Source organism: Janibacter sp. HTCC2649 (genome assembly GCF_000152705.1).
Lineage (GTDB): Bacteria > Actinomycetota > Actinomycetes > Actinomycetales > Dermatophilaceae > Knoellia.
Genome location: NZ_CH672413.1, coordinates 1,553,057 through 1,609,691 on the forward strand (window position 1 = coordinate 1,553,057; position 56,635 = coordinate 1,609,691).

A 56,635-nucleotide genomic window follows, 5' to 3' on the forward strand; every position below is an offset into this window, starting at 1 on the left:
CATTGTCGGTGCCATCATCGGAGCACTGGCTCGCCTTGTCCTCCCGGGCAAGCAGACCATCTCCGTCGTGGTGACCGTGATTCTCGGCATCCTCGGCTCCCTCATCGCCACCTGGCTCGTCTACCAGCTGGGCTACAGCAACGGCAACGGCGGATTCCAGTTCATCCCGTTCCTTGCCGGCATCGTCGTTGCCGCCCTCCTCATCGTGGGCTACGGCATGGCGACCAACAAGAAGCAGGTCTGACGCTTCAGCGCCTGACTCAGCATCACGGCCAAGGCCCCGATCCTCTGATGAGGATCGGGGCCTTCCCTGTTGCCCAGACGTCAGCGAGGTCCTGAGGTGGAGGAGGAGAGCTCACTACGTGCGATGTGCGCGTTTGCGAGGAACGAGCAACTGAGCGTGCGTCGCACGTAGTGAGCTCGCCTCGTCAGGCAGACAGGCCGAGCCGGGCCATGCGCTGGCTGTGGCGGTCGGTCAGTCGGGTGAACATCTGCCCGATGGCGGTGAGGTCCGCTCCCCCGCCGACGAGCAGGCCGGTGAGGGCGTCTCGCTCCACGGCGACGGACTGGCCCTGGCTGAGGGCCTCACCGAGCAAACGGCGACCCCACAGGCTGAGCTTCCCGCTGGCAGTGCGGTCGGTCTGGATGGCGTCACGGACCACAGAGACGATGAAGTCGCCAGCACCGGCGTCGTCGAGGGCGTGGTCCATGACCGCCCGCGTCTCGGCGTCGACGAAGTTGGCCATCTCGCGATAGAAGTCCTTGGCGATGCCGTCGCCGACGTAGGCCTTGATCAGCCCTTCGACCCAGCTCTTGGGCTTGGTGCGGTCGTGGAACGCCGAGAACGGCGTGACGAACGGCTGCATGGCGCTCTCGGCGTCCACGCCCATCGCGGTGAGGCGGTCCACGAGCAGTTCGTACTGCCGGTACTCCGTGGCCGCGAACCCGGCCATCTGGGCCTTGATCCGCAGCGAGGGCGCGAGGTCCGAGTCCGTCGCCATCCGAATGCAGGCCGTCAGCTCGCCATAGGCCAGGACTCCCAGCAGGTCGACAACTGCTGCCCTGTATGCCGGGTCGTCCAGTCCCGCTGTGCCCGTGGTCTCCATGGTGCGCAGCCTAGCGACCCGGGCGCGGCGGGCGGACGGCATCCAGCGCGGTAGGCTGAAGGGGTCCACGGTGCCCGGTCGGCACGACGAACACCTCTGTGAGGTTCTCATTCACGAGAGCCCACCCGAAGAACTCCGATCGGCCCGCCACAGCGGCGACGAGCCTCACCCGCGTGAAGCCGCCGATCAGAGAGTTCCCATGACAGACGCATCAACCCTCCCTGTCGACCCGACCGCCGAGGCGATCCCCGACGAGGCAGCCATCGAGGCGACCAAGCAGGCCACGGCCGAGGTCCAGTCCTTCTCGGACTTCGCCATCCACCCCGACATCGTCTCGGCGCTTGCCGCGCACGGGATCACGACGCCGTTCCCGATCCAGGCCATGACCCTCCCCGTCGCCCTCGGCGGCCACGACATCATCGGCCAGGCCAAGACGGGCACGGGCAAGACGCTCGGCTTCGGCATCCCGCTCCTCAACAAGGTCATCGCCCGCGGCGATGACAAGTGGGACGGCTTTGTCCACAAGGGCAAGCCGCAGGCGCTCGCCGTGGCGCCGACCCGCGAGCTCGCCGTCCAGGTGTCCGCCGACCTCGAGCGGGCCGGCAAGGCCCGCGGCATCCGCGTCCTCACCGTCTACGGTGGCCGCGCCTACGAGCCGCAGATCGACGCCCTGACCAAGGGTGTCGAGGTCGTCGTCGGCACCCCGGGCCGCCTCATCGACCTGGCCAAGCAGGGTCACCTCGACCTGTCGCACGCCAAGACCGTCGTGCTCGACGAGGCCGACGAGATGCTCGACCTGGGCTTCCTCCCCGACGTCGAGAAGCTCCTCGCCATGACGTCGCCGGGCCGCCAGACCATGCTCTTCTCGGCCACCATGCCGGGCGCCGTCGTCGCACTGGCCCGTCGCTACATGACGCAGCCGACGCACATCCGCGCGATGCAGGAGGGCGAGGGTGACACCTCGCAGACCGTCAAGGCCATCACCCAGCACGTCTACCGCGCACACGCGATGGACAAGGTCGAGATGCTCGCCCGCATGCTGCAGGCCAACGGTCGCGGCCTGACCATCGTCTTCAGCCGCACCAAGCGCACCGCCGCCAAGGTCGCCGACGACCTCGCCGAGCGCGGCTTCGCGGCCGCCGCCATCCACGGCGACCTCGGCCAGGGCGCCCGCGAACAGGCGCTGCGCGCCTTCCGCTCGGGCAAGGTCGACGTCCTCGTCGCCACCGATGTCGCCGCGCGTGGCATCGACGTCGAGAACGTCACCCACGTCATCAACTACCAGTGCCCCGAGGACGAGAAGACCTACGTCCACCGCATCGGTCGAACCGGCCGCGCCGGCCAGACCGGTATCGCCGTGACGTTCGTCGACTGGGACGACCTGCACCGGTGGACGATGATCAACAAGACCCTCGACCTGGGAATCCCGGACCCCGAGGAGACCTACTCCTCGTCCGCCCACTTCTACGAGCAGATGGACATCCCGGTCGGCTCCAAGGGCCGCCTCAAGAAGTCCGAGCAGACCCGCGCAGGCCTCGGTGCCGAGACGCTCGAGGACCTCGGCGAGACCGGCAAGTCCGGTGGGCGTCGACCGTCCGGCGGCTCGCGTGACGGCGGTCGCGGTGGACGTGACGGTGGTTCGCGTGATGGTGGACGCGGTTCGCGTGACGGCGGCCGTGGCGGACGCGATGGCGACCGTCCGCGCTCCGACGCTCCGCGCGCCGCGGCTGACGCCCTGGCCGCGGAGGGTGCGGCAGCACCGCGTCGCAACCGCAACCGTCGTCGCACCCAGGGCGGCAAGCCGGCCGCAGCGACCGACTGACCCAGCCACCCGGCATACGCAAAACGAAGGCCCTTCCCGCACCACGGGAAGGGCCTTCGTCTTGTGTCGCTGTCAGGCGGAGGGGCTGATCGTGCTCGTGTCGATGACGACGCGGTAGCGCACGTCGCCAGCAACTACGCGGTCGTATGCCGCGTCGACCGCCGTCGTGTCACTCGCGTCGATCGTCTCGATCGTCGCGCCGATGCCGTGCTCGGCACAGAAGTCGAGCATCTCCTGGGTCTCGGCGATGCCACCGATGTTGCTGCCGGTGAGCACCTTGTTGCCGCCGATGAGGTTGAACGGCTTGACCGAGAGGTCGCTCGGCGGAAGGCCGACGTTGACGAGCGCACCGTTGGGCTTGAGCAGGCGCAGGTAGACGTTCATGTCGAGGTCGGCGCTCACCGTGTTGAGGATGAGGTCGAAGCTGCCGCGTGCCGCCTTCATGGCGTCGTCGTCGCTCGTCGCGATGTGGTTGCTCGAGCCGAGCACCTTGGCGTCGTCGGCCTTGGCGGAGGAGCGCGACAGGGTCGAGACCTCGGCGCCCATGGCCTTGGCGATCTTGACGCCCATGTGGCCGAGGCCACCGACGCCGACGACCGCGACCTTGCGGCCGGTGCCAGCGCCCCACCGCTTCAGCGGGGAGTACGTGGTGATGCCGGCGCACAGCAAGGGCGCAGCCTCGTCGAGCTCGATGCCTTCGGGGATGCGGACGACCATGCGCTCGGTGACGACGATCTGCTGGCTGTAGCCGCCAGCGGCCCACTCGCCGTCGTAGTTCTGAGCGTTGTAGGTGCCGACGGAACCCTTGGAGCAGAACTGCTCCTGACCGTTCTTGCAGTTCTCGCACTCGGCGCACGAGTCGACGAGACAGCCGACGCCGACGCGGTCGCCGACCTTGTGCTTGGTCACGGCGCTGCCGACGGCGCTGACGGTGCCGGCGACCTCGTGGCCGGTGACGATCGGGTAGTGGGCCGGACCCCATTCGTCACGGACGGTGTGGATGTCGCTGTGGCAGATGCCGGCGAAGGCGACGTCGATGCGGACGTCGTCGTCGCGCAGGTCACGGCGCTCGATCTCGACGGCCTGGAAGGGTGCCCCGGCGGACGGGACGGACAGTGCGGATGTCGTGGTGGGCATGAATCCACCGTAACCCCGTAGAGGCCCTGTCAAAAACCCGTCCCGACCGCTCACCCGGCCCGGGCGACCGCTCGCCCTACAGCGTCGGGACCAGCGACTTCGCGACCTCGCGGTAGGCCCGGGCGCCCTTGGACGAGCGTGACGTCGCGAGGATCGAGCGACCGACGGCCGGGGCCTCGGCGAACCGGACCGTCCGCGGGATCGGCGGCGACAGGACGGGCAGGCCGTAGCGCTCACCGACGTCGGAGAGGACCTCCTGCGCGTGGTTGCTGCGCCCGTCGAACAGGGTCGGCAGGATGCCGATGACCTTGAGCTTCTTGTTGAGGAACTTCTTGACGTCGGCGACGGTGTCGAGCAGCTGGCCGACGCCTCGGTGGCTGAGCATCTCGCACGGCATCGGGATGATGAGTCCCTGCGCGGCGGTGAGCGCGTTGAGGGTGAGGACACCCAGACTCGGTGAACAGTCGAGCAGGATGACGTCGTAGTCCTTGCGAACGTCCGCGAGCGCACTCTGCAGGACGTATTCGCGGGCCGGGCGACCGAGCAGCACGGCCTCGGTACCGGCGAGGTCGATCGAGCTGGGGACGAGGTCGACGCCGTCCTCACAGGTGACGATGACGTCGCTGAGCTCGGCCTGGCCGAGGAGCACGTGGTGGACGGACTCCTCCACGGCGTCGGGGTCGACACCGAGGCTGAACGTCAGGCAGGCCTGAGCGTCGAGGTCAACCAGGAGCACGCGCTTGCCGAGCTCGGCAAAGGCAGCACCGAGCGAGGCAACCGAGGTGGTCTTGGCGACGCCACCCTTCTGGTTGGCGACGGCGATGATCGTGGCACCGGTGGAACGCTGGCGTGGGGGCACGAGGAATCCTTGCAACAAGAGGGAGTATGCCGGCCCACGCAGAGCGTGGGACCCGGGCCCCAGTCTCGCAGGCCCGGGCGGCTTCTCGTGCGCTCGCTCAGGTGGTGTTGCCCACTGGTGGGAGGACGAGCTGGCCGACGGGTCCGGGGTTCCAGGCGATCTCCCACCGGAATCCGTCCGGGTCGGCGAAGTAGCCGGTGTAGCCGCCCCACTCGCGCTCCTCACCATCCGAGACCACCGGTGACCCCGCAGCGCGCGCGTCGGCGAGGACGCCGTCGACCTGCTCACGCTCGTGGACGTTGTGGCTCAACGTGATCGGGACGACACCGGGGCCCGCTTGGGCGGGCGCACCCACCTCGGCCTCGAAGTGGGCGCGGTCCCAGAGCGAGAGGACGGTCAGGGGTCCGGCCCGGAACATGAGCACCTCCTCGGGGTCCTCGAACTCCGGCTCCCAGCCGAGACCATCGACGTAGAAGCGGCGGGACGCACCGAGGTCCGTCACGGCCAGGGTGATGAAGGAAACACGCTGCTCCACGGGCTCTCACTCCCCCGCTGGTGCGGCCGTGTGGCAGACGGCCTCGACGTTGTTGCCGTCGGGGTCGCGGACGAAGACGGCGTAGTAGCCGGGGTGGTACTCGGGCCAGTGGCGTGGCTCGTGCAGCGTCTCGGCGCCGAGCTCCTTGGCCGCCGCATGGAAGGCGTGCACCGTCTCGACGTCGGGAGCGGTGAAGGCGAGGTGGGACTCACGGTTGGGACCCTCGACCTCGGGCTTGGCCAGCCAGAAGTCGGGCCCCTCGCTGCCGTAGCCCACGGCAACGTCGAAGTCCATGACGCGACGGTGTCCCAACGTGCCGAGCACAGCGTCGTAGAAGCGCTTCGCGGCATCGAGGTCCGCGCAGGTGATTCCGATGTGGTCGATCATGACGACACCCTCGCACTGTGGACCGACAACCGCACTCGATCACGGAACCGATGAGCCGGTTGCCCCGTCTGAGGCTCATGACGTCGTTCACGAGACTGGCCGCCACCGTGAGCGCTGGCGTCCTGGCGCTGGCGGGCTTGACTGCCTGCGATGACGCAAGCAACGGCGCCGGCGGGACCCCCGGGACCCCCGGGACCCTCGGCAGCTCCGCTGCTCCCACCCTTGCCGGCGCCAAGAGTGCCGCTCTCGATGCTCCGGACACCAGCCAGCTCTGGACGTCAGCGATGGTCATCCAGACCTCCCCCACTACTGCACCGGTGCTGTGCATCGGCGCTGTTCTCGAGTCCTACCCGCCGCAGTGCGCCGGCGGAGTGGGCCTGGTCGGTTGGGACTGGGCCGACATCACGGGTGAGACGGTCCACGGGCCCATCACGTGGATCGACACGGTCTACGTCACCGGGACCTACGCCGACGGGACCTTCACCCTGAAACGACCGCCCAGTGACTTCCCACCGGCCGGAGCGGTGGTGGAGGCACCGACCGCTCGTACCCCCTACCCGCAGCTGTGCGACGACCCTCTGCGCGGTGCTGCCGACAGCAGCGCGTCGGGGGTGCGGGCCGACAACAGGGCGAAGGATGCCCTGAGCAAACATCTCGAGACCATGGACGGCTATGTGGGCTCCTGGGTGTCAGGCCGTCGAGGAGCCTCCATGAATGTCCTCGTCACCGGTGACGCCGAGCGAGCCCACGCCGAGGCGCGCACGCTGTGGGCCGGGAACCTGTGCGTGGCGCAGCGAGACGTGGCGACCCACGCCAACATGCTGGCCGCCCAGAAGGCACTGATGTCGGCCACCGTGCCCGCTCACCAGTGCCTGAGCAGCGGACTCGGCCCGGACGGGCAGCTCGGCGTCGGCGTCACCCTGGCCGACCCCGCCACCGTGGCCGAGATCCACCGGGTCGTGGCGCCCTGGCTGTCACCGGACGACGTCAAGATCTGGGCGCGACTCCGTCCACTGTCGGGCTGAGTCGGTCAGTCGACCTCGACCACACGCGGCACCTGAGCCGCCTCGGCCGCCTCGAGCGCTGCCCACCCCGACTTCTCCGGCCCAGCGGCCTGACCTTCGGGGCAGTGCGCGCGGTAGTCGCACCACGTGCAGATCGGCCCGACCACCGGAGGGAAGAGCGTCGACTCGATCCCGCGTTCTGCGAAGTCGGCATCCGCCCGCTGGGCATCGCGAGCGATGGACTTCGCCTCGTCCACCTTGCGGGTCAGGGACTCCGGCGTGTGGGTGTGCGAGATGACCTCCCCGGACGGGACATGATGCAGCTCGACCCGAAGACAGGGACGACGGAACATCTTCCACACGGCCGCGGCATACAGGGCCATCGGAAGCGACGTGCGCGCGTCATCGTCGCTGAGCGGCTTCTGGCTCGTCTTGTAGTCCACGACGACGAGCTCGCCGTCACGGTCGTCGAGGCGGTCGATGCGTCCGGTGACCCGCAGGGCACCACTGATGAACGAGACCGTGCGCTCGATCCCGCGCGGCGGGTCATCGGGATCAACTCCACCGAGATAGGCGACGACGTGCTCCTGCGCGCGTTTGCGCCAGACCATCGACTGCTCCGGATCGCGGAACCCCACGTCGATCCACGAGGTGCGCACGAGTTCACGCCCGGCGGACGCGGTGCGTCGATCGCGCGGGAGATCCCACCAGTCGCGCAAGGCGTTGTGAACCGCGAGGCCAAAGGACGTGTGCGCCCGCTGCGGTCGCTGCTCGGGCCGCGGCTTGTCGAGGTACTGCATGCGATAACGCCGGGGGCAGTCGACGTGAGCGAGCAAGCGGGAGGGGCTCGCGGCATACAGCTTGGGTGGCATGCCCGCGAACTCGCTCTGGACCGGTCGCCCGGCAGTCACCTCGGTCACCGTGCCAACCTAGCCACCCGCGCCGACAGCGCCGGGACGTCATCCACAGGCGCGCCAGACAGGGGCGCGCCCGACTCAGCTGAAGACGACAGTGCGGTCCTCGTTGAGGATGACACGACTCTCGCAGTGCCACTTCACGGCGCGAGCAAAGACGCGTGACTCAACCTCTTCACCGGCGGAGACGAGGTCCTCGGCGTCCATGCGGTGGTCGACGCGGTGGATGTCCTGCTCGATGATTGGACCCTCGTCGAGGTCTGCCGTGACGTAGTGCGCCGTCGCCCCGATGACCTTGACGCCACGCGCGTAGGCCTGGTGATAGGGCTTCGCGCCCTTGAAGCTCGGGAGGAACGAGTGGTGGATGTTGATGACGCGCCCACCGAGCTGGCGGCAGAGGTCGTCGCTGAGCACCTGCATGTAGCGGGCCAGCGTGATGAGCTCGACGTCGTGCTCCGCGACGAGCTCGAGCAGCTTCGCCTCTGCCTCGGCCTTGGTGTCACGGGTGACCGGGATGTGGTGGAACGGGATGCCGTAGGAGCGGGCCATCGGCTCGAGGTCGGGGTGGTTGCTGACGATGCCGACGATGTCGGCGTTGACCTGTCCCGACTTCCAGCGGAAGAGGAGGTCGTTCAGGACGTGTCCGAATTTGCTCACCATCAACAGCGTCCGGTATGCCGTGACCGCCCTGCGCAGTTCCCACACCATCTCGAACTCGATTGCCACAGAAGCGAATTCACTCCTCCAGCGCTCGACGTCAACGTTGGCGTCACCGGTGTCGAAACGCACGCGCATGAAGTAGCGCCCGGTGCGGTGGTCGCTGAACTGCTGGCTCTCCTCGATGTTTGCCTGCCGCTCGAAGAGGTGCTGGGTCACCCTGGCGACGATGCCCGGACGGTCGGGGCACGACAGAGTGAGGACGAGGTCTCCCTCGTCCCCTGGGTTGATGCGTCGGGAGACGCTTTCAGTCATGGCTGGACCACCTTCACGCCGTGAGACTGCTCGACGATACGGGACCACTGACGCGGCTCCGTCGTGAACTCACCGAGTCGGTTGAGCTTGCCGGTGCCGTGGTAGTCGCTGCTGCCCGTGATGACGAGGTGGTGGCGCTCGGCGAGGCGGATGGCGCGCTCGACGTCTGCAGGCTCGTGGTCACGGTGATGGGCCTCGAGACCGCCCAGCCCGGCGGCGGCCCACTCCTGGACCATCTCGTCGCTGATCGTGGCGGTGCGCATCGCGAACGGGTGGGCCAGCACGGGCACTCCCCCCGCTCCTCGCACCAGCTTGATCGCAGCGACAGGGTCGGGGGCGTAGTGGCCGACGTAGTACTTGCTGCCGTCGTGGAGCAGGTCGCGGAACGCCTCGTCCCTGTCGGGGACGACGCCGCTGACGACCAACGCGTCCGCCAAGTGGGGGCGACCGAGGGTCGCACCGGGAGCCACCTGCGCGCGCACCTCCTCGATGGTGATGGGTATGCCGTCATCGGCCATGCGTTGGACCATCCGGTCCATGCGGCTCACCCGGCTGTCGCGAGCGCGCGCCAGCTCGATGGCGAGGCGCGGATCGTCGGGGTCGGGCAGGTAGCCGAGCAGATGGATGCTGCGGTAGTCGCGGCTGCACGAGATCTCGATGCCTCGGACCAGACCGATGCCTTCGTGGATGGCCGCCTCGACGGCTTCATCCCAACCAGCCGTCGTGTCGTGGTCGGTGATCGCGATGGTGGTCAGACCGGCCGCCTTGGCTGCGGCCACGAGCTCAGCAGGACTCTCGGTCCCGTCGCTCGCGGTCGAGTGCGCGTGGAGGTCGATCTTCACGCTGCGTAGCCTATGCGGCACCTGCGGGACGGGAGGTGTGCGACACCGAAGGTGACGAACGCTGCGCGAGGCAACCTTTTGCGGCATACCCCCGTAGTGCTGGGTGAGACCACGAAGGGGGAACCAGATGCAGGGGGGACGAACCATGGGGCGGGAGTCCAAGGCAGAGCGCGACGCCGCGTTCACCGCGTTCATGACGGACGCGACACCGTCGCTGCTGCGCACCGCGTGGCTGCTCACGGGGTCGACCGATCGGTCGCAGGAACTCGTGCAGGCGGCCTTCGTCAAGACGTATGCCGCGTGGCCCAAGGTGCGACGTGAGTCCGCCCTGGCCTACGCGCGCCGGGTGCTCGTGAACCAGAAGACCGACACATGGCGCAAGACGTCACGTGAGGTCATCGTCGGTGAGGTCCCCGAACAGGAGATCCGCCCCGACAACAAGGTCGAACACCGCGACCAGATCCTGCGGATGCTCGACCTGCTTCCCCGGGCTCAGCGCACGATCGTCGTCCTTCGGTACTACCAGGACCTCTCCGAGCAGCAGGTCGCTGACGTGCTCGGCATCTCCGTGGGATCCGTGAAGTCCGCAGGCTCTCGTGGCCTCGCCACCCTCCGAACAGCCCACCTCTCCACCGAAGGGAGCCAGCGATGAGCCCCGACATCGAACACCTGCTCCGCGACCAGCTCCGAGGCGCCGCCATCGGCGCGCCCCAGCACCTCGGCGTCGATGACCAGGACGTCCTCACCCGCGGCCGCCGCGTCGTCATCCGCCGTCGAGTCCTCACCGTCGCCGGAGTCGCCTCTTTCACCCTCGTGATCGCCGGGACCATTGGCGTGCTCGGGCCGCGAGTCAACAACGACGCACTGCCCGCGATCCCGACACCGACGGTCACCCCGACCCCGGAGGCGACTCCCACGACCACCTCCTCGGCGTCGCCGTCCACCACAGTGACTGCGACCCCGACGGCCACACCGTCCTCGACGCCCTCAGCCACGGCGACCTCGACCGCCAAGCCGACCCGGACCACCTCCCCCTCCTCGACCCCGTCCAGGACCAAGACACCCACCCCCGGCTCAACTCTCTCAGCTACTCCGGGATGGTCCGATCGGGTGACGGTCGCAGGCCGGGCCTATCGCGCCCGATATGTGCCGATCGTTGGTCAACACAACTACAACCTCGAGCTCGAGAGTGGCGGTGCCAATGTCTTTTCGCCTCAGAACGTCTTCAACTCCGAGAATCGCTTCGGTGCAGATTCTGGCGACTCCCGTATCACGTACTACCTCGGCCGTTACAGGATCACCGATCTGATCTCCATCAAGGGACAGCCGGTTACGGACGAAGTGATTGGGCACATCGCCGTTCCCACGCCCGATGGAGACGACGCGACCGGCGAGCCATACATGGACCTCCACGTGACAATCGTTCGCACGTCGGCGAGCGCAGGCGATGTCAATGACTGGGTAGTGAGACTGTCCAACGGCAGCGTCTGGGACTTGTCCAAGGAATGACGCCCTTCGTGACAACCACTCGAACCGGGCGCCCGGGCAACCTTCAACAACTCATTCCAGCTGTGCAAAGTGATACGACGAATTCAGGGGGGAACATGGCACGGCAATCCAAGGCCGAACGCGATGCAGCATTCACCGCGTTCATGACGGACGCGACACCATCGCTGCTGCGCACGGCGTGGCTGCTCACGGGCTCGACCGACCGCTCGCAGGAACTCGTGCAGGCGGCCTTCGTCAAGACGTATGCCGCGTGGCCCAAGGTGCGGTCCGAGTCCGCCTTGGCCTACGCGCGCCGGGTGCTCGTCAACCAGAAGACCGACACGTGGCGCAAGACCTCCCGCGAGGTCACCGTTGACGACGTCCCCGAACACGAGATCCGCCCCGACAACAAGGTCGAGCACCGCGACCAGATCCTGCGGATGCTCGACCTGCTGCCCCGGCAACAGCGCACGATCGTGGTCCTGCGCTACTACCAGGACCTCTCCGAACAACAGGTCGCCGACCTGCTCGGGATCTCCGTCGGATCCGTGAAGTCGGCAGGCTCGCGCGGCCTCGCCACCCTCCGAACAGCCCACACCTCTGCAGAAGGGAGCCAGCGATGAGCTTCGACATCGAAGACCTGCTCAGGGGCGAACTCCAGGGAGCCGCATCCGCCGCACCCCAGAGCCTCGGCGCCACCGACCAGGACGTCCTCGCCCGCGGCCACCGCGTCGTCGTCCGCCGTCGCGTCCTCACCGTCGCCGGTGTCGCAGCCGCCACTCTCCTGATCGCCGGGACCATCGGCGTGCTCGCACCTCGGGTCAGCAACGACGCACTGCCCGCGATCCCGACACCGACGGTCACCCCGACCCCGGAGGCAACTCCCACGACCACCTCCTCGGCGTCGCCGTCAGCCACCGTGACTGCGACGCCGACGGCAGTTCCGTCCTCGACGCCCTCAGCGACGGCAACCTCGACCGCCAAGCCGAGCCGGACCTCATCGTCCACGAGGACCAAAACTCCCACCGCCAGCACCACCACGGCGACGGGGCTCGAGTGGTCCGATCCCGTCTCGGTAGGGGGCGTCAACTACCGAATGCGACTGGTCCGGGCCGGGACAGTGGCTGGGTATGACAACTACAAGACCGAGGTACGCGCCAACGGGTCGCTCGTGCACACACGGACCGACTCAGTCAGTGGCGAGTTCTCCCTCATCGTTGAATCTGACCCACGTGTCGTCTTCGCATCTTTCGTAGGACCACTGTCCGACGTCGTGTCGGAGAACTCCCAGCCGGTCAGCGGCGAGGCGTTCAAGTCGATCACTCTGCCTATTCCGGGGGACGGCCACTCGATCACGATGACGATCATCAAGCTTCCGAAGGCGGCGACCATCGACGAGAACGGCAACGTGGAGCACATGACACTGCGCGAGGCGGACGGGAAAGTGAACGACTACTGCGTCGGATACTGCTTCCCCAGCTGAGCCACACGTCGCGCCGCGTCACAACGTGACAACCTTTCGAACCGGTCGCCCGTACCAAGGGCGTCCGGTTCGATGGTGTTGAGAAGGGGTGGTGTCGTGAACAGGCGCGAGGACGGGTCGTTCGACGAGTTCCTGCGGTCGAGCTCCCCGCGGCTGCTGCGGCTGGCGTGGCTGCTCAGCGGCGGCGCATCCAGCGCGGAGGACCTCGTCCAGGAGACCCTCGAACGCGTCTATGTCGCCTGGCCCCGAATCGAGCCGGGCGGGACCCACAACTACGCGCGCCGCGTCCTCGTCAACCTGCACACCGACTCCCACCGCCGTCGCTGGCGCGAGAACCTCACCTCCGAGGTGCCCGAGCGAGGCCGCTCGGACAGCGCCGACCGAGTCGCCTTGGCCGACCAGCTGACCACCGCCCTGGCCCAGCTTCCCGTGCGCGAACGGCAGTGCGTCGTCCTGCGCCACCACGCCGACCTCTCCGAACGCGAGGTCGCCGACACCCTCAACATCAGCACGGGGACGGTCAAGTCCTCGACCTCGCGCGGCCTTGCCCGCCTGCGCACCCTGCTCGCCACCGAAGGAGTCCGCCATGTCTGACCCGATCCTCGAGCTGCTCGCCGCTCCCCCGAACCCGTCGATGGTCGTCGACGAAACGGCTGTGTATGCCGGTGGGCGCCGTCGTCTGCGCCGACGGACGTTGCGCCGCAGCGCAGTTGGCGTGGTCGGGGTCGTCGGTGTCGCCGCGATCGCATTCGGTGCCCTGGGCACGGACTTCGGCACAGACGCCCTCCCGGCAGGCCCGTCACCAACCGCTTCCTCGTCCGGTCGAGTGTCGGCCGAACTCCTTGACGGCAGGTATGCCGTCGAGGTCATTCCGGGCGCAGGCAAGGACCAGCCCAACGTCATCTTCTCCTCGATCACGAACGGCAAGAGGACCCAACTCGCCGGATCCAGCGCCTCCTCCGACGTCGTCTCTCTCGGGACGGGCAGCGGCGCTGACGGTGTCATGCTCGGCACCGCCCCGGCCGGTGCGACTGGCTTGCTCACCATCACTCGCCCCAGCAGTGGGGGGATTCGACCCAGCAGCGGGGGGATGACCACGGACCAACAGCGCCTGCCCGGGACCGACTATCAGGCGATCGCCCTTGACTTCGAAAAGGTCGGCGACGTCAGCAACTACGTGGACACGATCTGGATGAACACCTCCGGGGAGGTGCGCGACGCCCGCGGGAACCGCCTGCCGAGCACGGCAATTGGCACTGGGGAGACGTTCTTCGTTGCTCACGATTCCGGTGTGATGGGCGTGTTCAACCCTGGTGGCGGGTCGACGAGGCCGCTGAGCGATGGCCAGACCACCACCTTGGGAACCGGCGAGAAGGCCGACGGCGGTCCATGGGCCTGGCGTTCGGTCACCTTGCTTCCCGAAGGATCGAAGGAGGTGTCGTTCGAATGGGTCAACGCCGACAGTGGCGCTGGCGACGTCATCACCAAGCCCATACCGGGTGGAGTCGTCGCTTGGGCGCAGGCAAGCGCGCCCTCGACGAGCACGGGCCCAACCGTCCGTTCGGTGACGTGGCTTGACGTGGTCGGCACACGGCATACCGAAGTCGTCAAGTGACCAGCGCCTGAGGTGACTCAGACGACGAGGTGGGCGTAGGGGTCCGGTCGCTCCGTCTCGCCGCGCAGGATGCAGAACTCGTTGCCCTCGGGGTCGAGGAGCGTCGCCCACCCACCATCGGGCTTGCGCAGGTCCTGGAACATCGTCGCCCCGTGGGCGAGGAGGCGCTCGACCTCTTCGTCCCGGGTGCGGTCGGTCGGGGTGAGGTCGAGGTGGAGCCGGTTCTTGATCGTTTTGCCCTCGGATACCTCGATGAAGAGCACGCGCTGCCGCCCGTCGGGACTGAAGATCATGCACTCCTCGTGACCAGGCAGGTTCGGGTCCTGCGGGTCCTCCGACCAGCCGAGCACCTCACTCCACCAATGGGATTGGGCGTGGGCGTCGCGGGAGTCGAAGGTCGTGTGCGAGATCCGTGAAGTCATGGCGCACACCCTTCCACCCACACTCGCGCCGAGCCACCGAAATTCGCCACTCAACCTTTTGCCGGGTTGCTCCGTTCAGGGGGTGCAACGATGACGACCGAGATGGGGGCGAGGGGTGAGATGGCAGGAAACCACGACGACGAGTTCGCGGAGTTCGCGACGGCGGCGACGCCGGGTCTGCTCAGGACTGCGTGGCTGATCTGCGGCAGCGCGTCACAGGCCGAGGACCTGGTGCAGTCGGCCATGGTCAAGGTCTATCTCCGTTGGGGGAAGTTGCGGCACACACAGCCGCAGGCCTATGCCCGCAAGTGCATCCTCAACGAACAGATCGACCAGCACCGACGTGGCAGGCACGAGACGACAGTCAGAGAGCTCCCGGAACAGCAGCACCACGACCAGCAGCCAGAGGACACCGACAACATCGTCCGCCTCCTGGCCCTGCTGCCCGCCCGCGAGCGGCAGGTGGTCGTGATGCGTCACTACGCCGGGCTGTCCGAGGCAGAGGTCTCCGACCTCCTCAACATCAGCATCGGCACCGTCAAGAGCAGCGCTTCCCGGGGACTGGCCAAACTGCGTGAGGCACTGGCCGCCGAGGACCAGAAGGAGGACAACCATGTCTGACCACGAGTACGACGACATCCACGACCTGCTCGTCCGCGCACCCGCGCCGGACCTGACCTACGACCTCTCCGCAACGCTGGCCACGGGTCGGCGGGTCCGGCGCCGTCGACGCCTCGCTGCGGTCAGTGGTGGAGTCGCAGCACTCGCCGCCGTGGCGATCGCCTTCGGTGCCTTCGGCCCTCTCCCGGGTGGGAATACCCAACCAGCTGGACCGGGCACCGGCTCATCGTCGACAGAGATCCTCGACTACCGCTACGCAGTTGAGATAGGGCCGTCCGGAGCCGGGCGACCGGCGATCATCACAGTCTTCTCGGTCGATGCCGGCAAGCGGACCCGGATCGATCGGTGGACCGCGAAGCCCGGGGTGATCACCGAGGCGCCGAAGGAGATCGCACCCGGGATCCTGCTCCTCGTGGCGCCGGCGCGGGCCCGAACGTTCACCCTGGTCACGGAGAGCGACGTCATCCGGGCGATCGCGGATCCCAAGCCCTTGGTCGGCACGGACTACCAGGTGGTGACCTTCGCCCTCCCGACCGACACCAAGGCGGCCACACCCAGTGACATCATCTGGACCGACGCCACCGGCGCCTTCGACCAGGCGGGCAAGGCCCTACCGAGCGTCGTCAATCCCACGACCGGGGAAGTCCTCGTCCTGGACACCCAGCGGCGCCTCATCATGAGCCAGCGCCCCGATGGCGGTTCCGGCTCGGACTACCCTGCCGGCTCGACGCCATGGACCGGCGACAACTTCGACACCCGCTCGTCCAGCATCCAGTTCCTCAGCGCGACACTCGTCATCCCCACCCAGGGACTCACGGCGAAGGACGTCACGGTGAGGTGGAACAACGGCATCTCAACCAACGCCACGACACTCGGGAAGCCCGGCAGCGAGTGGACCTTCCTCCACACGGAGCGCACGGCATCGCCGAAGGTGGAAACCGGAGAGGTCTACCCGACGGACGTCGAGTGGACTGACCCATCCGGCACGCGACACGGCGAGCCCGTCAAGCGGTAGGCGCCCCGGAGCGCAACGCGAGCGGGCGGCATACCCCATCTTTCTGGGTATGCCGCCCGCTTGCGTTGCGAGAGAACGAGACTCAGTTCGCGGTGGGCTTCTCCGAAGCTTCGGCACCGGGCCAGTTCTTGTCCGGCTGCGGCACCGGGCGACCGGGCTGCTCGCCGCCACGGGACTCGAGGTAGTTGTCCTTGGGGACCATGACCTTGCGGCGGAAGATGCAGACGACCTTGCCGTCCTGGTTGTAGCCGATGGTCTCGACATAGACGACGCCACGGTCGTCCTTGGAGGTGGACTCCCACTTGTCGAGGACGCGGGTCTCGCCATAGAGGGTGTCGCCGTGGAACGTCGGGGCAACGTGGCGCAGGGACTCGATCTCGAGGTTGGCGATGGCCTTGCCGGAGATGTCCGGGACGGACATACCGAGCAGGATCGAGTAGACGTAGTTGCCGACGACGACGTTCTTGCCGAACTGCGTGGTCTCCGACGCGTAGTTCGTGTCGAGGTGCAGCGGATGGTGGTTCATGGTCAACAGGCAGAACATGTGGTCGTCGAACTCGGTGACCGTCTTCCCGGGCCAGTGCTTGTAGGTCGCTCCGACCTCGAACTCTTCATAGCTGCGTCCGAATTGCATGGCGCCCATCCTCGCCTGCCGCTCGCTCCGACACATCACGTATGCCGCGTGCGTTCCCTCACAGGCCGGGTCACCTGCCGTCGTGTGTGGCTTCGAGCCCTAGGCTCTCGGTCCATGGCGGACTTCATCGGAGCAGTCGACCAGGGCACGACGAGCACGCGGTTCATGGTCTTCGACCACGACGGGCGTGAGGTCGCACGCCACCAGCTCGAACACGACCAGGTCCTCCCGCGGGCCGGCTGGGTCGAGCACAACCCGCTGGAGATCTGGGACCGCACCCAGTCGGTCATCAGCAGTGCCCTCACGAGTGCCGGTCTCGCCTCGACCGACCTCGCCGCCATCGGCATCACCAACCAGCGCGAGACGGCGATCGTGTGGGATCGGCGCACCGGGCGGCCCTACTACAACGCCATCGTCTGGCAGGACACGCGCACCGACTCCATCGCCAAGGCACTGGATGCCGACGAGCGCGGCCAGACGATCCGGCACAAGGCCGGGCTGCCACCGGCCACCTACTTCTCGGCCGGCAAGATCCAGTGGATCCTCGAGAACGTCGACGGGGTCCGCGAGGCGGCAGAGCGTGGCGACGCGATCTTCGGCACGCCGGACACCTACCTGGTCTGGAACCTCACCGGTGGTCCGCGCGGAGGCATCCACGCCACCGACGTGACCAACGCGAGCCGCACGATGCTCATGGACCTCACGACCCTCGACTGGGACGACGAGCTCCTCGGCTTCTTCAACATCCCACGCCAGATGCTTCCGACGATCCACGCGAGCAGTGACGACACGTCATACGGCACGACGTCCGGTGAGCGTGGCACGGCCCAGGTGCCGATCACCGGCGTACTCGGCGACCAGCAGGCCGCGACCGTCGGCCAGGTGTGCTTCGAGCCGGGCGAGGCCAAGAACACCTACGGCACCGGCAACTTCCTGCTCCTCAACACCGGCACCGAGCTGGTCCGCAGCAGCAATGGCCTGCTCACGACCGTGGCCTACCAGTTCGGTTCTGCCGCACCGGTGTACGCGCTCGAGGGCTCGATCGCGGTGACAGGGAGTGCCGTGCAGTGGCTCCGTGACCAGCTCGGCATCATCTCGGGCGCATCCGAGGTCGAGACGCTGGCTGGGCAGGTCGAGGACACCGGTGGTGTCTACTTCGTGCCGGCATTCAGTGGACTGTTCGCGCCCTACTGGCGCAGTGACGCCCGGGGCGCGATCGTCGGGCTGTCCCGCTTCAACACCAACGCCCATGTGGCGCGCGCGACGCTCGAGGCGATCTGCTACCAGAGCCGCGATGTCGCCGATGCCATGACGGCCGACTCCGGCGTCAAGATCGAGACCCTGCGCGTCGACGGCGGCGTCACGGCCAACCGTCTGTGCATGCAGCTCCAGGCCGACATCCTCGGAGTGCCCGTGAGCAAGCCGGTCGTCGCCGAGACGACCGCCCTCGGAGCTGCGTATGCCGCTGGGCTGGCCACCGGGTTCTGGTCCGGGACCGACGAGCTGCGTGCCAAGTGGGCCGAGGCCGAGCGCTGGGAGCCGACCTGGTCCGATGACCAGCGTCGGGACGGGTATGCCGGGTGGCGCAAGGCCGTCGAACGCACCCTCGACTGGGTCGACGTCGACTGACCGACGCCACAGGGCCCGGGTGCGCGCCTCGTTGAGGATCGCGGAGCGGCCGCACGGCTTCTCTCCTGCCCAGCGGAAGTCCCGAAGTCCGAGGGCCTGGCCCGAACTATGCTGACGCGGTGACCCTTTCTCCCGCGGCACGTGCGTCCACCCTCGAACGGCTCCGGTCGGGAGAGGAGCTCGACGTGCTTGTCGTCGGCGGCGGTGTCGTCGGTTGTGGCGTGGCACTCGATGCCGTCACCCGCGGCCTCTCCACCGGCCTGATCGAGGCCCGTGACTACGCCAGCGGCACGAGTTCGCGCTCGAGCAAGCTCATCCACGGTGGTCTGCGCTACCTCGAGATGCTCGACTTCGGTCTCGTCCACGAGGCGCTGCAGGAGCGACGCCTCCTCCTCACGACGATCGCTCCGCACCTGGTGCGCCCCGTCCCCTTCATGTATCCGCTGAGCAAGCCCGCGTGGGAACGCTTTTACGTCGGGTCCGGCATCGCCCTCTATGACGGGCTCGCGTTCGGGGTGCGCCAGACGGCGGGTCTGCCCCGCCACCGTCACCTCGGCAAGAAGGCCGCGCTGCGGCTCATGCCCAGCCTGCGTCCCGACGCCCTCACCGGTGCGATCCAGTACCACGACGCCCAGGTCGACGACGCCCGCTTCGTTCTCGAACTGGCCCGCACGGCCGCCATGCACGGCGCACACGTCGTCAACCGTGTCGCCGCCGTGAGCATGCTGCGCTCGATGGACGGCGACAGGATCATCGGCGTGCGCGCTCGGGACAACCGGACCGGCGAGGAGTTCGACATTCACGCCCGCCGCGTCATCGCGGCGGCCGGGGTCTGGACCGACGAGATCCAGTCGATGGTCGGCGAGGACGGACCGCTCAAGGTGCGCTCGAGCAAGGGCATCCACCTCGTCGTGCCACGCGACCGGATCACCTCCGAGACCGGCGTCATCCTGCGCACCGAGAAGTCCGTCCTCTTCATCATCCCGTGGGACGACCACTGGATCATCGGCACCACCGACACCGACTGGACCCTCGACAAGGCCCACCCGGCGGCGACGTCGGCAGACATCGACTACCTCCTCGAGACGGTGAACTCCGTCCTCGTCACTCCCCTGACGCGCGACGACATCGACGGTGTGTATGCCGGGCTGCGCCCGTTGATCTCGGGTGACGAGAAGGACGAGACGACCAAGGTTTCGCGTGAGCACGTCGTCGCCACACCGGTTCCCGGGCTCACGCTCGTCGCGGGTGGCAAGTACACGACCTACCGGATCATGGCCAAGGACGCTGTCGACGAGGCGGTCAAGGACTTCGGGGCCGAGGTCGCAGAGTCCTCCACCGACAAGGTGCCCCTCGCCGGTGCCGTGGGCTGGGAGTGGTTGAGCGAGCGGCCCCAGATCCTCGCCCGCTCGGCCGGCATCGACCAGGAGCACGTCGAGACCTTGCTCGAGCGCTATGGCACGCTCACCAAGGAGATCATCGCGCTCATCAACGCCCAGCCCGAGCTCGGCGAGCTCCTGCCCGGTGGCGAGACCCACCTCAAGGCCGAGATCGTCTATGCCGCGGCGACCGAGGGCGCCATGCACCTCACCGACATCCTCGCGAGGCGTACCCGCATCTCCATCGAGGCTCGCGACCGCGGGCTCAGTGCCGCACCACACGCAGCGGCCCTCGCGGCCCCGATCCTTGGGTGGGACGACGCTCGGGTGGCCGAAGAGATCGACATCTATCACCGTCGCGTCGAGGCCGAGATGTCCAGCCAGACGATGCCCGACGACGAGAGCGCCGACCAGGCACGTCGCCTCGCCCCCGACGCCGCCCTCTGAAATCCCCGACTTATTGCGCAATCCGTCGGGAGGAGCGCAGCGGGGGACGGTGGATTCAAGCGGTCGGTGCAACGTCAAGCGGTGGGCGCAACGCGCCCTTGTTTGGTGAGGAACGCGTTGAGTACTTCGGCAGGGGTGGCCCAGTCGAAGCGTTTACGGGGGCGGGCGTTGAGTTCGGCGGCAATGTTGTCGAGGATCCCCGGTCCGTGGATAGACAGGTCGCTGCCCTTGGGTAGGTACTGCCGTAGGAGCCCGTTGGTGTTCTCGTTGCTGCCGCGCTGCCACGGCGAGTGCGGGTCGCAGAAGTAGATCGGTAACCCGGTCGCTTGAGTGATCTGGGTGTGCAACGCCATCTCGGATCCCTGGTCCCAGGTCAGGGAGCGGCGCAGGACTTCGGGGATCTTCGGGACCGCGGCCTGCATCGCGGCAGCGACCGTCGCGGCGGTGTGGTCATCGGGCAGGTGCAGCAGCATCACGAACCCGGTGGACCGTTCGACCAGGGTCCCGACCGCGGAGGCGTTGTTCGCGCCCATGATCAGGTCCCCTTCCCAATGGCCAGGCACAGCCCGGTCCCGGGCTTCGGCGGGGCGCTCGCTGATGTTGATCATGTCTTTGACCGCGCCAGGCTTACGGGTCGCAGCGGTGCGAGGCTTGCGGTGCACACGCCCCGTGCGCAGCGTGGCCGCCACCTCACGCTTGAGCGCGCCACGGCCCTGGACGTACAAGGCCTGATAGATCGTCTCTGGTGACACCCACATCTCCGGTTCGTCAGGAAAATCCACACGCAGCCTTCCCGAGATCTGCTCCGGACTGTTCCTAAGGTCCAAACGCTTCTGAACCTCCACGTGCAAGCGCTGGTTCAGCTCGAACCTACGCGCCTTCGGGCGCCTCATCGCCGCATCGACCGCGTCCTGAGCCCGCACCGGGTCATACCCACCGCGACGATCACACCCACGCGCCAGCTCACGCGTGATCGTCGACGTCGGGCGCCCCAACACCCGACCGATCGCGGCAGCGCTGTACCGAGCTTCCTCAAGTTCCGCGATCCGAACCCGATCAATGAACGACAACATCCCAGGACGGTGTTTGACCAAACGCGGCTTCACACCACCAGCCTGCTTCATCCACTTCCGCCCAGCCGCCGGGCTACACCCCGCAGCACGAGCCGAAGCCTTGATCGACCAACCCCTCGAAATGCCATCCCAAAACACTGAACGCACTGCCCAAGGCAGCGGCGGACGACCCATCATCAGACAACCTCCAGAAAATCAGGACGTTGCACCGATCACTTGAGCCCAAGGACGACGGATTGCGCAACAAGTCGGAATCAGGGCAACAGGTCGAGGGGTGGGCCGTGGTGCGTGCAGTGACCGATGACGTCATCGTCGACCTCGACCTGCGGGCGCCAGGTGCCCGACGTGGGCAACGGGGACGGGTCCTCAAGAGCCACCCGCACGACCGGCAGGCGTGAGCGGGCCTCGTCGATGGCGGCGAGCATCGCGGCATACTCGGCGGCCGGCCAGTACTGACGCGTGATCGAGTGCCACACGACCGTGAGCACACCGTCTGGGGCCGGGGAAGCCAGCTGGTCCCTCACCCAGTCCGCCGCTGGAGCCCGGTCGATGGTCACCGGGTGCTCGCGCAGCGTCGCCAGCGCAGCGACGAGTCGCCCGTCCCGCTCGGGCATGTGGGGCCAGATGTAGGAGCGCAGATAGGCCTCCCCCTCTGGTGTCGTTGCATCGAAGGGGTCAAGGTCGCACCCATGCCGCTCCACGACCTCGAAGGGCTCCGGCGTGAAGCCCGCCGCCTCACAACCCGCCAGCACGAGCTGCGCGTCGTCCGGCCCGCACGTCCAACCGTCGCCCTCGAAGCGGAACTGGTCGACGAGCAGGTTCAGGCCCGCAGAAGCCCCTGGCTCCAACAACCTCACCTTGCGCATTCCGCTGCGCCGCAACGCTTCTGACAACCCCGCGAGCAGGGCGATCGAGCGCCCCACTTCGTTGGTCTGGGGAGCCACGTCGAGCGCCTCACGCAACTCGGCCACGTGCGAACGCAGGACAGGCTCGAGAGCCGGCCACACGGCATACCGGTCAGCAGTTCCACCCACCGACGGATAGAACGCCGCAAGCTCAGGTGCATCGCCACGCAGCACGATGCGATGGACGCCGGCGAGCAGCCGGAGCTGCACCATGTCACCCGGCGGCGCATCCTCACGCCCGGCGAGGATCTCGCGCACCACGCCGCCCCGCTCCCAGTCAGCCGCGAGGTCGCGCATGAGCACGCCATACAGGTGCTCCGTGCTCCCGCCGAAATGGTTCGCGATGCGCTCACCCAAGGTGGCTCCGTCATAGGCACTCACCCGTGCCACGATAGGGGGGTGAGTGAAGAGCAGAAGAAGGCCGAGAACCGTGCCCGCCCCACGACCGAGGAGTTCCGCGGCTTCGTGCGTGAGGACTGGGCGGACCGACGACCGCAGGCTGAGGGACAGGCGCCTTCGGCGGAGTATGCCGCGGCGCGCCGCGCGGTCGTGAGCGCCGCCTTCCCGAAGCAGCGAGTCATCGTGCCCGCCGGTGGTCTCAAGGTGCGCACCAACGACTGTGACTACGTCTTCCGCCCCCACAGCGCCTTCGCCCACCTCACGGGCCTCGGTGCCGACCGTGAGCCGGACGCCGTGCTCGTGCTGGAGCCGACCGATGACGGCCACGAGGCGATCCTCTACTTCCGCCCGCTCGGTGAGCGCGACAGCGACGACTTCTTCGCGGACGCCCGCTACGGCGAGTTCTGGGTCGGTGCGCGCCCGAGCCTTGCCGACCTCGAGCTCGAGCTCGGTCTGACCGCCCGCCACATCGACGAGTTCGAGGCCGCTGCGGCCAAGGACGCCGGCGAGGTGACCGTTCGCCTGGTCCGTGACGCCGACCGCGACCTGACCCGCACCCTGGACGCTGCCCGGGTCGAGAACGGCGCCGCCGAGGAGACCCTCTCCGAGCAGGACGACTCCCTCGCCCACGCGCTCTCGGTGCTCCGCCTCATCAAGGACGAGTTCGAGATCGAGCAGATGCGCGAGGCCGTCGCGGGAACGCACGTCGGCTTCGAAGCGGTCATCGCCGAGCTCGCCACCGCCGTCGAACTCGGCCGTGGCGAGCGCTGGATCGAAGGCATCTTCGGCCTGCACGCGCGCCACCAGGGCAACGGTGTCGGCTACGACTCCATCGCGGCGGCCGGCGACCACGCCAACACGCTTCACTGGATCAAGAACACCGGCGACGTCGAGGACGGTGACCTCGTCCTCCTCGACGCCGGGGTCGAGGTCGACTCCCTCTACACCGCCGACATCACCCGCACCCTCCCCGTGAGCGGCACCTTCACCGACGCGCAGCGCGAGATCTACGACGCCGTGTATGCCGCCCAGGAGGCCGGGATCGCTGCGGCTCAGCCGGGGGCCAAGTTCTCCGACATCCACGCTGCCGCCATCCGCGTCATCGCCGAGCACCTGCACGCGTGGGGACTGCTGCCCGAGGGCGTGAGTGTCGACGACACCCTCGACACCGAGCACGGTCAGTACCACCGCCGCTGGATGGTTCACGGCACCTCCCACCACCTCGGCATCGACGTCCACGACTGTGCCCTCGCGACGCGTACCGAGTACATGGACGCCGAACTGCAGCCGGGCATGGTGCTCACGGTCGAACCGGGCCTCTACTTCAAGGCCGACGACCTCAAGGTGCCCGAGAAGTTCCGCGGCATCGGGGTGCGCATCGAGGACGACATCGTCATCACGCAGGACGGCAACGAGAACCTCTCGGCAGCGATGCCACGGTCGAGCGCCGAGGTCGAGGCCTGGATCGCCGACGTTCGCGAGGAGAACGCCGACGTCTGACCCACCCGGGCCGGCTGCCCGGTCGGCTTCGCTGCACTGTGTGCGTTTCGCTGCGCGGACGCGGGTCGACTGGCAGCATTCCGCCATGCGCACGTTTCGCGCAGGGGGATCCCTGCTTCTGCTTGCCCTCTTTCCGGTGCTCGTCGTCGGGCTCATCGCTGGTCTGGCCTGGGTGGTCTACTTCGCCTTCACCAGCAGTCATGGCTTCGCCGGCGCCAAGTTGCTCTTCGTCGTGGTGCCGTTCGCGTACGCCGTTGTCGTCGCCCTCCGCCAGGTGCTCAGCGCGCGGCCGGAGCCTGCCGTCGGCCACGAGATCACGCGGAGCGAGCACCCCCGACTCTGGGCAGCTGCCGACGGGGCCGCGAGCGGCGTCGGGACCGGCCCCGCGGACCGTCTGGTCGTCGTGCCGGACGTCAACGCGGCCGTGACGCAGGCGGCCGGCCGTCGCGAACTGCTCCTCGGCCTGCCCCTGCTCGCGACTCTCACCACCGGCGAGCTCCGATCCGTCCTGGCGCACGAGTTCGGTCACTTCGGTGCCGGCCACACGCGACTCACCGCCCTGACCTGGCGGGCACACGCCCTCATGCACGAGGTGGCACAGCGCACAGAAGGCGCCATGGGGTGGGTCATGCGCGGCTACGCCAAGCTCGCCGGCCGACTCACGGCGGCCTCGTCGCGAGACCAGGAATGGGAGGCTGACGCGTATGCCGCCCGGCTCACCGACCCTGCGACCGCCGCCTCTGCGTTGCGGCGGGTCGTGGACGCCGACCTCGGAATGAGCGTGTACCTGCAGTCACACTTCGCCCTCACCGGACCGGCGGCTCGGCGAGCGCCCATCGCTCAAGGACTCATCAAGACGATGTCGGCTCGCAGTGTCCTGATCGACAGCGCCGCGACAGATGTCCTCAACTCCGACTCGACCGGCGACTGGTCCGACACCCACCCACCGATTCGGGCCCGCATCGCGGCCTTCGAGGCGATGCCAGCGGGTACCGCGGTCGCGCCGGCCGACGGTGACTCACCGGCCTACGAGCTCCTCGACGGTGGCATCGCCGCGTTCGATCCCATTGAGCTCCAACTCACTGGTGACTCTGATCCCGTCGCCTCATGGGACGAGGTCGTGGACATCGCAGGACGCGCGATCAGCACCGGACGGACCAACGCCTACCTCGACGAGACGGGCCTGCGCGCCCGGGCCCGGACGATCGGCGAGGTCATCGCGCTCGCACCCCACATTGAGACCCGGGCTGCGTTTGGACCTCTCGTTCCCTCGGATGTCCCGGCCATGCAGCGTGACGAGGTCGCCGGGCAGCAGGTGACCGACTTCGTGACGAGCTCCATCGCGGCAACGCTGACCGCATCGGGGTTGGCCCGGTTCGTGGTCGACTGGAGTGAGTTGTGGGATCTCGTCCACATCGACGGTCGCGAGATCCGACTGCGGGACCGGGTCGCCGCAGTCGTGACTGATCCCGCCAAGATCGACGAACTGACGGCCTACGTCCGCGAGCTCGGGCTCGACCTCGACACCCCGCTGCCATTGACCACTCCCCAGCCCACGTCGGGCGCCGTCAGCGGCGGTTGACCACGTCGAGGGCGAGGGCGTGAGTGACGCCCTCGGCCCGCGCGGCCTGGGCACCCATCTCGAGGATCATCGGCACGAGTTGGGCCGGCTTGGGGAAGTCGTCCGGCAGCGCTGAGTTGTAGGCCGCGTGCTCCTCGAGCGAGGCGACTGCGACATCCACCTTGTCGCCGACATCGACGTAGTGCGTCGGGGTCGTTGTGCCCATGAAGGCGAGCATCGCGACGTTCCACGGCTCGAAGCCCTCCTCGACAAGTTCGGGGAAGATCCAGCGGTTTCCGGCGTCCGCGACGGCATCGGCACACGCCAAGCCCACCGCTCGGTGGTCGGCCTGGTTGAGCATCCCCGCGACGAACCGGTTGCCGTAGTCCCCCGTGATGACCAGTTCGGGCTTGCGGCGACGTATCTCGCGGGCGATGTCGCGGCGGAGGTCGAGGGAGTACTCGACGTTGCCATCGGGATGGATGCCGAAGTCGACCTCGGTGACGCCGACGACGGCAGCGCTGGCCCGCTCCTCCGCCTCACGGGCGGGACCTGCCTCGGCTGGCGCCATGGTGTCGATGCCCGCCTCGCCGCGCGTGAGCAGGAAGTAGGTCACGACCTTGCCGGCCTCGGTCCAGCGGGCGACGGCCGCCGCTGTGCCGTACTCGATGTCGTCGGGGTGCGCGACAACGCACAGGACCGAGGAGAAGTCCTCGGTCAGCGGTTCCAGCGGAGCGTTCGAGGGAGCGTCCATCCCGTCAGGCTAGACCCGCCAGGGCGCGCGCTTCCGTCAGTTGGTGGAAGCCGGGCCCTGCGCCTCGGCGCTGCGTCGAGCAGCTTCTTGGGCCTGCTGGGCCTGGGCCTGCGCAGCCGCCATCGGGTCCATCTCGGCGAGGAGCTCACGACCACGCGTTGCGTACTTGTGCTCCGTGAGGACCTCGTACTTGGTCGCCACGACTTGGGTCACCGACGTGAAGTCCCGCTGACCACCGGTGAGCGAGTAGCCGACCAGCGCCCAGATGGCGCCGAACACGGAGCCGAAGATGACGGTGGCGAGGACCGAGGTCCACGAGAAGCCACTCGTGTCGAAGAGCGCAAAGATGAGCCCGATGAGCAGACCGAGCCACGCACCGGACAGCACTCCTCCAATGAGGATCCGGCTACGGGTCAGCCGACCCGTGACCCGCTCGAGCTGCTTGAGGTCGGTGCCGACGATGAGGACGTTCTCGACCGGGAACTCGTGGTCCGAGAGGTAGTCGACGGCTTTCTGGGCTGAGGCGTAGGTGTCGTGCACGCCCAGTGACATGGGGTACTCGAGTGAGAGGATCTTGGACGCGGCGGCAGCGCCGAGTCCACGCGTCGGTTGGGTGCTCATGCGCTCAGTCTCCCACCCGGAACTGGACAGTGGCTGGGAGGTGACTGACCGGCATACACGCAAACGGCATGATGTCCGCATGGGGAAGCGCGAGGACGCCGAAGGCGTCTGGATCGGAAATCAGGACTTCGGATCACGGCGGTGGGCCGCAGTCGCGTTCTTGTCCTTTCTTGTCGTGGCTGCCGTGGGGAGTGCCTTCATGGCTGTCAAGAGCGACGTACCAATCTCCGCCACCGGTGGCGTGCTGCTGTGCCTCGGCTCAGCGGGGTTCTTCGTGCCCGCGGCACTCCTCGGTCGGCACCGATCGCCAGGCATCCGACTGGCTGGCACGTGTGTCCTCGTGATCGGCTTCGCGCTGGTCATGTGGACGTTCGCGGGTCAAGTCGAACCCACGTTCTTCGACGGTCGGCGCGGACCGATGATTCGGGTTGGATCCCCGTTTGGGGCCGTGTTCTTCCTCGCCGTCGGCGGCTACCTCCTGAGGAAGAGCTTCCGCAGGATTGAACCCACGGACTACGACTCCCGCCACGCCGAACGTGACTGACCGGCATACCCATCGGTCGGTATGCCGGTCAGCGAACGAAGCGAGAGTCAGCGCTTGAGCGCGTACTCCTCGAGGAGTCGGCGGCCGATGATCATCTTCTGGATCTCGGCCGTGCCCTCACCGATGAGCAGCATCGGGGCCTCGCGGTAGAGCCGCTCGATCTCGTACTCCTTGGAGTAGCCGTAGCCGCCGTGGATCCGGAACGACTGCTGGACCACGTCGGCGCAGTACTCGGCCGCGAGGTACTTCGCCATGCCGGCCTCGAGGTCGTTGCGCTCCCCCGAGTCCTTGAGGCGGGCGGCCTTGACCATCATCTGGTGACCGGCCTCGACCTTCGTCGCCATGTCGGCGAGGCGGAACATGATCGCCTGGTGCTGCGCGATCTGCTTGCCGAAGGTCTCACGCTGCTGGGCATAGGTGATGCCGAGCTCGAAGGCGCGACGGGCCAGTCCACAGGCGCGGGCGGCGACGTTGACGCGGCCGACCTCGACGCCATCCATCATCTGGTAGAAGCCCTTGCCGGGTGCTCCGCCGAGGATCTGGGCGGACGTGGTCTCGTAGTTCTCGAGCACCATTTCCGTTGTGTCGACGCCCTTGTAGCCCATCTTGTCGATCTTGCCGGGGATCGTGACACCAGGAGCGGTCTGCCCGAAGCCGGGCTCCTTCTCGACAAGGAAGGTCGTCATGTTCTTGTAGGGCGAGTCGGACTCACCAAGCTCGGTCTTGACGAGCACGGCGACGAGGTTGGACGAGCCACCGTTGGTCAGCCACATCTTCTGGGCGTTGACGGTCCACTTCTGGTCGTCGCCCTCACCCTCGCCGGCAATGGCCTTCGACTTGATCGCGGCGACATCGGAACCGAGACCCGGCTCGGACATGGAGAACGCGCCACGGACCTCGCCGGTCGCCATGCGCGGCAGGTAGCGCTGCTTCTGCTCCTCGGTGCCGTGCTGCAGCAGCATGTAGGCCACGATGAAGTGCGTGTTGATGATGCCGCTGACCGACATCCAGCCGCGCGCGATCTCCTCGACACACAGTGCGTAGGTCAGCAGCGACTCGCCGAGACCGCCGTACTCCTCGGGGATCATCAGGCCGAAGATCCCCATCTCCTTCATGCCCTCGACGATCTCCGTCGGGTACTCGTCGGCGTGCTCGAGCTGCTGCGCGACCGGGATGATCTGCTCCTCGACGAACTGCCGCACGAGCTTGATGAGCTCGCTCTGCTCGTCGGTGAGACCTTCAGTGCGCTGGAGCCGAGACATGCGTGTGGGCCGCCTTCGTGAGGGGATGAAACAACGTTTACGAGTATGCCGTCCGCTCCCCTTCGCTCCCACCCGTCAGGCGTGTGAGTCCCCCCACCCCACCGCACCCGAAAAAGGAGTGGCGCCGGAGCAGCCGGGGCTGGGACGCTGGTTGCCAGCCGCACGGCATACGCATGAGCCTGTGCACCGATTCCAAGGAGGCGTGACATGTCCACGACTGTCCAGGGCCGCTCCCGCGCCCATTTCCTTCCCTTCTTGGAGTCTCACCTTGTCCTTTCACGACAGCACCACCGAATCGCCGCTCTTCGCCACTGACACCTCCCCCGACGCACCACCCGAGGGAGAGCGCTGGTCCAGCTGGGACGGCGCCATGCACGGCCCCACACCACGACCGGACTGGGTCATCACCGCCCTCGGCGCAGTCGAGGAGGACCTCGGCGTCCTCAAGACCGGCAAAGAGGCGGACGTCCACCTGATCCGTCGTTGGCTTCCCGATGGCTCACACCACCTCGCGCTGCCGGGACAGTCTCTCGACAGCCTGCTCGCGGCCAAGCGCTACCGCGGAGCCGAGAACCGTCTCTTCCACCGCGATGGCGGCTACCTCGAAGGTCGTCGCGTTCGCAAGAGCCGCGAGATGCGAGCGATGGCGCGCCGCACCGAGTTCGGTCGATCGATGATCGCCGGCCAGTGGGCGGCGGCCGAGTTCGACGCCCTCGGTCGGCTCTGGGAGCTCGGGCTGCCCGTGCCCTACCCCGTCCAGCTCAACGAGGCCGAGATGCTCATGGAGTTCGTCGGAATCGGCCACACAGCCGCTCCCCGGCTCGTGCAGACGAAGCCGTCTCCCGAGTTGCTCGCCGAGCTGTTCGAGCAGTTCCGCCAAGTCGTCCTCACGCTGGCGCAGGAGGGGTGGGCGCACGGCGACCTCTCCCCCTACAACGTCCTCGTCCACGACGACCGGCTCGTCGTCATCGACTGGCCGCAGATCGTCGACGTCGTGGGCAACCCGCACGGCTTCGAGTTCCTCGAGCGCGACGTCCGGGTGATGTGCGACTGGTTCACCCGACGTGGGCTCACCATCGACGCCGACCTGCTCTTCGGCGACGTCGCGGCCATGGCTGCGGGAAGCGGTTGGTGACCCCTGCGGCGGGGCCTCCACCGCCATAGTCTGGGCTTCCACCGTCCACCGTGTTGCCAGGAAGGCTCCGCGATGCCCACAGCCCGCGACCGAGTGCGCTTCGGCGCGAACTACACGCCGTCGCAGGGCTGGTTCCACAGTTGGCTCGACCTTCGAGTGGATGATGCGCGCCGTGACTTCGAGGATCTGGCGAGCATCGGCCTGGACCACGTTCGAGTCTTCCCCCTGTGGCCGGTGATCCAGCCCAACCGCGGCCTCATCCGTCAGCGCAGCATCGATGACCTCACCGCCCTGATCGATGCCGCGGCGGAGTTCGGCCTCGATGTCGCCGTGGACCTGCTCCAGGGCCACCTGTCCAGCCACGACTTCCTGCCGTCGTGGATCACCACCTGGCATCGCGCCAGCCTCTTCACCGACCCCGCCGCCCGGGAGGGGATTGCCGACTACGCCGCCGCCGTCTCGCGCGCCGTCGCGGCCAGGCCCAACGTCTTTGCCATCACCCTGGGCAACGAGGTCAACAACCTCTGGCCGTCCAACCCCACGACCCTTGAACAGTCGCATCAGTGGGCGTCCGACCTCGTGGACGTCGTGCGCGCCAACGCGCCCGACGTCCTCGCACTGCACTCGCTGTACGACGACGCGTGGTACTCCCCCGACCATCCCTTTTCTCCCGTGTCGGCCACGGATCTCGGCGACCTGACCACAGTGCACTCGTGGGTGTTCAACGGAGTTTCGGCGATCGACGGGCCGCTCGGTCCGGCCACGACGAGCCACGCCGCCTACCTTGTCGAACTGGCCGATGCGATGGCGCCCGATCCTTCACGTCGCGTCTGGCTGCAGGAGGTCGGCGCCCCGCTTCCTGACGTGCCGGTGGCGGCAGCTGCCGACTTTGTGGAGCGCACCGTGGCCTCGGTCATCGATCACCCCGGACTGTTCGGGATCACCTGGTGGTGCTCGCACGATGTCGACCGCACGCTGCTCGACTTCCCGGAACGCGAGTACGACCTCGGCCTCTTCACCACTGAGCATCAGGCGAAGCCCCTTGCCCTCGCCCTCGCCGACTGCATCGCGGCCCAGCGCGAGGGCGTCGAGCCGCAACCAGGGCGGGTGGCGATCGTCGCGGCCCACGACCTCCGAACGGACCTTCACCGACGTGCCAAGGTGGCCCCCGGGAGCGCGTTCCACGAACGTTGGGTGACCGCGAGCTCGGAGCGTTCGGCCGCGATCGTCCTCCCAGCACTCGCCGACGACACGCAACACCTCGCGGCCCGTTCCATCACGCGCGTGGCCGACGAACTCAGCCCAGGTCGGGCTCTCCCCTGAGCTCGACCTCGGCCCCGGCCTGCTCCATCTCAAGGATGACGATGTCGTTGGAACCGGTGCGCCACAGCGGCGCTGGCGCGTAGAGCGTCACCTGCGGCCCGATCCCCCAGTAGCGTCCGAGCAACGTGCCGTTGAGCCAGAGGAACCCCTTGCCCCAGCCGGGGAGAGCGAGAAAGCCGTCGGCCGGCGCGTCGATCTCGAACGTGGCCCGGGCAAACACCGGCCCACGTTGGGCGTCCACGGCAGCATCGCCGAAGTCGAGGCGACTGGTCAGGGCAGGGTCGTCGAGGCGGATGGCGCTCGACTCCCAGCCATGGACGTTGCGATGTGCGATGCGCACGCCACGCAGTCCCTTGCGCTCACCGATGGCTGCACCGAAGTTGATCCGTCCCTGGTTCTCGACAATGACGTCGAACGTCGTGCGCCCTCCGTCGGGACGGGGTGTCAGCGGCAGGGACTGGCTCACGTCGTTGCGGTCGACCCGACCCAGCAGCACCCCGTCGGCAAGGACCGTCGCGCGATCGGCGAGACCGTCCAGCTCAAGAGTGCGTCCGTCCGTCGGCACCAGCGCGTTCCCGCGGTAGTGCACGAGCCCGTGGTCCTGACCGAGGGCTTCCATCGACTGTGGCACTGGCCCCGAGACCGGCTCGTCGAAGAGGTCCATCGTGTCGAGGAGGGCCACCCAACCGTCGACCTCAGCCGTCTGCGGAGCCAGCCTCGCTGGGAGGGGCGGCAACTCGGGAAGTGCGGTCACGGCATACCGGCTGATGACCTCACGGAAGGCGTGGAACTTGGGGGTCAGCTCCCCCGCCTCGCCGACGGCGGCGTCGTAGTCGTAGCTCGTGACGGTCGGCTGGAGCTTGCCGTCCTCGACGTTGGCGCCACTCCACAGGCCGAAGTTCGTGCCGCCGTGCGCCATGTAGAAGTTGACGCTCCCGCCTGCGCGCAGGACGTCGTCCAGCACCCCGGCAGCGTCGTCGACATCGCGGACGTGGTGCGGCTCGCCCCAGTGGTCGAACCAGCCGTTCCAGTACTCCATGACCATGTCCGGGCCGGCAGGCTGCACCTTGCGAAGCTCGGCGAAGGCCTCGTCGGTGCGCGACCCGAAGTTCACCGTCGCGAGGACGCCGGGGATCGTGCCGTTGTCGAGCCAGTCGGGTCCGGGACCGTCGGACGTGAAGAGCAGGACGTCAATTCCCCTGTCCAACAGGCCTTTTCGACAGTGTTCGAGGTAGGCCGCGTCGTCACCGTAGGAGCCGTACTCGTTCTCGACCTGCACGGCGACGACCGGACCACCCGCCGTCGTGAGGAGCGGCCGGATGACAGGAACCACCGCGTCGAACCAGTCATCGACGGCCGCGAGGAACGCCGGGTCGCTCGTGCGCAGTGCGATGCCCGGCTCGGTCATCAGCCACGCCGGCAGCCCGCCGAAGTCCCACTCCGCGCAGATGTAGGGGCCGGGCCGGACGATGACGTCGAGGCCGAGGTCCCCCGCGAGAGAGATGAACCGCGCCAGGTCACGTGGGCCGGTGAAGTCGATCTCGCCACGAACCCGCTCGTGGAAGTTCCACGCGACGTAGGTCTCCACCGTGTTGAGACCCATCGCCGCGAGACGCCGCAGCCGGTCCTCCCAGAGGTCGGGGTGGATCCGAAAGTAGTGGATCGCCCCGCTGAGGACTCGGTGCGGCGCCTCGCCGCGAAGGAAGGCACCATCGCGCACGTCGAGCTGAGGTCGTGCGGTCTGGCTGGTCATCGAACGTCCTGGTGCTGATCGGTCACGGAGTGGCGGGTGCGTAGAACTGCAGCTCGGCGATGGCTGCGAAGGCCGCTCCGTTGATGGAGTTCTTGGCCACGACCTTGACGAACCGACCGGTGGTCGGCTGCGCGAAGTTCACCAGCTGAGCCGCCGTCGTTGCAGTGAACGAACCTTGGGCGACAGGAGTGCCCCAGTTCGTGCCGTCGGCCGAGACGTAGACCTCATAGTCCTTGATCGGGCCGTTGACATTGCCGTCCTGGCGCCCCTGGACCGAGATCCCGCTGAGCGTGTGCGACGCACCGAGATCCACGGCGATGTGGTGCGGGTACGGCGTCTCTGCGTTGAGCCACTCGGTGTGCCAGAACGTCCCGGGATTGTCGTCGAGGACGTTCGTCGCCGCGCCGTCCTCACCCTCGGTCTCCTGGGAGTCCACCGACTGGATCGACATGGGCGCCTTGGACAGGGCGACCGGCGGCTCGTTGACCCGCTTGCCCCACACGTTGATCTCGCCCGCGCCACCGAACACGGCACCGTTGATCGAGCTGAGACCGACGAGCTTGACGTAGCGCCCGGGCTTGGCGGTGAAGTCGAGGTGCTGCACCTCCGTCGTGCTGGCGAAGCTGCCGGTCTTCACGGGCGCACCCCAGGTGACGTTGTCGGCGCTGACATAGATCTCGTAGCCCTTGATCGAACCGTTGCCGATCCGGACCTGGTAGTCGTAGCCGTTGACGTCGTAGGTGTCACCGAGGTCGACCGTGATCCAGTGCGGGAAGGGGGCATCCGGGTCGACCTGCGACCAGGCGGAGTGCCACATCGTCGTCGTCAGACCATCGATCGCGTTGCTCGGCTGCCCACCGGCCGAGGCCGGTTCGGCGTCACTCACGCCGGCAATGGACAGGCGCGACTGCGGGATCTTGCCGGCCGGAAGAGTCGCGAAGGACCCTGATGCCGTGACGCTTCGCGCCTCACCGTCGACCGTGTATGCCGCCGAGCTCGTGAGTGCGTAGCTGCCGGCTGGCGTCGTGGCTGGGACCACCACTCGCCACGTCGTCTTGACGCTGGCGCCGGGGGCGACGCTGGCGAACGTCGCCGTCGTCGTGGGCGTGACCGTCCAGCCGTCGGGCGCCTTGAGGGAGACGGTGACGTCCGTTGCCGCCGTCGTCTCGAATGAGGAGAAGGTCGTCGTGAATGTGTTGGCCTCTCCAGGCACGAGACCGCTGGCGGGCCCTGTCACCTCGAGGCGGGAGCAGGCGCCCGGCTCGTCCGTGGCCCCCAGGTCAGTGACCTTGAGGTTGTCGAGGATGAAGTCGGCCTGCGCACTGCCGACAGCGTTGCGCCGCAGCCCGATGAACGGAGTGCCGCAGCTGCCCGTCGTGATCTCACGGGAGAACGCTTGGGTGGTGCGCTGTTGACCGAAGGCCGTGGTCGACAGTTCAGCCGTCTTCGAGGTGCCGCCGACGACCTGGTCGACACCGGTGACGAAGGAGTACGCACCCGCTGTGGCGTTCTGGTAGTCGAACTCGACCTTGTAGCGGTGACCCTGCTCGAAGGGAACCGTTCCGGCCCAGGTGCGGTAGACGAGGCCGTTCGCCTCTTCGTGCGCCTTGAGGGACCACGTGCCGTCGAGCGCGTCGTCGACGAGCTTGCCGTTCCATCCGGCCTGCGTGTAGGGCGCATTCCGCTGGGAGAGGTGGGTGCGGGCGTCGCCGCCGGACTGGGCGGGACCGGACACGAAGGGCATCCAGCCCTGGTCGACACCTTCGAAGTCCTGGTGGGCGATGACATCACCCGCAGGCGCCGCCTCGGTCGTCGCGACGACTCGCACGTCGTCGATGCCGACCGGCGCGCTACCAGCCGCCGCTGCGACGGAGAACGTCACCGTGCCGTCCGCGGGAGCCGTGAAGATGACCCGGACACGCTGGTAGCTCGTGCCGTGCAGCTCGTTCGACGCCTCACTGTTGGTGACGGTGGACCGATCGAACGCATTGGCCACGTCGACGCCCGAGCCCTTGACGGAGACCGTGGTCGGCCGGACTCCTCCGGGAGCGACCTGCACCCACGCGGATGCCGCATAGCGCGACCCGGCCTTGAGCCCGGTCAGCTGCTGCGAGATGGACCCCGCGCCGGCACCGATCTGGGCAACGCGCTGGCCGGTGCTGAGGTGCTCCTGGGTGACGGTGCCCTGCGGCGACCACGCACCGAGAGTGGAAGCGTTGAAGCCCGGGTCCTTGACGATCCCGCCCTGCCCGAACTGCGGATCCGCCTGTGCCGGAACCGAATTCGGATAGAGAACGTATGCCGTGTTCGACTTGGCCGTCAGGGTCACCGAGTTCTTGGTGTTGGCGACGGTGCCCACCTTCGTCCGGCCGGTCTCGCTCAGTTCGTAGACCGTGAACGACTTGGTGCTGCGCAGCTTGGGCGCGAGCTTCCAGGTGGTCGTGCCGCCGTCAGCGTTGTAGTGGTAGGCCTTCGTCGGGTGGTTCGGCGTCTCGTCACCCCACGGGAGGAGGTAGGCGTCTCCGTCGAGGACCTTGGCGTCGGCGACGAAGAGCTGCCGGACGCCGTCCTTGGAGGTGCCGCGAACCCCACCGTCGAAGTCGATGCTGGTGGTGCCGGCCGCGTCGCCCCACTTGGTGATGTCGAAGTGCTGGAGGAACTTCGTCGGCACCTGGTTGGCCCACACGTTCTTCATGAGCGCGTTCCAGTCGTGTTGACCGGTCCATCCCTCGGCCTCGACGATCGTCGATCCACCGAGGACGGGGTCAGGGTTCCAGACGTCCTTCTCACCGTTGCGGATGAAGCGCGCGATGGTGCTGTTGATGCCCTTGTTGGTGGCGCCGCCGTAGTTGCGGTCCGTCGCCCAGTGCGACCACAGGCTGTTGCGCTCGTGCGAGTAGGCCCACTCCGAGGCCACGCTCCACCCCTGCTCGCGCAGCTTGGCGTCCATCTGGTCGGGGAGCCAACCGTAGGTGTAGTAGACGTCCCAGTAGAGAGTGTCGAGGTTGCCCTTGGTCGCGTCGCGCAGCTGCTGGGTGCGCCTCAGCAGGTCGCCGCTGTTGAGGTCGGTCCGCTGGTTGATGTAGTAGCTCTGGTTGAGCCAGTTCCAGCCCGGCTTGGTCTTGTCGACGAGCGTCTCGTTGAAGGCCTTGGCCTCGGGGTAGGCCTCGGTCGCGTTGACGTGGACGCCGAAGTCGGCGCCCCACTTCTTGCCCTGCTCGAGCAGGGTGTTCATGTCATCGAGGCCGCCGGCGCGCGTGTTGAAGTTGTCGCCGTAGTCGGGGTGAGCCGAGTCGTGACCCTCCGAGGCGTAGCCCTTGAGCAGGGCGAACTGGCCCAGCCCATCGGTCTCCTGTGAGATGCGCTTGACGTCATCGAGAGTCCGCAGGAACGGGTGGGTCGCGAGGCTGCTGAAGTTGAACGGGATGTGCTGGACGACACGGTTGGGGACCTGGTCGGCGCCCTTGGCCACCTGCGCGATCGAGCGGAACGCGATGGCTCCGTCCTGCCAGTCCACCGCTGCGTCGGCATTGGCGTCACCCGTGACGACCACCTTCGCCCACGGGAGCTCACTCTGGGCCGGGGCCCCGTCGCCGCGCACGGTCCACTGTCCCGGGGCAATACCGACCCGCTTGGAACCGTCGCTGTTGGCGCGCACCTGGTGCCAGAAGCGACCGTTGTCGGAGTTCGTCGCCGAGGTCGGCTTGTCGTAGGTGCCGTTGGTCTCGACCGAGGCGGCCAGCTGGGCGGTGTTGACGATCCCGTAGGCCGCGCCCACCGGGGCGGTCTGGACGGCATCGGTCGCCTTGACGGGCGCGATGACGTCGGCGTTGCGGGTCGAGTTGGTGTCGATCTTGGTGAAGGCCGTCGTCGCCCCCGCTTGGGCACTCGAGACGGAGACGAGGTCGAGGCCGGGGATGTCGAGGGTGCCCACCTTGACGCTCGATGAGTCGGTCACCTTGGTCACGCGCCAGGTGAGAACGTTGCCCTCGACGGAGACGGTGAGCTCGATGCGCACACCGGGAAGGTCGGCAAACGTCAGGGCGTAGGCCGCGGAGCTGGCTCCCGGGGTCACGGTCGCCACCGCGGCACGGGGCGTGCCGTTGATCGTCACCGAGGCGATCGGGTCGACCTGACCGCCGAGGAGGGCTCCCGACCCGACGGACCGGTAGGCCAGCGCCTGCGGGAAGGTCGGGCTCAGCTGCACTTCGAGGTCCGCCGAGGCGATGACCACCGGGGCTGCGGCGGTGTCGACCGAGGGCATGGCGGCTGTCGCCGGGGGGGACGCCGCCCGGGCAGGGGTCGTCGCGAGGCCGCCGACGGCGACCGCGCAAATGCTCGCTGCAGCGGCGAGCCGCCGGGATGTGTGCTGGGACCTGCGCATTGCAACCGCCTTTGGTTTAATACGTTCACTCAGTGAACGAAATATGGCAGCGCACGGAAAGGCCTGTCAACCCCTGGCCCCAACGGATCACCCGAGCGGTCGCTGCGGTGACGGGAGGATCAGGCCGCCGGGACCGTCGTGGGGTCCTCGAACACGGCCTCGAGCGCAGCAAGCGCACCACCTCGCGAGGCGGCACTCAGGCCCAGCGCAGACACGGCGACGACGACCTCGCTCCCCGCGTCCATCCGGCGCTCATCCAGCGCCGACTTCACGGGCGCGAGCAACTGCTCACCGAAGGGGGCGAAGTAGCCGCCGAGCACGATTCGGCGCGGGTTGAGAACGTCCACGAGGACAGACAGCCCCCGGATGAGATCGCGGGCGATGGCCGCCAACGCCTCGAGCGTGCGCTCGTCACCGCTTGCCGCGCGCTCGCGCAGGATCTCAAGCCGGTCATCCATCGACCGCCTCGAGTCATGGACGACGTCACCCACCGGGGCGGCCAGCCGCAAGAAATGGTGCAGGCCCACCACGAGCTCCCAGCACCCACGGCGACCACAGCTGCACTCCAGCTCGCTCGGGCCGAGGGCCAGGTGCCCCACCTCGCCGGAGAAGCCCGACCAGCCACGCACGAGTCGCCCCTCAGCGATGATTCCGGCCCCCACCCCGACCTCCCCCGACAGGTAGACGAGGTCCTGGACTTCGGAGTCGGCGTAGGCGCCATACTCCGCGACAGCGGCCAGCTTCGCGTCGTTCTCAAGGTGAATCTCAGGGCATTCAGGGCCAATTCGCTCGGAGAGGCCTGCTGCCAGTGCGACGGATCGCCAGCCGAGGTTGGGCGCGAACCGCACGATGCCGGCGTCGTAGTCGATGACCCCGGGTGGTGCGACCGTGAAGCCGACGACGATGTGCCCGGCGGAGCGCAACGACTCCAGCATGCGCTGCGCGATGCCTGCCACCCGGTCGAGAACGACCTCGACCGCGAGCTCAGGGACGTCCATCGGGGTGATGCTCTCGCGGATGACGTTGCCGGTCAGGTCGACTGCGGTCACGGCCACGTAGTCGATCGAGATCTCCAGACCGAGGCCCGCAACGCGACGACCGTCGAGGTTGACCGTGAGGCCGGGCCGGCCCACAGATCCAGCCCGGTGGATCTCGCCCTCACGCACGAGACCACGCTCGGCGAGATCGGCGATGAGGCTGGAGGTGGTGGCCTTCGACAGACCGGTCTCGGTGGCGAGCCCTGCCCGGGAACGCCCGCCGTGGAGCTGCAGCTGCCGCAGGATGAGACCCATGTTGGCAGCCCGCATCTGGGCCTGGTCCAGCCGGCCGGACCGCGGCGTGCGACGCACGGATCGAGACGGCGTGACGCTGGTCTGGATCGACACAAGGCCCTCTCTTCGACGGCGGTCCGGGCGAGCCCGGAGGAGGCGGATCTGGACCCGATCCGATCATCACGGGCCACCATCACGCCATGACGAGTTTAGGACACGGGGCGAACGAATATCGGACTTCAGGAGCCGGAGGACTCGATCACGCAGATCGGGCGCGGGTCAGTAGAGCCAGACCTTGCGGCCGATGTTGACCCAGCTCTGCGCCCACAGCATGTCCTGCGCGGCCGTGCTCACGCGGCAGCAACCGTGTGAGGCGGGGTAGGGCGGGATCGACTGTGAGCCGTGGATGGCGAAGTCGCCCTTCCAGTAGGTCGGGCGCCACATGGCACCGAGCGAGCCGTTCTGCCATCCGTTGGGCCAGCGGTAGTAGATCGAGTAGCTGCCCGAGGGCGTGCGAGCTGTCTTCCAGGCGCCGCCCGAGTAGTAGCGCTCGCCGCTGCCCGTGCTGGTGTTGAGCGTGTAGACCAGCTTGCCGTTGCCGATGACCATGAGGATCTGCTTGGCGAGGTCCACCTCGATCGCCGTGCCGGACGTCGTCTTGGGGCGCGGCTTGACCCCGCGTTCGAGCAAGCCCCACGTTGACAGGTCGAAGCGACCGCTGCGTCGCGCGCCCGCCGACTTCTGCAGGGCCCACACGGCCTGCTGGGTGACGTGTCCGAAGGTGCCGTCAGGCGTGCCGCACCAGTAGCCGAGGGCGTTGAGCCTGGTCTGTGCTGTCGTGACAGCGCTCCCCTTCGAACCGAGCACGAGAACGGGACGACCTGCCGCCTCCGCACTCGTCGTGGCCAGGGCGCTGGCACCCACCACCGATGCACCGACGCTGGCCGCGATGGCCCCACGCCGCGTGATCTCGTGTCCCGTGATCTCCATCGGTTCCCCTGCCCTTCAGCACCATGCTCACCCAACAGCGAGCTCTCATCCCCCAGACGCACCAGTCCACCAGAAGGTTGCCACCGGTGCGAGGGGATCGACAAAAGATTAGCGGCTCGAGATGACCTCGTGAACCGCGAGAACTCGGCGGGCAATGTCGACGTGGAGGTTCTCCACCATTCGCCCGTTGTGGGTGACGACGCCGCTGCCGGCACCCGCCTCCCACGCCTCGAGGATGCCGCGAGCCTCGGCAACGGACTCCTCGCTCGGCGCGAAGATGGCGTTGCACGGTTCGACCTGACCCGGGTGGATCAGTGTCTTGCCGTCGAAGCCGAAGTCGCGGCCCTGGATGCACTCAGCCTCGAAGCCTTCGGCGTTCTTCACATCGTTGTAGACGCCGTCGAGGATCGCGATCCCTGACTCGCGCGCAGCGAGCAGTGACAGCTGCAGGGCAGTGAGGAGGGGCCCGCGTCCGGGAACGTGGTCGGCGTGCAGCTCCTTGACGAGGTCGTTGGTGCCCATCACGAGCACCGCGAGGCGCGGCGAGGCCGCGGCGATCTCACGGACGTTGAAGACAGCCTCGGGCGTCTCGATCATCGCCCAGAGCTTCGTGTGCTCGGGCGCGCCAGCGGCCTCAAGCCCGGCGACGAGCGATCGCACCTCATCGGCCGATCCGACCTTGGGCACGACGACGCCAGCGGGTCCTGCGGCAGCGGCTGCCGCGAGGTCGGCCTCGTGCCACTGGGTGCCGATGCCGTTGATCCGGATCGTCACCTCCCGGTTGCCGTACTCCCCCGACGCCGCTGCGGCACAGGCGTTCTCACGCGCAGCGTCCTTGTGGTCGGGACCAACGGCGTCCTCGAGATCGAGGATGAGCCCGTCGACGGGCAGCGTCTTGGCCTTCTCGAGTGCGCGCTCGTTCGAGCTCGGCATGTAGAGCACCGAACGACGAGGCGTGTATGCCGTCTGCTCGCCCATCAGTTGCCCTCACCTTCAGCGTCAAGTGCGGGAACGGCATACAGCGCAGCAAGTTCGGGGTCGCCGGCGCCGAGTCGCTCGGCGAGCTCAAGAATGACGAGGCACTGCTTGAGCGACGCGTCGTCCTCCATCTTGCCGTCGAGCATGACGGCGCCGGTGCCGTCACCCATGGCCTCCTTGACCCGGCGTGCGTGCGCGACGTCCTCAGCGGACGGGCTGAAGACGCGCTTGGCAATGTCGATCTGGACGGGGTGCAGCGACCAGGTCCCGACGCAGCCGAGGAGGAAGGCGTTGCGGAACTGGTCCTCACACGCGACGACGTCCTTGATGTCACCGAAGGGCCCGTAGTACGGGAAGATCCCGTGCATCGCGCAGGCGTCGACCATGCGGGCGATCGTGTAGTGCCAGAGGTCCTGCTGGTAGGTCGTGCGCTCGGCCGTGATCGGGTCGATGCCCTCGCCGAGGTCCTTGGCCGGGTCCTGGCGGACGAGGTAGCCGGGATGGCCGCCACCGACGCGGGTCGTCTTCATGCGACGGTCGGCCGCAAGGTCGGCCGGGCCGAGGCTGATGCCCTGCATGCGCGGCGAGGCGCCCGCGATCTCCTCGACATTGGCCATTCCCCGAGCCGTCTCGAGGATGGCGTGGACGAGGATCGGCCGTTTGAGCCCGGCACGGGCCTCGAGCTGGGCCAGGATCCGGTCGACATAGTGGATGTCCTCCGGCCCCTGCACCTTGGGCACCATGATGACGTCGAGCTTGTCGCCGATCTCGGTGACGAGGGTGACGAGGTCGTCGAGGACCCACGGGCTGTCGAGGCTGTTGATACGCGTCCAGAGCTGGGTGCTGTCACCGAAGTCGGTCGCCTTGGCGATGTCGACCAGGCCCTGACGGGCGGCTTCCTTGCGGTCGGCCTTGACGGCGTCCTCAAGGTTGCCGAGCAGGACGTCGACCGAGCCGACCATGGCGGGGATCTTGGCCGCCATCTTCTCGTTGCTCGGGTCGAAGAAGTGGATCATCCGGCTGGGGAGGGCCGGGACCTCACGCACGGGTGCCGGGGCACCCACCGCGAGGGGGCCGAAGAAGTCCTTGGGTGAGCGCATGGTGCCGGACGCTAGCAGTGCGACACCATGAGGCGTTATGAGACAGTTCACGCCGTGAGCGGTTCGCCGGAAACTCCCTCCCCCGTGAATGTCACGCGCCTCCTCGCCGAGGCCGCGAGCAAGTCCGGCGTGCTCTGGGTCGAGGTCCCCGGCGGCAGCACCCACGCCGTCTGGTTCGTCTGGCACGACAACGACGACCCCCGCAGTGCCGGTCCGGCGATCTACGTCGTCTCCGGCACCGGTGAGCAGACCCTCCCCTCGCTCCCGGACGAGGTGACGGTCATCCTGCGCAGCAAGGACAGCGGCGCTCGCCTCCTCCGCCTCAAGGCGGCGACGCGGGTCATCGACCCGACGGCGCCCGAGTGGCTCGGTGCCGCCGAGGTCCTGCAGGCCAAGCGGCTCAACGCGACCGGGGACGTCCTCGCCAGGTGGCGCGAAGGGGCGACGATCCACGTCCTCACGCCCCACGGCATACCTGATGAAGGTCCCGGAGCGTATGCCGCCGAGTCCGGTCGGGTGACCGTCTCACCCGCACGCGGGACGACGGCGAGCTGGCGCCCGTGGCACTGGCGCGGACGCGGCTGAGCCCCTCCCCTGCGATGCGGCGGCGCGTTGGACCTCCCGTGGCACTGGCCCGGCGCTCGACCCGACTAACCTGTGGGTCGTGAGCACGAACACCCGCGTCTTCGTCGGCCGTCTGGCCGAGCTGGCCGTGTTCGACCCCTTGGGCGACCCCGTGGGTCGCGTGCGGGACGTCGTCCTGACCTTCAGCGTGCAGCGCGCCAGACCGCGAGTCATCGGCCTCGTCGTCGAGGTGCCCGGCCGTCGTCGGGTCTTCGTTCCCATGACGCGGGTGACGTCGGTCGACGGTGGTCAGGTCATCACCACCGGCCTCGTCAACATGCGCCGGTTCGAGCAGCGCCCCAACGAGACGCTGGTCCTCGCCGAGCTCATCGAGCGGCACGTCAAGGTGCGCGACGAGCAGGGCGAGATCGTCGAGGCCACCGTCGAGGACATCGGGCTCGAGCAGAACCACGCCCGCAGCTGGTCGGTGACCCGCGTCTTCGTGCGTCGCACGTCCAACCGCAGCACGATCACCCGCCTCGGTCGACGCCGTGGTGAGACATTCGTCGTCCCCGTCGAGGACGTCACCGGACTGCGTGACACGAGCGACGAGCAGAGTGCCGCCCGCCTCCTCGAGCACTACGAGGACCTCAAGCCCGCCGACCTCGCCGAGGCGATCCACGACCTCCCCGTCAAGCGCCGGGCCGAGGTCGCCGCAGCCCTCGCCGACGACCAGCTCGCCGACGTCCTTGAGGAGCTGCCCGAGGACGAGCAGGTCGAGTTGATCTCCGGCCTCGGCAACGACCGCGTCGCCGACGTCCTCGAGGCCATGGAGCCTGACGACGCCGCCGACCTCCTCGCCGAGTTCCCCGCCGAGCGCCAGGAAGAGCTCCTCCAGCTCATGGAGCCCGACGAGGCCGCCGACCTGCGACGGCTGCTCACCTACGACGAGAACACTGCCGGTGGCCTCATGACGACCGAGCCCGTCATCCTCGGCCCGGACGCATCGATCGCCGAAGCCCTGGCCGTCGTGCGCCGTCAGGAGCTGTCGACGACGATGGCCTGCACGGTGTTCGTGTGCCGCCCCCCGTTGGAGACACCCACCGGGAAGTTCCTCGGCATGGTCCACATCCAGCGGTTGCTGCGCGAGCCGCCCCATGCCTCCGTCGGCTCGATCCTCGACAAGGACGTCGAGCCGGTCACGACCGAGGCGACCGTCGGTCAGGTCACTCGGCTTCTCGCGACCTATGACCTCATCGCGCTCCCTGTCGTCGACGAGAACGGCCTGCTCGTCGGCGCCGTCACCGTGGACGACGTGCTCGACCACCTGCTGCCCGATGACTGGCGTGACGACCGGCACGAGGTCACGGGTTCCCACGAGGTGATCCCGCATGGCTGAGCGTCGCGACCGCGCCCCCCGCCTGGACCAGCCGCGCGAGAAGCGCCGCCAGTTCATCACCCGCCCCGAGGCCCTCACGTCGGAGGCCTTCGGCGTCCTTTCCGAGAAGTTTGCCCGCTACATGGGAACGGCCTACTTCCTCATCGGGATGACCGTCTTCGTGCTGGTGTGGGTCGTGTGGAACCTCGCCGCGCCCCTGGAGTGGCGCTTCGACAACTACCCGTTCATCTTCCTCACGCTCATGCTCAGCCTGCAGGCGTCGTATGCCGCCCCGCTCATCCTGCTCGCGCAGAACCGTCAGGCCGACCGTGACCGCGTGATGCTCGAGCAGGATCGGACCCGCGACGAGCGCAACCTCGCCGACACCGAGTTCCTCACGCGCGAGGTCGCCGCTCTGCGCATCGCGATGCGTGACTCCGCCACTCGCGACTTCGTGCGCGGTGAGCTGCGTGACCTTCTCGACGAGATGGAGGAGCGAGGGCTCGTCATCGGCCGGCTCGCCAAGGTGGAGAAGACGGACAAGGCAGACCACGCCGGCAAGCGTGACGCGTCAGACACCTCGAAGCGGCGGACCGATGAGGGCAGATCGCGGCGCTCGACCTAGCATGGAGCAATGCCTGTCACTGCTGCACTTGTGAGCGACGAGGCGCTGCGCGCCGCTCTCGCCACCGTCAACGACCCTGAGATCCGCAAGCCGATCACCGAGCTCGGCATGGTCGAAGCCGTGGAGTGTGACGACACCGGTCGCGTCGCCGTGACGATCCTCCTGACGATCGCCGGCTGCCCCCTCAAGGAGACGCTCACCAACGACACCACCAACGCCCTGCTCAAGGTCGCCGGTGTGACCGCCGTCGACGTCACCCTCGGTGTCATGTCCGAGGAGCAGCGGGCCGAGCTGCGCACCAACCTCCGAGGCGGTGCGGACGAGAAGGAGATCCCCTTCGCCAAGCCCGGCACCCTCACCCGCGTGTATGCCGTGGCGTCGGGCAAGGGTGGCGTCGGCAAGTCGTCGATCACCGCCAACCTTGCCGCCGCACTCGCCCAGCAGGGGCTCAAGGTCGGTGTCGTCGACGCAGACATCTACGGCTTCTCCATTCCGCGCATGCTCGGCGTCGAGCAGAAGCCCACGCAGGTCGACGAGATGATCCTGCCGCCCATCGCGCACGAGGTGAAGGTCATCTCGATCGGCATGTTCGTGCCCGGCAACCAGCCCGTCGTGTGGCGTGGACCGATGCTTCACCGCGCGCTGCAGCAGTTCCTCGCCGACGTCTTCTGGGGCGACCTCGACATCCTGCTCCTCGACCTCCCCCCGGGCACCGGTGACATCGCGATCTCCGTCGCCCAGCTCATCCCCGGCGCCGAGATCCTCGTCGTGACCACGCCGCAGCAGGCCGCCGCCGAGGTCGCCGAGCGCGCGGGCGCCATCGCCATCCAGACCCACCAGCGGGTGGCCGGCGTCATCGAGAACATGTCGTGGCTCGAGCTGCCCGACGGCTCGCGTCAGGAAATCTTCGGATCCGGTGGCGGCCAGGCCGTGGCCGACTCACTCACCCGCAGCATTGGCGCGCCCGTGCCGCTGCTCGGTCAGATCCCGCTTGACACGGCGCTGCGCGTCGGCTCCGACCAAGGCACCCCGATCGTCCTCGGCGAGTCGACGTCACCGGCGGCGGTGGCCCTGCGCGGCATCGCCCGCGAGCTCGGCACCCGCTCCCGCAGCCTCGCCGGTCGCTCCCTCGGCCTCACGCCCGCGGGTCGCTGACAACCCCACTTCGTGCCCGATACGGACACGCTGACGGAGGCCTTCGGCCGACGGAGCGTGTCCGTATCGGGCACGAAGTGGTTAGGTGGCGTCGACGTCGTAGGGCGTCGCGCGCAGCGGGTCCCACGTGCGCAGGTCGGTGCCGTAGTGCACCCCGTCGTCGTTGATGACAACGCCGTCACCGATGTCGGGGTTGGTGCCCCCGGACTTCAGGCTTGACGCGGCATCCTCGAGCGGCTCGATCAGGGCCTCACGCACGATGCGCCGCGGGTCGTACTGGCGCGGGTCGTACTGACGCCAGTTGATGTCGTTGTACTCCGGCCCCAACTGGTCCTTGAGCTGCCCCTTGGCGCCCTCGGCCATGACGCGCGCCTTCTTGATCATCTGCGCGAGCTTTTGGGCATACTCCGGGAGCCGCTCCGGCCCAAGCACGAAGACAGCGATGAGGGCGAGGAGCACGATCTCCCAGCCGTTGATGCCGAACACGCGTCCTCCTGTGCGCTTTCGCGCGTCAGTCGCTTCTGCCCTGGAGGACCATCTTGACATCCCGCGACTTGCCGTCGCGCAGCACGGTCAAGGTGACGGTCGATCCGACGGCCTTGGAACGAATCGCGACAACGAGTGCATCGGGGTCAACCATGGGTCGGCCCTCGAATGCGGTGATGACATCTCCGGCCTTGAGCCCTGCCTTGGCGGCGGGTCCGTCGGGGGTGACCGCAGGAGTGTCCCCGGAGTCCGTGGCGATGCGCACACCCTCACCCTGGTACTCACGGTCGAGCAGCACGCCGATGATCGGGTGCTCTGCCTTGCCCGTGCGGATGAGCTGGTCGACGGTGATCTTGACCTGGGCACTCGGGATGGCGAAGCCCACGCCGATGTTGCCGCTCTGCCCGCCGATGGCGTTGCCCGCGACGCGAGCGATGGCCGAGTTGATCCCGATGACGCGACCCTGCATGTCGAGCAACGGTCCACCGGAGTTGCCGGGGTTGATCGCGGCATCGGTCTGGATGGCGTTGATGAACGACTGGTCGTCGGCCTCGCCGGGCGTGACCGGTCGGTTGAGGGCCGAGACGATGCCGGTCGTCACGGTCGACTCGAGTCCGAGTGGTGCGCCCACGGCGATGACGGGGTCGCCCACGACGACCGCGTTGGAGTCGCCGAGCGGCAAGGGGGCGAGGTCGGTGCGGTCGACCTTGAGGACGGCGAGGTCGTAGGACACGTCGCGTCCGACGATCGTGGCCGAGGTCTGCTTGCCGTTGGTCAGGACGACGGTGATCTTGCCCTTGGTGGCGGCGGACGAGACGACGTGGTTGTTGGTGACGATGTGCCCCTTGTCGTCGAGCACCCAACCCGAGCCGGTGCCGTCACCATCTGCGGCCTCAACCCGAATCGTCACGACGCTCGGCGTCGCCTTGGCCGCGATGCTCGCCACGGAACCCTCGGGACGTGTCGTCGCGCCCGGACCGGGCTCGGGCGTCGGGCCGGTCGAGCCGGAGTCGAAACCGTCGAAGCGGTCGGACGAACCCAGCCAGCCACCGAGCAGTCCACCACCGAGACCGGCCAGCAGGGCTGCGAGGCCAGCGATGAGAAAGACACCGAACCAGCCCGGCCCCCGCTTCGCCAGGGGCGCACGGACGCTGGAAGCCGCTGACGCGGCATACGGATTCGTTGCGTATGCCGTGTGCTCGGGTGCCTGGGGAGCGTAACCCGCGTGCCCACCGGTGTTCCATCCCTGCGAATCGCTGTGGGAGGGCGCAGCGTAGGCCGGCGCCGCGAGGGGGTGGTCCGGCCACGCAGCGGCGCGGACAGGCTCAGGGGTCGGCTCCTGGGGCGGCAGCAGTGGCGTCTGGCCAGGGGGCGGACCGAACTCCTGCGTGCGGCTGAGGTCGACCTCTTGGGTGTGGTCCGGATCGACGGGGGGCTGCTCGGCCTCGTCGTGGCGTGCGCTGTCCTCGGTCATGCCCGCGATTCTGCCTCGCAGATGTCAAGGTTTCGAACTGAGGTGCTGCTCATCCACACTGTGGAGACCGTGCGAGACCCCCGCCCGCCACTGGAAGCGGGCGTGGGAGTGCTGCCCACAGGGCGCACCGAGGGAGACGTTCCGCCCACGGTGGTGACCGTTGTGGTGATCGCGCCGGTCCCGGCGATGGTGAGCGTCCAGGCAACCGCTGCCGTGGCGCCGGCGGCCGCCGTCGCGAGGGCGGCCGAACGCAGCGGGCTGCGGTGCCCCGGTGGCGCGGACGGCGGCACCATCTCAAGTGGTGCGCGCTCGCTCGTCTGGGCCATGGCCGGTCCGGTCATTGACGAAGCGAGCGCGACGAGTTGGGCGTGAAGGCTGCCGGGCATCGACGGGCACCCCGACGCAAGGAGCGTCTGGAGGCGACGCTCGCCGGCGACGGCGTGCTGGCAGTTCACGCACATGATGAGGTGTCGGTCCCAGTCGAGGGTGCGCTGCAGCGAGAGCTGGCCCGACACGTAGTCGGGGAGCTCGTCGAGGCGGCAGCGGGAGGGACGCGACAGGTGGATCACACGGCACCTCGGGCCGGCGTGAGGACGCCGGGGAGCCGTGAGGTGGAGGCAGTGGAGGCCGCAGCGCGGACCTCGGGTGCACGGTGGGCAAGGGACTCACGGAGCTGGGCACGACCACGGTGGATGCGGGATCGGACCGTGCCGAGCTTGATGTCGAGCGTCGCCGCGACCTCTTCGTAGGACAGGCCCTCGATGTCGCAGAGCACCACGGCGGCGCGGAAATCGGGTGAGAGCGAGTCGAGCGCACGCTGCACGTCGTCGTCGAAGTGCGTGTCGTGGAACGTCTGCTCGGGTCCGGCCTCGCGAGCAGGCAGGCGGGCCGCGGACTCGTCGGAGAGCGCATCGAAGCGAATGCGCTGCTTGCGACGCATCTTGTCGAGGAAGACGTTGGTCGTGATGCGGTGCAGCCAGCCCTCGAACGTCCCGGGGCGGTAGGTGTGCAGGGACCGGAAGACGCGGATGAACACGTCCTGGGTCAGGTCCTCGGCGTCATGGACGTTGCCGGTGAGGCGGTAGGCCAGGCGGTACACACGCGACGAGTGCTCCTCGACGATCTGCTCCCAGCTCGGCGGCGTCCACTCCCCAGTGGCCGCACCTGCATCACTCGTCATCGTCGTCCCCTGCTCGGTGCCCACATGGCTGCTCATGTCATAGGTGTCTACGCGCCGGAGCCGAGAAATGTTCCGGAGAACCCTGTACGCCGCCTGTGAGTCCGCCGGCATGCTCACTCGCGAGTAGGGTTGCCGCACATGAGCACCCTCAAGCCCGCGAGCTGGTCGTACGCCGAGGACTTCGTTCCTGAGCCCGAGGTCATCGAGCAGGCACGTGCCCGCGGGCTGGCCTTCGAGGCCGCCACCCCGGTCGGTACCGGCGCTGGCGCGACGTTGCGGCTGCTCACGGCTGCCATCGGCGCCAAGCACGTCATCGAGGTCGGCACCGGAGCCGGTACGTCCGGCCTCTGGCTGCTCGCCGGGATGCCCCAGGACGGCGTCCTCACGACGATCGACATCTCGCCGGAGCACCAGAAGGCAGCGCGCGAGGCCTACGTCCAGGCCGGCTACCCGACCCAGCGCACCCGCGTCATCTCCGGGCGCGCCACGGACGTCCTCCCCCGCATGACGGACGGCGCCTACGACATGGTGCTCATCGACGCCGACAAGGCGAGCTACCCGGCATACGTCGAGCACGGGATCCGGCTGCTGCGCAGCGGCGGCGTGCTTGCCCTCGACAACATGCTGTGGCACGACAAGGTCGCCGACCCCGCGGCGCGTGACAGCGACACGACCACGCTGCGCGACCTCGGCAAGTCCCTGCGCGACAACGACGATCTCCTGCCGGCACTGCTGCCGGTGAGTGACGGTCTGTTCATCGCCGTCAAGCGCTGAGCCTCTTCCGGGTCACCCCGGAAAAGGTGTGGTCAGGCGTGGGCGTCGACGCGCGGTCCGGCACCGCGTCGGAAGCCAGCAGGTCCCTCGGCGATCGCGACGACCTCGAAGTCCTCGATCGAGATCGGCGATGAGCCAATGAGCTCGGAGCCCTTGGACTCGGCGGCGGCCGCCTCGAACTCCTCGCGGAAGACCTTGCGTTCCTGCTCGCTGTCGAAGACGTAGGTCCCTTCGAACCACTCCCCCTCGCGCATTCGCCACACCTTGAAGGCGAGGCCGTCAAGGAACATGAAGCGGGCGATCGAGGTCCCGACGACATACTCGCGCAGCAGGTCTGGCGCGTTGTCGGGCGCGTCCTCGAGCGACCAGCGCACTGCCAGTCCGTATCCGGCGTTCATCGCAGACCTTCCAACCATCGCAGCAGCAGACGTGCACCGAACCCCGTCCCACCCTTGCCGTGGACTCCGGAGTCGACATCGGAACGGCCGGGGCCGGCGATGTCGAGGTGGGCCCACCGGCGCTCCCCCACGAACTCCCGCAGGAACAACGCGGCGGTGATCGACCCACCTCCGACCGAGGGCCCGATGTGGTTGATGTCTGCCACCTCGGACTCCAGTGCCTGACGGTAGGCCTGCACGAGCGGGAAGGGCCACAGCGTCTCACCTGCTGTCTCACCGGCGTCGCGCAGCTGGGATGACAGGTCGTCGTCCGTCGCGTAGACGGGGGCCATGGTCCGGGCCAGGGCGACCCGGGCCGCACCGGTGAGCGTGGCGATGTCGATGAGCACGTCCGGGTCGAGCTCGGCGTCGGCGTAGGCCAGGGCATCGGCGAGGACGATCCGACCTTCGGCGTCGGTGTTGCCGATCTCGGTGGTGATTCCGCCGAAGTGCGTCACGACGTCACCCGGCCGGTATGCCGCCCCGCTCACCATGTTCTCGGCGAGGGCCAGGAGGCCCGTCACCCGGACCGGGACGTGGAGGTCGCGACAGGCGGCGAGGACCGAGAGGACGATCGCCGACCCGGACATGTCGGTCTTCATCGCGAGCATGCCGTCGGCCGGCTTCACCTGGAGGCCACCGGAGTCGAAGGTGATGCCCTTGCCGACGAGGACCACGTGGGGTGTGGACGCGTTGGCACCCTCGGGGGTGTAGCCGAGCTGGACGAGTCGTGGCGGCGTTGCCGAACCTCCACCCACTGCGAGCAGACCGCCGAATCCGTCTGCGGCGAGGGCCTTTTCGTCCCAGACCTTCACGTCCAGGCCGGAGCGCGACGCGATCGTCCGCGCCTGGCGCGCCATCCAGGCGGGGTTCTTGATGTTGGAGGGCGTGTTGGCGAGGTTGCGGGCGACGAGGCTGGCCTCGGCCCGCCGGACGGCTCGCTCGACGACATCGGACTCGGCATCGACCAGGGCGACCGCGGTGGCCACGTCGGAGCCGGCTTCCCAGCCCCCACCCGTCAGACGTGCCGGCGCCCAACCCCCGAGCACAGCTCCCTCGACGAAGGCGGCCTGCCCGGCCTCGTCCGCAGACGGCGCCAGGACAACCACCTGGGCCCGCCCGCGGCTGGCCCGACCGGCCGCAGCCCCCGCGAGACGCAGGTCGCGGGGAGCGCCCTCCCCCAGACCGACGAGGACGAGCACCCGCACGGGAAGCTCGCCACGCGGCATACGCACCTCGCAGGTGGTGCCTGCGGACGTCTTGGGTTCGTGCGTCTCGAACAACTCATCGGGGTCGAACCCGGAGGCGGTCAGAGCCTGGCGCGCTCGGGGGTCCCACGGGTCATCACCGTCGGACACCCCGACGACGAGGGCGAGGTCGGTCGGGTCGAGGTCGGCGAGGACATCGGCGAGGGGACCATCTGCAGCAGTCCAGGCGGGAAGGGTCGGGGCGAGGAGATCTTCGGCAGGCACGGACCGACCCTACGACGGCGAGAGGGCCCCCACCATGTCGGTGGGGGCCCTCTCAACACGTCAGAGTCGACGAATCACTTCTTGAGTGCGTCGCAGTCGTCGATGGCCTGACCCAGCGCTCGCACCTCGTCGGGAGTCATCTCGACGACGAGTCGGCCACCACCCTCCAGGGGCATGCGGAGCACGATGCCGCGACCCTCCTTGGTGACCTCGAGAGGGCCGTCGCCCGTCCTGGGCTTCATTGCCGCCATGGGTGTTCCCTTCGTTGCCGCGGCGCACAGACGTGCGTCACGTGTTCACATCCCGGCGTTGGCGCACCGGTATCCCCGTCCATTATTCCTTCACGCAAGGTGGGAACGAAATCGGGGTCCCTCAGGGCGGCTGCGAACCCCACGGCGTGAAGGTGAGCAGGACGCAGGTCCACCACACCAGCCCGCCCACGATGGGCACCAGAAGGATCGCCACGCGTCGGCGCCAGTGCGTCACGATCTGCTCCCCCGATGACGTCCGCATCGCCACGCTCGCGAGCAGCGCTGCGATGGGGAAGTCGAGCAGGAGGAAGCGCCACATGCTCGTGATCGGGCGGACGACCGCGAACAGGTAGAGGGGGTAGGCCACGGCCCAGGCGCGGACCTCCACCGGGATCCAGCGCCCGTGGCGCCCGAGGATGAGCGCGATGTAGGTGCCGCAGAGGGCCACCAGGACGCCGAGCCCGGCGACGCCGTGGGCATCCCACGCCCACTGCAGCCAGAGGACGAACGGTCCCGAGGCGGGCTTTTGCCCCCAGGCCTCCTGGACCTCGAAGAAGGCCATGGGTATGCCGCTCACGACGCCGACGATCACCGGCCAGGCGATGCCCGACAGGCCCGTGACGACCAGCATGACCACGGCCGTCACGCGTTGCCCACGAAGCGGCGCGACGCCCGCAGCCCGGTCCTCGCGGATGCGCACGATGAGGTGGATCAACGCCGCGCAGCCCATGGCGGCAGCCACGCCACGCGTGAAGCCGAGCGGTACCGCGAGCGCTGCGACGGCGGCATACCGGCGTCTCATCAGATAGAGGAGGGAGGCCGCGACGAGAACGACCGCCAAGGGTTCGGTGTAGGCCTTGAGCATGACTCCGGTGGCCGGATAGAAGCACCACAGACAAGCGGCGACGAGGGCCAACCGCTCGCGGCCCGGCTGCGGTTCGGCGTGAAGCCCGTGGCGGAAGAGCGCCCAGACGAGCACTGCACCGAGACCACCGAGGACGATGTTGAGCCCCACCGCACCGACGGTGAACGGGATGCCGATCGCCATGAGCCCCTTCACGAGGAAGGGGAAGAGAGGGTAGAACGCCCAGGCGCTGTAGGTCAGCTTGCCCGTCGTCGGATCTGCTGGCAGCGGGACCGGATAGCCCTTGGTGGCAACGGTTTCGTACCACTCGCTGTCCCACAGGCCGAAGAGATCTCCGATGGTGGGGTCGAGATGTCCGACTCCTGCCGGGTTCTGGAACCACATCGCGGCCACCCACATCGCGGCCAGGGCCACGAGCCGCGAGACGACGTAGACGAGGACGATCGAGCGGATCGGGTGGGCCAGGGCGAGCACCGTGAGGTTCGACCGGCCCGCCCCCGTGAGGAGAGAGCGCGACTCCGGCTGGGCCCGCGTGGCCGTGGTCATGACGAGAGCTCCCGCACGTCCCAGACGAGCACGTCCTCGACCTGCTGCGGCTCACCGAGGACGGTGGCGAGCGAGTCGCGCAGCGCGACCGTCTGGTCCCGCATCGGCAGGACCACGGTGTCGGTGTGCCACGCGGCCAGATCCTGCGTGAACTGCAGACGCTGGGCCTCGGTCGCCGGCATGACGACGTTGGCCGCGTTGACGTCGTAGAGCCACAGCGAGAGGGGGCGACGCACAGCGCCGTACTGACCCCCGCGGTCGGCCGTGCCGTTGGGCCCGACGAAGTAGCCCTCGACGATGGGGAAAGCCATGGTGTCGGCGGCGAGCTGCCAGTCGAAGGCGCGCGCATCGACGATGTCGGTCGGCGGGACGGCGAGGATCGAGCCGCCGTGGCTCCAGTCGCGCCAGGCACCGCCGGTGAAGAACGCCGGCACCGTGGGGCGAGGGTCGACCTGGAGCGCGGTCGGCGCGACGGGGAGCAGGGCCACGACGGCCGCTGCTGTCACGATCCACCCGCCGACCCGGGGCTGCCACGTGGGGAGGTCGAGTTCGTCGGCGCCATCTGCGCTGAAGGGTGAAGCCTTCATCGCGGCGTCGATGCCGAGGGCGATGAGTCCGGCGAAGGCCGGGACGGCGATCATCGCGAAGCGTGTCGGCAGGACGTTCTCGAGGACGGGGAGCCCGTCGAACAACGACCACAGACTGGGTATGCCGGTGGGCTTGCCGTGCAGGAGCACCTCTTCTCCCAGCGAGAGCCAGGTGGCGAGGATGACCACCGCCGCGAGCGCCTGCACGACCGGACGACGGATGAGCGCGAGCGCGATGACGGCGGCGAGCAGCCAGAGGGGCACGCCGAAGAAGGCGTTCTCCTCGGTGCGGTTCATCGACACGGCGGCCGAGGCCCAGGGGTCGGCGCCGATCGTGCGCGTTGCTCTGCCCCACAGTGCTGCAAGGTCGTTGCCGCCGGGTGGGTGGTAGATCGAGGTGTAGCTCTGCCGTCCGGAGAACTGCCACCACAGGGGAATGGCCACGAGGACGAGACAGAGGCCGGCGCCGATGCCCATGCCGGGGAGCACCCGGGTCAGGCGGAGCCGACGGTGGGCCAGGAGGACGAGACCGGCGATGAGCATGCCGATCGCCGCGAGCAGAAGCGGTTCCTCACCGATGAAGACCTGCCACGTCACGAGGAGTCCGAGCACCACGCCGTCACGGACGCGTCGGTTGCCGTCGGCCAACCGCAGGACCCGGTCAATGATCACCGGGATGAGGAACAGGGCGACGAAATTGGGATGCCCGTTGGCGTGCGACACCATCGCCGGGGCGAACCCGGCGAACCAGCCACCCACCCCAGCCGCAGTCCGACCGAGACCGCGCCGACGCAAGAACCAGAACCACGCCGCGGCCGTTCCCGCCAGTCCGAGGAGCTCGACGACGAAGAACGTGACGTGGGCGCTGGTGGCGAGCGTCAGGGGGGCGAGCGGGATGCCGAGTCCGGTGACGGCCGCATTGGCCATGAGGTTGACGCCGTCGGGGAAGTTCTGGCGGTCACTGAAGAGCGGGTTCGACAGGGTGGCCATGTTGTGCGCCGAGGCTCCGAAGTACCACTCGAAGGCCTGGTGGTCCTGCACCCCTTGGGACAGGTAGTACGTCGACGTGCGGCCGATGAGTCCGGAGAGGACGTGCAGCGCCGTGGCGAGATAGGCGGCGAGCACCGCGAGGTCGAGCCACCCCCACCCCACCCGCGTCGGCTCCTCGCTTGCGTCTGCGGATGTGGTCGCTCCCGCAGCCCAATCCGCAGACGCAGCGGCCGGGCTCGACGCTGGCGTTTCCCTTGCGTCTGCGGATGTGGTCGCCCTAGCAGCCCAATCCGCAGACGCAGCGGGGGCAGTGGCACGCAGGAGGCGGGAGTCGTTGAGGGCGATCTGGGCGTCGAGGTGATGGAGCACCTCGTGCACACGATCGGCGGGATAGCCGATGAGCTGCATTCTGAAGTCACTGTCGCCCCGGGTGCGGGCTTCCCGTCGGGAGAAGAACCACGCGAGGCCCAGTGAGCACAAGACCACGGGGAGGCTGAGGAGCAGGGACCACTTCACGGGGACACCGCCGCGAAACGGTCGACGACCCGGCCGAAGAGCCGCGGGCCGAGGAGGTCCCCGACGGCGGTCGTGACCCGACGGACGCGGCCGGACCCGAGCCAGAGCTCTTCAGTCCACGTCACCCGGGACCCACCGGCATACGGAGTCACCTCCATCTCGGCCCACCCGGAAAGGCGACCGGTCTTGCGAATTCGCCACTGCCGAGGGGGATCCCACTCCTCCACGACCATCGTGTCGTCGAAGTGGAACGGACCCAGGGCAGTGCGAACCATGAAGCCCCAGCCCACCGTGGGCGAGCCAGAGTCGGCGATCGTCGTCGTCAGCGGAACGGTGTCGGTGTGCTCGGCCAGTGCCGAGGCACGCAGCCACAGCTCAGCCGGCGTGAGCCGTGATTCACGCGTCAGGGTGAACATGGTCGTCCCGCTCCCCAGAGGTGCGCTCGCCCAGGGCGCGGTCCTGTTCGGCGAGCCGGTCGCGGCGGGCATCGAGGGCGGCGTCCACCTCCGCAGGCGCGTAGCCGTAGAGCGTCGTTCCCAGGCTCAGTGCGTCGACATCCCCCGACGTGACGGTTGGTGGGAGCTCGAGCGGAGGGGTGGTGGACGTGGGCTCCGCCAGGGCCTCCACGTTGAGCCGACCCGTCGCCAAGAGCACCGTGACCACGATGACGGCGACGGCGAGCACTGCGAGGGCAACCCATTCCACGTTCGCGATCCTAGGTGGAGCTCAGCCCTCGTTGCTCACTCGGCGTGGGTACCGCTGCCCTTGGCAGCGTGAGACGCCCTGGCCCGGTCGGAGGTGACGATGGCGGCCACGGCCTCCTCGACGTCATCGGTCAGGGTGATGAGGGAGAGATCCTTGGCGCTGATCGTTCCCGCAGCGAGGGCCGAGGACTGGAGCCAGTCGAGCAGTCCCTGCCAGTAGGCCGTGCCCATGAGGATGATCGGGAACGACGTGACCTTGCGCGTCTGGACGAGGGTGATCGCCTCGAAGAGCTCGTCGAGGGTGCCGAATCCGCCGGGCAGGACGATGAAGCCCTGCGAGTACTTGACGAACATCGTCTTGCGGGCGAAGAAGTAGCGGAAGTTCACGCCGAGGTCGACGTACTGGTTAAGGCCAGTCTCAAAGGGCAGCTCGATGCCGAGGCCGACCGAGGTGCCACCCGCCTCGCAGGCTCCCTTGTTGGCAGCCTCCATGGCGCCGGGACCGCCACCGGTGATCACGGCATACCCGGCGTCGACGAGACTGGCGCCGACCCGCACACCCAGGTCGTAGGTCGGGTCGTCCTCCGTGGTGCGAGCCGAGCCGAAGACGCTCACGGCCGGGCCGAGCTCTGCGAGGGCGCCGAAGCCCTCGACGAACTCGGACTGGATGCGCATGACGCGCCACGGATCCGTGTGGACCCAGTCGGCCGAGCCACGGCTGTCAAGGAGTCGCTGGTCGGTCGTCTCGTCGGGCACCTTGGAGCGGC

At 68.2% G+C, this 56,635-nt stretch carries 56 protein-coding genes (2 of these 56 cut by a window edge); 23 read left to right on the top strand and 33 right to left on the bottom strand.

Translation table 11 applies throughout. The features are described from left to right. Positions 1 to 244, top strand: the 3' portion of a protein-coding gene (locus JNB_RS07295) for a GlsB/YeaQ/YmgE family stress response membrane protein (RefSeq protein ID WP_009775793.1). Its footprint begins 26 nt before the window's first position; the window shows 244 of its 270 coding nt (coding positions 27-270); its start codon lies off the left edge, out of view; its stop codon occupies positions 242 to 244. A 184-nt stretch (positions 245 to 428) separates the two neighbouring features. Here JNB_RS07295 and JNB_RS07300 read toward each other — a convergent pair whose 3' ends face one another. Further along, on the bottom strand, positions 429 to 1,106 hold the full coding sequence (locus JNB_RS07300; protein ID WP_009775794.1) for a ferritin-like fold-containing protein: 678 nt from the start codon (positions 1,104 to 1,106) through the stop codon (positions 429 to 431). A gap of 199 nt (positions 1,107 to 1,305) precedes the next feature. On the opposite strand from JNB_RS07300, the gene JNB_RS07305 reads away from it, so the two are divergent. Continuing rightward, entirely contained in the window at positions 1,306 to 2,928 is a 1,623-nt protein-coding gene (locus tag JNB_RS07305; RefSeq protein WP_009775795.1) for a DEAD/DEAH box helicase, read from the top strand. 72 nt (positions 2,929 to 3,000) lie between these two features. Here the strand turns inward: JNB_RS07305 and JNB_RS07310 are convergent, their stop codons facing one another. From JNB_RS07310 to JNB_RS07325, 4 genes are all read right to left on the bottom strand, one after another. Further along, positions 3,001 to 4,065 (bottom strand): NAD(P)-dependent alcohol dehydrogenase, encoded by a 1,065-nt coding sequence (locus JNB_RS07310; protein ID WP_009775796.1) that lies wholly within the window; start codon positions 4,063 to 4,065, stop codon positions 3,001 to 3,003. Positions 4,066 to 4,141: 76 nt separating this feature from the next. Next, positions 4,142 to 4,924 (bottom strand): ParA family protein, encoded by a 783-nt coding sequence (locus tag JNB_RS07315; RefSeq protein WP_009775797.1) that lies wholly within the window; start codon positions 4,922 to 4,924, stop codon positions 4,142 to 4,144. Positions 4,925 to 5,021: 97 nt separating this feature from the next. After that, the gene (locus tag JNB_RS07320) at positions 5,022 to 5,459 is read right to left on the bottom strand and encodes a VOC family protein (protein WP_009775798.1); all 438 of its coding nucleotides are present in this window, start codon (positions 5,457 to 5,459) and stop codon (positions 5,022 to 5,024) included. Between the two features lie 6 nt (positions 5,460 to 5,465). Then, positions 5,466 to 5,846 carry a VOC family protein gene (locus JNB_RS07325; protein WP_009775799.1) on the bottom strand — a complete coding sequence of 127 codons (381 nt, stop codon included), beginning with the start codon at positions 5,844 to 5,846 and terminating at the stop codon, positions 5,466 to 5,468. A gap of 77 nt (positions 5,847 to 5,923) precedes the next feature. Here JNB_RS07325 and JNB_RS07330 point away from each other — a divergent pair, with 77 nt between their 5' ends. Further along, positions 5,924 to 6,871: a hypothetical protein gene (locus JNB_RS07330; RefSeq protein ID WP_009775800.1), complete on the top strand. Its 948-nt coding sequence runs from the start codon at positions 5,924 to 5,926 to the stop codon at positions 6,869 to 6,871. A gap of 5 nt (positions 6,872 to 6,876) precedes the next feature. On the opposite strand, the gene JNB_RS07335 is transcribed toward JNB_RS07330, so the two are convergent. From JNB_RS07335 to JNB_RS07345, 3 genes are all read right to left on the bottom strand, one after another. Then, the gene (locus JNB_RS07335) at positions 6,877 to 7,770 is read right to left on the bottom strand and encodes a PD-(D/E)XK nuclease family protein (RefSeq protein ID WP_009775801.1); all 894 of its coding nucleotides are present in this window, start codon (positions 7,768 to 7,770) and stop codon (positions 6,877 to 6,879) included. A 75-nt stretch (positions 7,771 to 7,845) separates the two neighbouring features. Continuing rightward, on the bottom strand, positions 7,846 to 8,736 hold the full coding sequence (gene purU, locus JNB_RS07340; protein ID WP_009775802.1) for a formyltetrahydrofolate deformylase: 891 nt from the start codon (positions 8,734 to 8,736) through the stop codon (positions 7,846 to 7,848). Next, positions 8,733 to 9,578: a PHP domain-containing protein gene (locus JNB_RS07345; RefSeq protein ID WP_009775803.1), complete on the bottom strand. Its 846-nt coding sequence runs from the start codon at positions 9,576 to 9,578 to the stop codon at positions 8,733 to 8,735. Before JNB_RS07345 ends, purU begins: the two co-directional genes overlap by 4 nt. Positions 9,579 to 9,723: 145 nt before the next feature. Here JNB_RS07345 and JNB_RS07350 point away from each other — a divergent pair, with 145 nt between their 5' ends. The 6 genes from JNB_RS07350 to JNB_RS07375 all read left to right on the top strand — a co-directional run bounded on the left by JNB_RS07350 (position 9,724) and on the right by JNB_RS07375 (position 14,164). Then, a complete protein-coding gene (locus JNB_RS07350; protein WP_009775804.1) occupies positions 9,724 to 10,230 on the top strand; it encodes a SigE family RNA polymerase sigma factor in 507 nt (168 codons plus the stop codon). Continuing rightward, positions 10,227 to 11,087: a hypothetical protein gene (locus JNB_RS21480; RefSeq protein WP_009775805.1), complete on the top strand. Its 861-nt coding sequence runs from the start codon at positions 10,227 to 10,229 to the stop codon at positions 11,085 to 11,087. The genes JNB_RS07350 and JNB_RS21480 overlap by 4 nt, the downstream gene beginning before the upstream one ends. 95 nt (positions 11,088 to 11,182) lie before the next feature. After that, a complete protein-coding gene (locus JNB_RS07360; protein ID WP_009775806.1) occupies positions 11,183 to 11,689 on the top strand; it encodes a SigE family RNA polymerase sigma factor in 507 nt (168 codons plus the stop codon). After that, positions 11,686 to 12,549 (top strand): hypothetical protein, encoded by an 864-nt coding sequence (locus JNB_RS20370; RefSeq protein WP_009775807.1) that lies wholly within the window; start codon positions 11,686 to 11,688, stop codon positions 12,547 to 12,549. The genes JNB_RS07360 and JNB_RS20370 overlap by 4 nt, the downstream gene beginning before the upstream one ends. Before the next feature lie 96 nt (positions 12,550 to 12,645). Then, positions 12,646 to 13,143 carry a SigE family RNA polymerase sigma factor gene (locus JNB_RS07370; protein ID WP_009775808.1) on the top strand — a complete coding sequence of 166 codons (498 nt, stop codon included), beginning with the start codon at positions 12,646 to 12,648 and terminating at the stop codon, positions 13,141 to 13,143. Beyond that, a complete protein-coding gene (locus JNB_RS07375; protein WP_009775809.1) occupies positions 13,136 to 14,164 on the top strand; it encodes a hypothetical protein in 1,029 nt (342 codons plus the stop codon). Before JNB_RS07370 ends, JNB_RS07375 begins: the two co-directional genes overlap by 8 nt. Before the next feature lie 17 nt (positions 14,165 to 14,181). Here JNB_RS07375 and JNB_RS07380 read toward each other — a convergent pair whose 3' ends face one another. Further along, a complete protein-coding gene (locus JNB_RS07380; RefSeq protein WP_009775810.1) occupies positions 14,182 to 14,586 on the bottom strand; it encodes a VOC family protein in 405 nt (134 codons plus the stop codon). Positions 14,587 to 14,706: 120 nt separating this feature from the next. Between JNB_RS07380 and JNB_RS07385 the strand changes: the two genes are divergently transcribed. Both JNB_RS07385 and JNB_RS20375 read left to right on the top strand, forming a co-directional pair. Continuing rightward, positions 14,707 to 15,207, top strand: a complete 501-nt coding sequence (locus tag JNB_RS07385; RefSeq protein ID WP_158306127.1) for a SigE family RNA polymerase sigma factor — start codon at positions 14,707 to 14,709, stop codon at positions 15,205 to 15,207. Next, entirely contained in the window at positions 15,200 to 16,222 is a 1,023-nt protein-coding gene (locus tag JNB_RS20375) for a hypothetical protein (RefSeq protein WP_009775812.1), read from the top strand. The genes JNB_RS07385 and JNB_RS20375 overlap by 8 nt, the downstream gene beginning before the upstream one ends. An 82-nt stretch (positions 16,223 to 16,304) precedes the next feature. Here the strand turns inward: JNB_RS20375 and JNB_RS07400 are convergent, their stop codons facing one another. Further along, positions 16,305 to 16,856 (bottom strand): MaoC family dehydratase, encoded by a 552-nt coding sequence (locus tag JNB_RS07400; protein ID WP_040884380.1) that lies wholly within the window; start codon positions 16,854 to 16,856, stop codon positions 16,305 to 16,307. Positions 16,857 to 16,970: 114 nt separating this feature from the next. Here JNB_RS07400 and glpK point away from each other — a divergent pair, with 114 nt between their 5' ends. Together glpK and JNB_RS07410 are read left to right on the top strand one after the other, a co-directional pair. Then, on the top strand, positions 16,971 to 18,485 hold the full coding sequence (glpK, locus tag JNB_RS07405) for a glycerol kinase GlpK (RefSeq protein WP_009775814.1): 1,515 nt from the start codon (positions 16,971 to 16,973) through the stop codon (positions 18,483 to 18,485). A 119-nt stretch (positions 18,486 to 18,604) separates the two neighbouring features. Next, entirely contained in the window at positions 18,605 to 20,311 is a 1,707-nt protein-coding gene (locus tag JNB_RS07410) for a glycerol-3-phosphate dehydrogenase/oxidase (protein ID WP_009775815.1), read from the top strand. 74 nt (positions 20,312 to 20,385) lie between these two features. Here the strand turns inward: JNB_RS07410 and JNB_RS07415 are convergent, their stop codons facing one another. Continuing rightward, positions 20,386 to 21,561, bottom strand: a complete 1,176-nt coding sequence (locus JNB_RS07415; protein ID WP_085942696.1) for an IS30 family transposase — start codon at positions 21,559 to 21,561, stop codon at positions 20,386 to 20,388. 77 nt (positions 21,562 to 21,638) lie between these two features. Next, the gene (locus JNB_RS07420) at positions 21,639 to 22,670 is read right to left on the bottom strand and encodes a DUF2332 domain-containing protein (protein WP_009775817.1); all 1,032 of its coding nucleotides are present in this window, start codon (positions 22,668 to 22,670) and stop codon (positions 21,639 to 21,641) included. 18 nt (positions 22,671 to 22,688) lie between these two features. On the opposite strand from JNB_RS07420, the gene JNB_RS07425 reads away from it, so the two are divergent. Together JNB_RS07425 and JNB_RS07430 are read left to right on the top strand one after the other, a co-directional pair. Next, positions 22,689 to 24,188: an aminopeptidase P family protein gene (locus JNB_RS07425; RefSeq protein ID WP_009775818.1), complete on the top strand. Its 1,500-nt coding sequence runs from the start codon at positions 22,689 to 22,691 to the stop codon at positions 24,186 to 24,188. 85 nt (positions 24,189 to 24,273) lie between these two features. Beyond that, positions 24,274 to 25,770, top strand: a complete 1,497-nt coding sequence (locus JNB_RS07430; protein WP_009775819.1) for a M48 family metalloprotease — start codon at positions 24,274 to 24,276, stop codon at positions 25,768 to 25,770. Here the strand turns inward: JNB_RS07430 and JNB_RS07435 are convergent. Beyond that, entirely contained in the window at positions 25,757 to 26,503 is a 747-nt protein-coding gene (locus JNB_RS07435; protein ID WP_009775820.1) for a PIG-L deacetylase family protein, read from the bottom strand. The genes JNB_RS07430 and JNB_RS07435 overlap by 14 nt on opposite strands. 36 nt (positions 26,504 to 26,539) lie before the next feature. Beyond that, positions 26,540 to 27,124: a general stress protein gene (locus JNB_RS07440; RefSeq protein ID WP_009775821.1), complete on the bottom strand. Its 585-nt coding sequence runs from the start codon at positions 27,122 to 27,124 to the stop codon at positions 26,540 to 26,542. A 79-nt stretch (positions 27,125 to 27,203) separates the two neighbouring features. Here JNB_RS07440 and JNB_RS07445 point away from each other — a divergent pair, with 79 nt between their 5' ends. Next, entirely contained in the window at positions 27,204 to 27,668 is a 465-nt protein-coding gene (locus tag JNB_RS07445; protein ID WP_009775822.1) for a hypothetical protein, read from the top strand. A 47-nt stretch (positions 27,669 to 27,715) separates the two neighbouring features. Here JNB_RS07445 and JNB_RS07450 read toward each other — a convergent pair whose 3' ends face one another. Further along, entirely contained in the window at positions 27,716 to 28,930 is a 1,215-nt protein-coding gene (locus JNB_RS07450) for an acyl-CoA dehydrogenase family protein (RefSeq protein WP_009775823.1), read from the bottom strand. Between the two features lie 268 nt (positions 28,931 to 29,198). Between JNB_RS07450 and JNB_RS07455 the strand changes: the two genes are divergently transcribed. Both JNB_RS07455 and JNB_RS07460 read left to right on the top strand, forming a co-directional pair. Next, positions 29,199 to 30,065 (top strand): serine protein kinase RIO, encoded by an 867-nt coding sequence (locus tag JNB_RS07455; protein WP_009775824.1) that lies wholly within the window; start codon positions 29,199 to 29,201, stop codon positions 30,063 to 30,065. Positions 30,066 to 30,137: 72 nt separating this feature from the next. Continuing rightward, complete coding sequence (locus tag JNB_RS07460; protein ID WP_009775825.1) at positions 30,138 to 31,388, top strand: hypothetical protein; 1,251 nt, start codon at positions 30,138 to 30,140, stop codon at positions 31,386 to 31,388. Here JNB_RS07460 and JNB_RS07465 read toward each other — a convergent pair. From JNB_RS07465 to JNB_RS07490, 6 genes are all read right to left on the bottom strand, one after another. Next, the gene (locus JNB_RS07465; protein WP_009775826.1) at positions 31,363 to 33,141 is read right to left on the bottom strand and encodes a beta-galactosidase family protein; all 1,779 of its coding nucleotides are present in this window, start codon (positions 33,139 to 33,141) and stop codon (positions 31,363 to 31,365) included. The genes JNB_RS07460 and JNB_RS07465 overlap by 26 nt on opposite strands. Positions 33,142 to 33,163: 22 nt before the next feature. Then, a complete protein-coding gene (locus JNB_RS07470; protein WP_148232347.1) occupies positions 33,164 to 37,525 on the bottom strand; it encodes an endo-alpha-N-acetylgalactosaminidase family protein in 4,362 nt (1,453 codons plus the stop codon). A gap of 119 nt (positions 37,526 to 37,644) precedes the next feature. Then, positions 37,645 to 38,874 carry an ROK family transcriptional regulator gene (locus JNB_RS07475; RefSeq protein WP_202795219.1) on the bottom strand — a complete coding sequence of 410 codons (1,230 nt, stop codon included), beginning with the start codon at positions 38,872 to 38,874 and terminating at the stop codon, positions 37,645 to 37,647. A gap of 201 nt (positions 38,875 to 39,075) precedes the next feature. After that, positions 39,076 to 39,786 (bottom strand): L,D-transpeptidase family protein, encoded by a 711-nt coding sequence (locus tag JNB_RS07480; protein ID WP_009775829.1) that lies wholly within the window; start codon positions 39,784 to 39,786, stop codon positions 39,076 to 39,078. 108 nt (positions 39,787 to 39,894) lie between these two features. Beyond that, entirely contained in the window at positions 39,895 to 40,764 is an 870-nt protein-coding gene (locus JNB_RS07485) for a CoA ester lyase (protein ID WP_009775830.1), read from the bottom strand. Further along, positions 40,764 to 41,864 (bottom strand): CoA ester lyase, encoded by a 1,101-nt coding sequence (locus JNB_RS07490; RefSeq protein ID WP_009775831.1) that lies wholly within the window; start codon positions 41,862 to 41,864, stop codon positions 40,764 to 40,766. The genes JNB_RS07485 and JNB_RS07490 overlap by 1 nt, the downstream gene beginning before the upstream one ends. A 54-nt stretch (positions 41,865 to 41,918) precedes the next feature. Here JNB_RS07490 and JNB_RS07495 point away from each other — a divergent pair, with 54 nt between their 5' ends. The 4 genes from JNB_RS07495 to JNB_RS07510 all read left to right on the top strand — a co-directional run bounded on the left by JNB_RS07495 (position 41,919) and on the right by JNB_RS07510 (position 45,586). Then, on the top strand, positions 41,919 to 42,449 hold the full coding sequence (locus JNB_RS07495; RefSeq protein ID WP_148232348.1) for a hypothetical protein: 531 nt from the start codon (positions 41,919 to 41,921) through the stop codon (positions 42,447 to 42,449). A gap of 79 nt (positions 42,450 to 42,528) precedes the next feature. Continuing rightward, positions 42,529 to 43,827 carry a magnesium transporter MgtE N-terminal domain-containing protein gene (locus tag JNB_RS07500; RefSeq protein WP_009775833.1) on the top strand — a complete coding sequence of 433 codons (1,299 nt, stop codon included), beginning with the start codon at positions 42,529 to 42,531 and terminating at the stop codon, positions 43,825 to 43,827. Beyond that, complete coding sequence (locus JNB_RS07505) at positions 43,820 to 44,431, top strand: DUF1003 domain-containing protein (protein ID WP_009775834.1); 612 nt, start codon at positions 43,820 to 43,822, stop codon at positions 44,429 to 44,431. The genes JNB_RS07500 and JNB_RS07505 overlap by 8 nt, the downstream gene beginning before the upstream one ends. 9 nt (positions 44,432 to 44,440) lie before the next feature. Then, entirely contained in the window at positions 44,441 to 45,586 is a 1,146-nt protein-coding gene (locus JNB_RS07510; RefSeq protein WP_040883648.1) for an Mrp/NBP35 family ATP-binding protein, read from the top strand. A gap of 81 nt (positions 45,587 to 45,667) precedes the next feature. Here JNB_RS07510 and JNB_RS07515 read toward each other — a convergent pair whose 3' ends face one another. Genes JNB_RS07515 through sigE form a run of 4 tightly spaced genes read right to left on the bottom strand, consistent with a single transcriptional unit; the run spans position 45,668 to position 48,762 of the window. After that, entirely contained in the window at positions 45,668 to 46,072 is a 405-nt protein-coding gene (locus JNB_RS07515) for a Sec-independent protein translocase subunit TatB (RefSeq protein WP_009775836.1), read from the bottom strand. Between the two features lie 25 nt (positions 46,073 to 46,097). After that, positions 46,098 to 47,546, bottom strand: coding sequence for a S1C family serine protease (locus tag JNB_RS07520; protein WP_009775837.1), 1,449 nt, complete (start codon positions 47,544 to 47,546; stop codon positions 46,098 to 46,100). Then, the gene (locus JNB_RS07525; RefSeq protein WP_009775838.1) at positions 47,543 to 48,115 is read right to left on the bottom strand and encodes a hypothetical protein; all 573 of its coding nucleotides are present in this window, start codon (positions 48,113 to 48,115) and stop codon (positions 47,543 to 47,545) included. The genes JNB_RS07520 and JNB_RS07525 overlap by 4 nt, the downstream gene beginning before the upstream one ends. Continuing rightward, positions 48,112 to 48,762, bottom strand: coding sequence for an RNA polymerase sigma factor SigE (sigE, locus tag JNB_RS07530; protein WP_083784435.1), 651 nt, complete (start codon positions 48,760 to 48,762; stop codon positions 48,112 to 48,114). The genes JNB_RS07525 and sigE overlap by 4 nt, the downstream gene beginning before the upstream one ends. Before the next feature lie 102 nt (positions 48,763 to 48,864). Between sigE and JNB_RS07535 the strand changes: the two genes are divergently transcribed. Beyond that, a complete protein-coding gene (locus tag JNB_RS07535) occupies positions 48,865 to 49,500 on the top strand; it encodes an O-methyltransferase (RefSeq protein ID WP_009775840.1) in 636 nt (211 codons plus the stop codon). 32 nt (positions 49,501 to 49,532) lie between these two features. Here JNB_RS07535 and JNB_RS07540 read toward each other — a convergent pair whose 3' ends face one another. The 8 genes from JNB_RS07540 to JNB_RS07570 all read right to left on the bottom strand — a co-directional run. After that, positions 49,533 to 49,898 (bottom strand): hypothetical protein, encoded by a 366-nt coding sequence (locus tag JNB_RS07540; protein ID WP_009775841.1) that lies wholly within the window; start codon positions 49,896 to 49,898, stop codon positions 49,533 to 49,535. After that, on the bottom strand, positions 49,895 to 51,409 hold the full coding sequence (locus JNB_RS07545; protein WP_009775842.1) for a M17 family metallopeptidase: 1,515 nt from the start codon (positions 51,407 to 51,409) through the stop codon (positions 49,895 to 49,897). The genes JNB_RS07540 and JNB_RS07545 overlap by 4 nt, the downstream gene beginning before the upstream one ends. 74 nt (positions 51,410 to 51,483) lie before the next feature. Then, positions 51,484 to 51,660 carry a DUF3117 domain-containing protein gene (locus JNB_RS20905; protein WP_083784437.1) on the bottom strand — a complete coding sequence of 59 codons (177 nt, stop codon included), beginning with the start codon at positions 51,658 to 51,660 and terminating at the stop codon, positions 51,484 to 51,486. Between the two features lie 121 nt (positions 51,661 to 51,781). Beyond that, positions 51,782 to 53,071 (bottom strand): membrane protein, encoded by a 1,290-nt coding sequence (locus JNB_RS07550; protein ID WP_009775844.1) that lies wholly within the window; start codon positions 53,069 to 53,071, stop codon positions 51,782 to 51,784. Further along, positions 53,068 to 55,164, bottom strand: a complete 2,097-nt coding sequence (locus tag JNB_RS07555) for a hypothetical protein (protein WP_009775845.1) — start codon at positions 55,162 to 55,164, stop codon at positions 53,068 to 53,070. Before JNB_RS07555 ends, JNB_RS07550 begins: the two co-directional genes overlap by 4 nt. Next, positions 55,161 to 55,580, bottom strand: coding sequence for an SRPBCC family protein (locus JNB_RS07560; protein WP_009775846.1), 420 nt, complete (start codon positions 55,578 to 55,580; stop codon positions 55,161 to 55,163). The genes JNB_RS07555 and JNB_RS07560 overlap by 4 nt, the downstream gene beginning before the upstream one ends. Further along, entirely contained in the window at positions 55,561 to 55,869 is a 309-nt protein-coding gene (locus JNB_RS07565; protein WP_009775847.1) for a hypothetical protein, read from the bottom strand. The genes JNB_RS07560 and JNB_RS07565 overlap by 20 nt, the downstream gene beginning before the upstream one ends. Before the next feature lie 35 nt (positions 55,870 to 55,904). Then, on the bottom strand, positions 55,905 to 56,635 hold the 3' portion of the coding sequence (locus tag JNB_RS07570) for a TIGR00730 family Rossman fold protein (protein WP_050766687.1). It continues 49 nt past the right edge of the window; the window shows 731 of its 780 coding nt (coding positions 50-780); its start codon lies off the right edge, out of view; its stop codon occupies positions 55,905 to 55,907.

Coding starts and splice junctions, on each gene's coding strand:
- JNB_RS07300 (WP_009775794.1), bottom strand. CDS start 1,106: ATGGAGACCACGGGCACAGCGGGACTGGACGACCCGGCATACAGGGCA.
- JNB_RS07305 (WP_009775795.1), top strand. CDS start 1,306: ATGACAGACGCATCAACCCTCCCTGTCGACCCGACCGCCGAGGCGATC.
- JNB_RS07310 (WP_009775796.1), bottom strand. CDS start 4,065: ATGCCCACCACGACATCCGCACTGTCCGTCCCGTCCGCCGGGGCACCC.
- JNB_RS07325 (WP_009775799.1), bottom strand. CDS start 5,846: ATGATCGACCACATCGGAATCACCTGCGCGGACCTCGATGCCGCGAAG.
- JNB_RS07330 (WP_009775800.1), top strand. CDS start 5,924: ATGACGTCGTTCACGAGACTGGCCGCCACCGTGAGCGCTGGCGTCCTG.
- purU (WP_009775802.1), bottom strand. CDS start 8,736: ATGACTGAAAGCGTCTCCCGACGCATCAACCCAGGGGACGAGGGAGAC.
- JNB_RS07350 (WP_009775804.1), top strand. CDS start 9,724: ATGGGGCGGGAGTCCAAGGCAGAGCGCGACGCCGCGTTCACCGCGTTC.
- JNB_RS21480 (WP_009775805.1), top strand. CDS start 10,227: ATGAGCCCCGACATCGAACACCTGCTCCGCGACCAGCTCCGAGGCGCC.
- JNB_RS07360 (WP_009775806.1), top strand. CDS start 11,183: ATGGCACGGCAATCCAAGGCCGAACGCGATGCAGCATTCACCGCGTTC.
- JNB_RS20370 (WP_009775807.1), top strand. CDS start 11,686: ATGAGCTTCGACATCGAAGACCTGCTCAGGGGCGAACTCCAGGGAGCC.
- JNB_RS07375 (WP_009775809.1), top strand. CDS start 13,136: ATGTCTGACCCGATCCTCGAGCTGCTCGCCGCTCCCCCGAACCCGTCG.
- JNB_RS07380 (WP_009775810.1), bottom strand. CDS start 14,586: ATGACTTCACGGATCTCGCACACGACCTTCGACTCCCGCGACGCCCAC.
- JNB_RS07385 (WP_158306127.1), top strand. CDS start 14,707: ATGGCAGGAAACCACGACGACGAGTTCGCGGAGTTCGCGACGGCGGCG.
- JNB_RS20375 (WP_009775812.1), top strand. CDS start 15,200: ATGTCTGACCACGAGTACGACGACATCCACGACCTGCTCGTCCGCGCA.
- JNB_RS07400 (WP_040884380.1), bottom strand. CDS start 16,856: ATGCAATTCGGACGCAGCTATGAAGAGTTCGAGGTCGGAGCGACCTAC.
- glpK (WP_009775814.1), top strand. CDS start 16,971: ATGGCGGACTTCATCGGAGCAGTCGACCAGGGCACGACGAGCACGCGG.
- JNB_RS07415 (WP_085942696.1), bottom strand. CDS start 21,561: ATGATGGGTCGTCCGCCGCTGCCTTGGGCAGTGCGTTCAGTGTTTTGG.
- JNB_RS07430 (WP_009775819.1), top strand. CDS start 24,274: ATGCGCACGTTTCGCGCAGGGGGATCCCTGCTTCTGCTTGCCCTCTTT.
- JNB_RS07435 (WP_009775820.1), bottom strand. CDS start 26,503: ATGGACGCTCCCTCGAACGCTCCGCTGGAACCGCTGACCGAGGACTTC.
- JNB_RS07440 (WP_009775821.1), bottom strand. CDS start 27,124: ATGAGCACCCAACCGACGCGTGGACTCGGCGCTGCCGCCGCGTCCAAG.
- JNB_RS07445 (WP_009775822.1), top strand. CDS start 27,204: ATGGGGAAGCGCGAGGACGCCGAAGGCGTCTGGATCGGAAATCAGGAC.
- JNB_RS07450 (WP_009775823.1), bottom strand. CDS start 28,930: ATGTCTCGGCTCCAGCGCACTGAAGGTCTCACCGACGAGCAGAGCGAG.
- JNB_RS07460 (WP_009775825.1), top strand. CDS start 30,138: ATGCCCACAGCCCGCGACCGAGTGCGCTTCGGCGCGAACTACACGCCG.
- JNB_RS07465 (WP_009775826.1), bottom strand. CDS start 33,141: ATGACCAGCCAGACCGCACGACCTCAGCTCGACGTGCGCGATGGTGCC.
- JNB_RS07470 (WP_148232347.1), bottom strand. CDS start 37,525: ATGCGCAGGTCCCAGCACACATCCCGGCGGCTCGCCGCTGCAGCGAGC.
- JNB_RS07480 (WP_009775829.1), bottom strand. CDS start 39,786: ATGGAGATCACGGGACACGAGATCACGCGGCGTGGGGCCATCGCGGCC.
- JNB_RS07485 (WP_009775830.1), bottom strand. CDS start 40,764: ATGGGCGAGCAGACGGCATACACGCCTCGTCGTTCGGTGCTCTACATG.
- JNB_RS07490 (WP_009775831.1), bottom strand. CDS start 41,864: ATGCGCTCACCCAAGGACTTCTTCGGCCCCCTCGCGGTGGGTGCCCCG.
- JNB_RS07505 (WP_009775834.1), top strand. CDS start 43,820: ATGGCTGAGCGTCGCGACCGCGCCCCCCGCCTGGACCAGCCGCGCGAG.
- JNB_RS07510 (WP_040883648.1), top strand. CDS start 44,441: ATGCCTGTCACTGCTGCACTTGTGAGCGACGAGGCGCTGCGCGCCGCT.
- JNB_RS07520 (WP_009775837.1), bottom strand. CDS start 47,546: ATGACCGAGGACAGCGCACGCCACGACGAGGCCGAGCAGCCCCCCGTC.
- sigE (WP_083784435.1), bottom strand. CDS start 48,762: ATGAGCAGCCATGTGGGCACCGAGCAGGGGACGACGATGACGAGTGAT.
- JNB_RS07535 (WP_009775840.1), top strand. CDS start 48,865: ATGAGCACCCTCAAGCCCGCGAGCTGGTCGTACGCCGAGGACTTCGTT.
- JNB_RS07540 (WP_009775841.1), bottom strand. CDS start 49,898: ATGAACGCCGGATACGGACTGGCAGTGCGCTGGTCGCTCGAGGACGCG.
- JNB_RS20905 (WP_083784437.1), bottom strand. CDS start 51,660: ATGGCGGCAATGAAGCCCAGGACGGGCGACGGCCCTCTCGAGGTCACC.
- JNB_RS07550 (WP_009775844.1), bottom strand. CDS start 53,071: ATGACCACGGCCACGCGGGCCCAGCCGGAGTCGCGCTCTCTCCTCACG.
- JNB_RS07560 (WP_009775846.1), bottom strand. CDS start 55,580: ATGTTCACCCTGACGCGTGAATCACGGCTCACGCCGGCTGAGCTGTGG.